Source organism: Vibrio profundi (assembly GCF_043642225.1).
GTDB classification, from domain to species: domain Bacteria; phylum Pseudomonadota; class Gammaproteobacteria; order Enterobacterales; family Vibrionaceae; genus Vibrio; species Vibrio profundi_A.
The window spans coordinates 1-57,377 of sequence record NZ_JBHZSF010000020.1; the positions used below are offsets into that span (position 1 = coordinate 1).

Here is a 57,377-nt window from a genome sequence, read left to right on the forward strand (position 1 = left end):
GTGAGAGGTACTTAAGTTCAATGTCATGATAACGGGTTACAGGTCTAGGTCTATCTGAGACTCGTGAAAGCATTTTCACATGGGTCACCTTAGAATAATTAAGTCCTAAAGCTACATCATAAGCAGTAAGCCGACTCCCTAAGATTCCTACTCTTCCTGTCAATGAACCCAAGCGATTAATTGGGTAAGGATTAGAGAGGTATCTTAGAGTTCCTTTAAGTCGGTAAGGGTCAGCCTCCACACTAGTTCCTGTACAGAGAAAGACCGCATCATAAACTGATCTGCTCCAGTCAGACTGGACACCGCATTAAGCGACATATTGCTTTTCAAAGTTAACTGGGCTTACATACCCAAGAGCACTGTGCCTTCTTGTTCGATTGTAATCAACTTCAATGTACTCAAAAAGCGCTTGGCGCATCTCTTCTCGGGTCATTATCGGCTCGTATTGGACGGCTTCTACTTTCATTGAGTGGAAAAAGCTTTCAACACAGGCGTTATCCCAACAATTCCCCTTCCTACTCATGCTTTGTTTTAGATTATGAGCTGCGATTAAATCTCGGTAGTCTTTTGAGCAATATTGGCTACCTCTATCACTATGGATAACCACGTCTTCTGGCATGCCTCTGCGGAACAATGCCATTGATAGTGCATCACAGACTAGAGTTGCGGTCATTCTGGTGCTCATTGACCAACCAACGACTTGCCGTGAATACAGGTCGATAATAACGGCTAAATACATCCAGCCTTCGCTTGTCGCTAGATAGGTGATATCTCCAGCCCATTTTTGGTTTGGTGCTGTCGCATTAAAGTCTTGCTCAAGCAAGTTCGGGGCAATAGGAAGCCTATGCTTACTGTCTGTCGTACATTTGAACTTACGGGCGGCCTTCGCGACTAAGCTCTGGCGTTTCATGCTCGCGGCAATCGTTTTTACATCGTGCTTATTACCATTCGCCTCAAGTTCTTTTTGAATACGCCTTGCACCGTCGCGTTCCTTTTTATCATCAAAGACTTCTCGAACTTTGCTATCAAGCTGGTTGCGGTGCTCGTTGCGTTGAGTGACTTTATGGCGGTTATCAATCCAATAATAAAACCCACTTCGAGAAACCCCAAAACCTTAGCCATACGGACAATCCTATATTGCATAAGGTGTTCGAGCATAAACTCATAGCAATCTAATTTAGATTTTTCGCGAAGTAGGTGGCGGCCTTTTTTACGATATCTAGCTCTTCAGCTTGCTCTGCCAAAAATCGCTTGAGCTTGGCATTTTCAGTGGCGAGTTCTCTTTCTCTATCGCTGATTTTCGCGTCTTTTTTGACGGCTTTACGCCATCCATAGATTTGAGATTCATATAACGATAGCTTTCGTGCAGCAGCAGCGACACCGACTTTGTCTGCTAACTTAAGCGCTTCGGCTTTGAATTCAGGAGTATGTTTGATTCGTGTTTTCTTAATTGTCATTGTCCACCTCGTTAGTGATTGTACTCACTTAACTCAGTGTCCAAAACTTCTGGTGCGGATCAGTTGGTCAATTTTATAGCGTAGCGCTAACAAACATAAGAAGGCGAAATTAGTCAATAAGGACCAATATCGCTATTTTTAAGACTTATTGCGTTAGTCGAGAAAGGAAAACTGGCTGAAAATACTCTCCATTTGTCGGGAGTATGTATGTTACTGTCAAAGGAGATGAATCGTGGCACGGCATTTAAGGCCATGCTACAGAGTGAGCAGCGTCAAGTCGCCTTTTCTTTGGCGAGTGCGGTTGCCGCTAGTCTTGTTGAAGTCGTACCTTGGTTTTGCCTTTTTCTCTCTCTTGATGCTATTGCTTCTGGAGAGTCCCCAGCCTCTTATTTGATTGTTTTTGTTGTTGCGCTGTTAGTTCGTTATGGCTTGTACGTTTTTGCTGTTTGGCAAGCTCATCTAGCCGCGTACCACATTATTCAAAAGACGCGTCAACATATTGTTCGTGCTCTAGCCGAAATGAACATCGAACAGCTTAGAAGCCAAAAACGCGGTGATATTGAAAAGCGCCTGTCCGATGACTGTCAAAGTATAGAGCCGCTGATTGCTCATCATGGTACGGACGTGATCAACGGTCTGTTAATGCCCGTGCTACTGACAATATTAATGGCTTACATAGATTGGCGTTTAGCTCTTATCGCACTGTTGCCACTCCCAGTAGCTCTCGCTGTCCAAATCACCTTGATGAGTGGCTTTCAGCATCGCCAAGAAAAGTACATGCAGATCGTCGCGAACATGCATCAAGCTCAGATGGAGTTCTTGCGCAGTATTGGCGTGATGAAGTTGTTCTCAGTCGATGCCGACTCTTACCGCGCCCTCAGTCGTACCATCCGTTCACACAATAAGATTGTTACTGGATACACGCGAATCATGGTAGGGGCTTGGGTCACGTTCGTTACCTTGGCTCAAGCATCCTTGATGCTCGTGGTTCCCGCAGCGATCGCCCTGGTGGAAATGGGGCAATTGTCGCTTGTGGAGCTGGTGATGGTAGTATGTATCAGTGCAGGCATTTTAAAACCTTGGCTGGACTTAACTCAGGTGTTTTCACAAATCCAACAATCTTTTGTTGCCATTGATCGTTTGTTACCTTTCTTCTCGACTCATCAGTCAGTCGCGCTAATTTATGATAAGCCGTTAACAAGTTTGTCTTGTTATCGACTGGCGCTTTCTCGTGCGGACAAGCCGCTGTTGGCAGACGTCAGCGTTGAATTTCTTCCCGGCGAACGAGTCACAATCGAAGGGGAATCTGGCGCTGGTAAAAGTTCATGGTTAGCGACCTTGAATGGTGCGCTGCTGCCTGACAATGGAGAGTGGCAGATCAATGGTGTATCGATGAGCGATTGGGGTGATGAAGCTCGTTGTCGCTATGTTGCAACAGTCGATCAGCACATGGTGTTCTTCTCTGGCACATTACGCGATAACCTTTCGCTGGTTAAGCGTGCATTAAAAGATGATGAGATCTGGTTGTTGCTATCGCTCGTTGGACTTAAACAATTGGTCAAAGATTTGCCTTGCGGCTTAGAATCGCCAATTGGAGAAGCTCAGCGTTTGTTCAGTGGTGGTGAGATGCAGCGACTCGCGATCGTCAGAGCTGTGTTAGCTAAGACTCCAGTTTTGATATTAGATGAAGCAACCGCACATCTTGACCAAATCTGTGAGCAAACTGTTCTGGAAGGTTTACGCCATTATCATCCTAAGCAGATTCAATTAATCATTAGTCACCGAGCTACGCGCGTTCAGCATGTTGATCGCCGCTTGCGAGTGGAATCTGGAGAAGTAAGGGAGAATCACCATGACTAGTATTCAGCTCTTGATCCGCCATAGTGGTATCAGCGCACGAAAATTCTGGCTTGGACTTGGCGGCAAGCTAGTGGTTGAAGCCTTGCCATTATTAGTATTTGGCCTGCTATTTTCTTGGTTACTGGCGCCAGAAGCATTGTCGTGGTTGGTCGTTGGCGCGATCGCCGTTGGAGTGGTGGTTATTCAGTGGTGGGTTGGTCAAAGTGCCCAACAAACTTTTCTCGGTGCATATGACATCACTCATGGTCTTCGCAGTCAGCTACTGAACGATATTCGCAAGCAGCCGCTCTCTGCGTTGAGAGGGAAGCGCTTAGGCGATAAGATGAAAATTTTGACTGCAGATCTTAAGCAGTTTGAAGATATATTCAGCCACTTGTTAGCCGATTTTATCTCAGCATGGGTGGTTCCGTTAGCCATGTTGGTTGTGATTAGCGTTATACATCCTTTACTAGGCTTGGTTACCTTGGGGATACTCGTTGTCGCCGTCGTGGTCTTAATTCTCGCTGAGAAAACGTTCAGCAAGCGGGCAAGAGACCATCATCGCATGAATAGTGAAGTCTCAAGTCGGTTGCTTGAATATGTTGATTGCTTACCTATGTTGCGTGGTTTTGGTCAAAGTGAGCGTCTCGCCGAACCTTTGTGTCAAAAGATCGAGGCGCAACGAGCAGCCGGTCTTGGGTTAGAGTGGGCTGGTGGAACGGGGGTCTTGGGGGCCACATTTATTACCGAACTTGCGCTAGTAGCAAACCTAGGGTTGGCGAGTGTGTATTTGCACTCCAATCAGCTGACTTGGCCTGAGTGTATAGTGGTGATTGTAGCCAGTGTCATTTGTATCCGCCCTTTAACGCGGATGACGGTCTATGCTGCTTTACTTCGCTATATGCTTAACGCGGCTGATCGCCTATTAGCGCTCGCTCAGATGCCCCAACAGACCGTTAAAGGTAGTGCCCCTGTTGGTCATGATATCGTGATTGATAACATGCACCTTGCCATAGATGGACAGAAAATACTCAATGGCGTCATTGTTTCAATAGCGCAAGGAGATCGCGTCGCTTTTGTTGGTCAAAGTGGAGCCGGTAAGTCGAGTCTGCTGGATGTGATTGCTGCTTTTCATATTCCGACTCTAGGAACAGTGAAAATTGGTGGGCTTAGCCTTGACGAAGTGGGAACGCATCACTGGTATAAATTGATCTCCTATGTGACGCAAGACGTTCAGTTGTTAGGCGGCAGTTTGCGCGATAACTTATTGCTCGCTAAACCCAAAGCAAGCAGTGAAGAGTTACAACGAGCGATTGATGCGAGTGGGCTAACGTCATTGGTTGCGGGTCTACCACAAGGCTTAGACAGTCCGATTGGCGAGAACGGCAATCAGTTGTCAGGAGGCGAGCGGCAGAGAGTATCCATAGCTCGAGCTTTGCTGCATGATGCGCCAATTCTGCTTTTAGATGAAATAACCTCAGCGTTAGATGAAACCACTCAAAATGAGGTGTTAGGGGCGATAACCCAGTTATCTAAAGGTAAGACAGTGATTATGGTTGCTCACCGCTTAGAAACAGTCCAAGACGTTGATACGATATACTATTTAGAGCAAGGTAAAATTACCGATCATGGTGCCCATAGTACGTTACTCGCCAAAAAAGGGCGCTACCAAGAGTTGTGGCAAGCGGGTCGAACGGGCTAAAGACAATTCGTCCTCAATGTGTAAACACATTTCAGGACAACACAACCAAGTAATAAAAGCCTTGCTAATAAGTAGCAAGGCTTTTATCTGTGGGTTTACCCTTTATGCCATGGGGTACTTGAAGGGCCCAGTATGGCTTTTTTATCTATTTTTCCTACCGCGGTTTTCGGTAATCTTGAGACCAGAATCAACTCATCAGGTAGTTTAAATGTGGCTAGGTTCTGTCCAATGAGAAATTGACGCAGATCTTGAAGAGTTATGGCAGCGCCGCGTCCCACCACGGCAACGCCGATACGTTCACCAACATGGGGATCCGGAACGGCAACCACAGCCACTTGAGTTATATAGGGATGGGCCAATAATTGCTCTTCAATTTCGTCGGCGGCAATGCATTCACCAGCTCGATTTATTATATCTTTAATGCGGCCGGTGACAGTAAGGTATCCCTCGGCATTTATACGAACTTTGTCGCCACTACAATAAAAACCCTCTTCAGTAAACGAACGAGCATTGTGTTCTGAGGCACGATAGTAACCGCTTAGAGTGTAAGGGCCTCGAGTTAACAACTCGCCTTCTTCTCCTGGCGCGACATCATTGCCGTCGTTATCGACAATGCGTATTTCATCCCACGAGCTAACCGGCTTACCTTGCATAGAGGCGATAACCTCTGGTGGATCGGTTAAGCGGGTGCACGCGATCAAACCTTCAGCCATACCAAAGACCTGCTGTAATGCACCAGAAAAGGCAGTTTGCATTTCAATTGCGTTATTGTAAGCAAGTTTAGAACCGCCGACTTGGATGCGTTTAAGACTGGTTAAATTAGCCTCTTCCCACTGGGTGGCCTCTGTCCACAGTTGCGCGAGTGCGGGTACCAGAGCGGTGGCGGTTACGCCATACTGCTCGATTAGTTCAAAGCAGTGATCAGGGCTCGCCAACTGGGTAAAGATGACTTCTCCCCCTAACGACAGAGTCCCCAAGAAACCCGGGCAGCCGAGGGGGAAGTTATGTGCGGCTGGCAACACCACAAGGTAGATCTCTTTCTCTGTCACTTCGCTAGCATCGCAGCAGCAACGAATATTGTAGAGATAATCGTTGTGTGTTCTGGGAATCAGTTTAGGCAGCCCGGTTGTTCCTCCTGACACTAAAAACAGTGCAGGTGTTTCTGGGTTGACGATGGCAGGGTTAAAAGTCTGTATAGCCACACAAGGCAAGGTGTAAGGCTGAGTGATTTGATCAACCAAGTAGAGTTTGAGAGCGGGTTGTTTTTGCAGAGCATCTATCATCTGCTGGCCACTTAGGCCCTCGCCAATATAACCTTTCGCGCTTGATATATGCATAAAGTGCTCTATCTCAACTAAGCCATGTGCCGGTAGCGCCATGACCGGAATGATGCCCACGCGCAATAAGCCAAACAGGGTAACGGCAAACTGGCAAGAGTTAGATAGTTGCATCACGATGTGATCCCCAGATGTCCAGCCTTGTGATAGCAGCCCAGCCGCCACTTGATCGGCTTGAGTCACTAACGCGCTATAAGTTAGTGTCTCTTTGTCATCCCTAACTGCAAGACGATTATCGAACTCAGGGAGTTGGCGCCACAATAAGTGCCACAAGGGCAAGTTCTCCCAAATTCCTGCTTGTGCGTACTGCTGTTTTAGATCAGGGCTACCCTGCGCTGTTTCACCGAAAGATGTCATACTTCCACCTCTAGGTTGTCTTGAGTATTGGTCGACTGTTTGTCTTCTAGTGAGGTTTCAAAAATCAGATGGTCAAGGACGCAAGCCATCTTTTCACAGGTTTCTTGCCACTCTCTATCTGGTGTCGATAGACTGATGATGCCAGCGCCCGCTTGCAGCATTGATATTGAATGACGGTTATAGGCTGCGCGTAACACCAACGCAGCATCAAAAAAACCATCCTGATCTGCAATTAAGACACTGCCGCTGTAGAGTCCACGACTTGTTGGTTCATAGCGAGTAATCGCCTCAATGGCTTCACGCTTTGGTATTCCTGAGGCAGTGATGGCTGGAAATAGAACCTTAAAGGCACTCCAAGCCGATTTATCTTGCGCGAGTTGCCCTGTTACTCGTGAAGCCAAGTGTTGTACGCTACCGCGCTCGGAGACTTCCATAAACTGTGCAACATTGACGGTTTTTTGATCACACACTTGTTCAAGTTCCTCAATCGCCAATTTGACCGATGTTGCGTGTTCGGCAATTTCTTTCGGATCTGTAGTTAGTTCCTTTTTTAAACGCTCGGCTTCTATGGGGTCGGCGGGTAAGAACCGAGTCCCCGCCAAAGGTTGAGTACTTAAGTGACCGAGTTTATCGACTTCAAGGACGGTTTCAGGTGAAAAGCCAAATGCTTCAAGCTCTCCCAACTTAAGTAAGAAAGAGCGGGCTGGTGTATTTTGGCGGCGCCCAGAGATGAAGCTGAGACGAATATCGATAGCTGCGGGAAGGGCAGCACAGCGTGACAAGATAACCTTTTTGTAGTCGTCGGCGACGATTTCTTTTACTGCCGCGGCAACTATGGCTTGGTAGTCGTGTTGAATTTGCTCATGGTTGATGATGTCAGCTTGCGTCAATGGCGCTATCGGTTGCGAGAGAGATAAAGGTGTAGCGACTTCTGTTATTACTCGCTCTATTTGAGGCAAGAATGATGGGTCGACTGTGCGTATTACGGTTTGATCATTTGTCACACGAATGTCGTGCTGAGCGATGAACAACTCGAGTAGGTTGCGATGTGCCATTTTATGTGAAAGCTGGTGAGCAAAATGACTGAATTCAAAATCAACACGGCCAAATACGCGCCAGCCATCCCATGGCAGTGCTTGGGTAGCTTGATGAATAGCATCACAGAGACCCTTGGGGTTAGGTTGGTCAACCTTGCCAGCAAAGTTTGTGATCCTACCTTGCGTATCGACTGTCAGCTGTTGCAATTTGTTGATGCCGATAGCCCACTCCCCGTTATGCTCATACACCACATAGTCATGGCAAAACTCAGCTCCGCTTAGCGTAGTAGCTAAGATTTGAGGGTCACACTGATGGGTAATGGTGTGAGTGTGGTATTGAGTGAAGGCAGGCTTAGCCATAATGATGTTCTCCAAATGGGTTACGAGATGCGCGAGAGGCATCAAGAGTGTGGTTTATCACGCTCTGAATAAATAGCGATGGTTGATCTGTAATGTAAAAATGATCGCCGGGAAGGCTTGAAATTGATGTCATTTCTGGGCGTGTATGCCACTCTTGCCACGCTACTACTTCGCTAGACCACGCCTCGGGGTCTTGCTCTCCAAATAGCAGTGTGCAGGGAATATGGGATAATTTTGCCCCACTTCCTTGAAGCGTCAGATAGGCTTCTGTCGCGGCGAAATCTGCTCTGAGCATAGGTAAAAAGAGCTCGAGTAACTCAGGGTGCTCTTTAAGCACAGGACTACCGCTACCAATTTCAACTAACTGTTCGACAAAATCGTCGTCGTTAAGGTGACTCAGTGTCCGTCTGCTTTTTAGGTGAGGGGCATGACAGCCAGACAAAACCAGTTGCGACACTGGCGTCGATTTTCCGTAGTGTTCTTCAAAATGATTACACACTTCAAAGGCGACTTGCGCTCCCATGCTATGTCCGCAAATTCGTAGGCGTAGAGAGCGGTTTTGTGGCGTGGAAGCGATCCACTTCATCAGAGTGTCAAATAGATCGCAAGCGATCTCCGAGATGCTTGCTAAGGCGTGCTCTTTCATACGTTGGTCACGCCCTGGATAGGTTGCCAGAAGGATGAGGCTGTTCATCGGTAACTCCTGCTGTGGTAAAGAGTTCCAACTGCTGAAAGCGCTGTGACTTCCGCCTGCGAAGGGGCAGAGAACCCACAGTTCATCAACGCGGTTTCCCCGCTGGCATAAGGGTTTGAATGAGATGGGTGCTTTTGGCTCAAGAGCGTTGTTCGTTGTGGAATATGAACCGAGCAGAGCTCGCATATCACCCAGAGTGGTTTGCTGGTAAAGCTGTTTGAGGCTGACCTTGCATCCTAATCGTCTAAACTGACTCACCATACGCATTAGAAACATGGAATCTACACCCAGAGCGAACATGTTGTCTTCGTCATTGAGTGTGGAGTGGGAGAGGGCGTAAGTGTCGCAGAGCGCCTGTTCAAACTGGGCAATTAAATCAGTGTTTTTGGACATAATGGCAATCATTACTTTAATGAATTTTGGGTAAAGCCTCCCTATGCCACACCGATAGATGTGACCGACTTGAGAGGGTAAATGTGCCCACCTGAAACGATGGGCGATACAGAGTTAAATGGTGTCGGGTTGGGGTGATGACCTTGGTATTGAAATGCGAAGTAGGCCTAGCCCGAAAGCCGTTACCGAAGCAATAATCGCAATGGCGTAGTGAACGGAATAACCCAATGTGGCAATGACACTGCCGCTGATAAGAGCCATAACGATGGCAACGGCCATATCTGTTGACTGGAATAGGGTAAAATCGACGCCTGCTTGTTTGCCATAGGCCCAGCCCATCATCAATGTATAGAGGGCGACAAACTTTGCGGCGGCGACAGCGGAGCTCAGTACAAATAGGATTTGCAACCCTATTGTTCCGCTGAAGAGAGCTAAAGTATCAAGGTAGAAACCAGAAAAAATCACCGCCTCTAGACCTAAGCAAGCGAGTAACATAGTGCGTGGAGATAAGCGCTTCATCAACACTGCGCTAACAAGTACACCGAACAGCCCAGTGAGCGCACCACCTCCAGCCGCGAGCAAACCAAGGTCTGTCAATTGTAGCCCCTGATCAATAAGGTAAGGCATTAACATTGACTGAACGCCTCGCGTTCCTATTTGGCATAGCACTACCATCAGTAATCCAAAACGCACGCTGGGGCTATTCCACGCTCGACGCAAAGAAGGGCGCTGCTCAGAAGGGATTTCGGCTGAAGATAGGTTTCTCTTCAACAATATACCAGTTGGCAATGACATTAAAACAATCAGTGCCATCAAGACAAACAGTGCGGTTTGCCACTGATATGCCCCCATCAAATAGATGAAAAGACCGCCGCCAAATAGAGCGCCAATATAGGCACCGCCGACTTGCATGGTATTGCCTAAGTGACGGTTGCGTTTGGGTAATTGATCGACCGCTAAGCCATCGGTACTGATATCGGCAACTGTCGAAAGCAAAGCCAATGAAAATACACCAGCGAATAAAAGAGTAGGTTGTGTTATTGCTGAACTAAGAGCCAACCCCGCGAGGATCAACAAGATTGCCAATTGAGCAAGCCCAATGAGTCGACCATGGCTGATAAACCCGTTGCGTTTTCGTCTCGCTTCAATGTATGGCGCCCAAAGGAACTTGAACGCCCATGGCAGCATTGCTAAATAGAACAAGCCGATTTGGGAAGTCGAAATACCTTCAGAGCGCAACACTGCAGGTAAACCCTGCAGTGTAAACATCCCAACAAGGCTTTGTATCGTGTAAACGCCAGCAAGAATGGCGAGTAGAGGCTTAACACCTAGCGTTAATTGAGAAGTGTTCATGAGATTACCACTCTAGCTTCATATTTACACCCACCTCGCGTTCTGAACCGTAGTTGTTGAAACGCGTGTTGCTAAAGCTGTAGGCATAAGTGGTGTACTCTTTGTCGGTTAAGTTGTTACTAAACACTCGAAAAGAGATGTTGTCATTCATCGCATATTGAACTGCTAAGTCGATAAGTGTGTAACCGTCTTGCGCTAGAGTATTGCTTTCGTCAAAGAATATTTTAGATGTGTAGCGTGCATTGGTGGCGATAGACAATTCTCCATCTAGCCATGATTGTGGTAGGTAGTATTCGATACCTGCCACTGCCGTTGTATTAGGTGCATAGGGTAGTGTTTTACCTTCAATACCATCATTGCCCGATTCGAACTTAGACTGGCCAAATGTTGCGCCCAGTGTCAGAGTCAAATCATCGGTAGGGTAGTAAGCGAGATCAAGCTCAACGCCTTGGCTTTGGGCATCGCCCATGTTTCTAAGAACTTGACTACCTGGATTTCCAGTGTAGAGCTGAATATCTTTAGTGTCGATCCAGTACAGAGCCCCACTGAACCGAACAGTGTTTTCGGCTAAGTTAGTTCGCCATCCCAATTCACCATTGAGGGACTTTTCTGCTGAATAGCCATCTTTATCGCCAGAACTTCGTGGTACAGGGCTAAAACCGCCAGGTCGGTAGCCACTGGCTAATGAGGCAAATACTCTTGAGTCTTGGTTAATTTGCCAACCTATTGCCGCTTTTGGAGAGATAACGTTTTCGGACTTATCTGATTGATAGCTGTCAATCATCCATGCTGAGTTTCCACCAAAATCTGATTCAGAGGAAAAACGTGATGCGCGCACCCCACCTGTTAAATCGATAGTATCTGTCATGGCATAAGTCATTTGACCAAACAAGGCATAAGTTTGGGTCTTAATATCGTTTTGTGCTCCCGCACTGACATCAAAATTTCGATGCTCATAGTACCCGCCAACCAAAGCGGAAAGATCATCACTGAACTGGGTGTTAGCGCGCACTTCCTGACTGAAGGTGTTCTGATCTTCAACCCATTTACCGCCGATATATTCACGATCCACATTACGGTTTTGGTAAGCGGTAATACTGGTTAATTGGGTTGCGCCTAGGTCGTAGTCTATATGCAGCGCATAGCTATTGACGACTCGCTTAAGCTTAGGAATGTTTTGGCTGGTGGCTCGCTTGTCATATTCTTGTTGGGTCAAATACCACTCTTCATGGCTATCTAGATGCGCAGAAGAGACAGAAAATGTCACAGCGAGAGGGGACTGCTGAGGTAGATAGTGGAATCGAGCTGTACCGCTAAAGTCTTTGCTGTCGTTAGCGTCATCGGTGTTGCTAGGAATATGGCGAATATTACCTTCGTCTTTTAATGATCGAATTGCTATATCGGCATAAGTTGAATCGCTTATCGCGACTGCCGCTGAAGCATCAAGTTGTTTGCTTCGATTGCTGTAAGTGACACCACCAGACGCGAGGTTTTGATCGGTTGCCTTCTTGGTGATGATATTAATGATGCCGCCCTGAGCATTGCCACCATATAGCGTGCCTTGCGGCCCTCTAAGCAGCTCTACCTGTTCTACGTTGAGTAACTGCTGGGTTAGAAATGCACTATCTTGCAATACGCCATCGACATAGATGCTAATGGTAGGAGAATAGTAATCAGGTGAACTCACGCCCCGTATGGTGGTGTTGGCATAAGTACGGTTACCTCGGGTTTGAATCATTAGGCCAGGGAAGGCTTTTTCTAAGTCCTTAACTTCATGGATTCCTGCTTTCTCAAGCTCTTCTCCTGTTTTGATGAGCACTGAGCTATCAACCCGTTGTAACGAAATGTTCTGCTTGGTTGCTTCGATAATCATAACTTCTGGATTATGTTCATCTGCATTGACAGCAGGGCTCAAGGCTGCAGTTAAGATAGCGAGTGAAAGTGGACAGAGCGAGAAACTGTTCCTGTACATCTTACGGGATCCTTCTATTGTCGATTCTAGAGTCTATGGTGCAAATCTCCGCGCTATAGTGCTAACTCAATCAGGGGAAAAAAATGCGCGAATGGACGTTTTCTTTGTTAAGTAGGGGACTTGCTACAACGTATTTATCCGTGGAGTTGTCACTTGCCAGAGGAGGTAATGCGGTAAAGAGAGGACTCCGGTGATGAGAGATATGCGGAGGGCGCGCAACCAAATTCTTTTTTAAATGCAGCGGCAAAATGGCCGTGATTGGCATAACCCACTTCTTGCGCTATATGCGAGATGGACAAAGTACTACCACTGAGCAGTTCTGCCGCTCTAGCCATACGTTGCTGAACAATGTATTGATGAACGGTAGTGTTAAGCTGTTTGCGAAACCACTGCTTGAGCGAAGTTTCATTGATACCAATTCGGTGAGCTAACTGTGTAATAGTCGGCGGCAGGATGTATTCTTTGTCTAAGATTTCGATTGCCTTTTCGAGATTATTGCAACTGCTGAACCGCGTACGTGGTGTTCCTTGATCCGCAATTAAGTAGCGAGTGGCATCCGTTATAAAGGCATACGATAAATGGTGATGTAAGGGGCCATGTGATACGGAGGGTGAAGATAGGCGAGTAGCAAAGCGGGTAAATACCTCTGTCGCTGGCTTCATGATCAACAGCGGCTCTCTACGCTGAAGCTTAGCTTGAACATCAGAGCCAATTTGCATCACATCAAGATATTCCATCAAGACGGCTCTCGGCATTTGAAGTGCAAACAGTCGGGTCTCTTGTGGCTGATAGCGACACATTCCCGTTCGTGCATCTGAATAGCATAAGGCTAATGTGTGACTAGGAAGTATGCGAGATGTCGCTAAGCTATCGATGTGATAGTAAACCGCATTGTCCATATTGAGCATAATGGTGACCGAATCATATTCCGTTTTATCTGGCGTATCTAACTGAGTTGGAGAGCAGAAATTGCCATGAAATTCACTCAATATGATGTGATCATTGAGTTGGTTGCATCTGAGAGAAAATTCACATCTCGGGTGCTTAAACTCAATGTTGCCATTAGTCTGGAGGGACTCCTCTATGAGATCTAAATGGAATGGAAGACGATAGTAAGCCATAAATCATATAATAAAACATATCAATAATGAGAAGTATTATCATTCATGGCTTGCTATGTCCATTTTTGCGTTAATGCAATTACATCAAACCGCCCACAGCGCGTTGGGCGCGTTGATTTAGTTACTCAGCTCGCTGACGGAACTTACGGTATTGCAGAGGGTTTTGACCAAAGTGTTGTTTAAACAGTTTGGTAAAGTGCGATGGGCTGGAGTAACCGACTTGGTAAACGATATCTATAATGGGTTGATCGGTGAACTCTAACTCTTTTGCCGCTTTATCCATTCGAGTCTGCTGTAGACGTTTGGAGAATGTGGTGTCGAATAGTAGCTTGAAACCGCGTTTAAAGCTGGTTTCATTGGTACCCACTTCTCTACATAGCTCAGCAATACTCCAGTTTTTTTCTGGCTTAGCCTCTATTAGAGTATGCGCTTTACGGATTTTGTTCAGGGTGCGACTAGATAAACATGCGCATTCATCTGCCTTTCCATTGGGCTGAACCATTTCTAACTGGTTGAGCAATTTTGACAAACATTGGTAAGCTTGAGACACGGTATACAAGTGAGTTGTCGCATCAGTTGAGTGAGAGCTATCACTGACATCTAGTTGGCTAAGAAAGCGCTGAATGTCAAAGCTGGTGTCAAATACCCACGGACGATTTTCAGCTAAAAGCTCAAGAGTGTGATGTTTGAGCCCCTGTTGGATCTGCTGATAAATTTTACCTAAATAATGGCATTCAAATCGAATGTCAGCGATCTCAACATAGCTATCTTCGCTGCTTGTAAAGACGTCATTAAATTTATTGGTAGATAATATTAACACGCTTTTGTCCCGCTCAAGCTCTAGCGGTTGATCTTGGCCATTGTGCCAAAGCAAGCGTTCGCCATGCACAACGGTTAATATACGCAGGCAGCAAGTGGGTTTCTCTGGTTGCGCGTCATAGGCGGTGCAGCCTCCATATCCAGACAGTGTATGAATTTGGCACCCCAAGCATCCGCCGTAAGAGTGACAGGTTGGTTTTATTGGTGAACGTAAAGCTTTGTGGGGTGTGCACGGCGTTGTCGCACCAGAGCAAATAGATTGAAACTTTAAATCAACGCAGTTCATAGTTGTTACCTTTCAATACGGCTTAGTTGGCGAATGCACACATGTTTCGTTGAAGTATTGAGAAGAAGGCCACACGTTAAAATGTTCATTTCCATGCGTCGTCTCGTATTATTATTTTCTTTTTCTTTTTCTTTTTCTTTTTCTTTTTCTTTTTCTTTTTCTTTTTCTTTTTCTTTTTCTTCTTCTTCTTCTTGGGCTCGTATTATCAGTGCTCTAAATGAGAGTCTCATTCTGTTGAGACGCTCGGTTTTTGTCTACTCGGATCGGAAGTCATTTACCCTTTGTTTACACCCAATTTGAGTAGTCTTTTCCCATTAATCGTTATTTTTTAAGTCGCTTTAAGCTAAATAGCATTAGGCAATTGTGGGTTGGTGACGCTTGTTTTTCTCTAGACATGCACGGTGTAAAATACGCAGTAAATCAACACTGTCTTGCCAGCCTAAACACTCATCGGTGATCGATTGACCGTAGTTAAGTGGTTTTTGATCGCTAGATTGCTGCCCGCCTTGAAGAAAGCTCACACACATGATCCCTACGATCTTGTCATCACCGGCTTGAATGTGTGGTTTCGTGTAGTTGGGCGAGTCTCCTCCACGTAGTATCAAATGACCGTATTGGTTCCCTGGAGAATGGATGACAACGTGACAACCCTCGCAATTGCATTGAATTAGTGATTGCGGCCTACGCGAGGCATGAATAGCGTCAATGGCATGATCAATATTGCCATTGGTACTGTTTTTAAAGCTCACCGCGGTAGCGCCCCGACACCAATTGGCGATGTGGTTGGGACTCTGTTGTTCTGGCACCAATTGCGCCCCAACAGATCATATCAGCAAGGTAAGGTGTAAAGTTGGGATCTAAAAATTCAGTTGCGGTAGGCACATGGAGATCGAGAATCGAATTGAGCAGTTGACGACTGAGTGTAATTCCTTTGGCGATATTGTGTTGTCCATCGAGATCAGGGTCGATGCCAAAACCTTTCCAACCAAAACGCGTGCGAGCAATGCGAGGTTTTTCAAAATAGGTCCGCATGACAATTTTGAGTGTATCGGCAAACTCATGTTGGATTGTGGCGAGCTTTCCAGCGTAGTCTGCAATAGGGTCATGAATAGAACAAAGTCGTTGCGCGCCTTCAAGTACATCGTGTTCCTGCTGGATCTTGTATCGAGAGAGACCACCTTTTCTAGTACGATCTTGCTGGTCATGGGAATCACTACTGTTATTTGATATGAACAATAACATACATAAAGTTATTGTTTTTTATGAATAAATTATAATAATTGATTTTATGTATGCTGTTTTTTAGTCGATATAAGTTGGCAGGGACTCGGTAAGCCGAAAGGTCGATCCGAAACATAAAAGTCATAGGAAGCACTGCAAAAATCAATATCTCTACTCTTTTTTACCTGCGTATCTTTATGCTTTTTCTTTTAATCTAACGACTACGGTACGGGCGCGATCCGATCACAGTAGCTTGATATGAAGACAATGGACTGATGAGAGCGTTGAAATGAGTCATGGTTGTAGGGGCTTACAGCAGCGCCCGAACGTTTCATTGGCGATTGGAACCTATCTCATACCATGCTTTAGAGCTTGGATCTCTGTGAGCAAGTGCATGGGTAAGCAACGGATCGTGAGTACCTTTTTAAGCACATATCCACTAATTAGACTCGCGTCTTCAGGGAACAATACCTCAATTTCTTATTAACGCTTTTATCTAAACCTACCCCTAATTATAAATTAAGAATTAATAATTTTAAGTTGCTCGAAAAAGACTCTAGCTTATGCCTTTTAATATCTCGAAACAGGCTGATATCAATGGACAAAGACAACAATAAAGGGTTGACGAGAGATCAACTTAAGCGTTTTCACCAAGATGGGTATTTGGGACCCTTACCGAGGTTCGCAGATGTTGAATTAATTCAAGATGTTTTGACTCAAGTGAGGGGGATAATTCAAAGCCCAAAGCCTCACCCTTTGTATGGTCGTTATTCCGTTAGAGATTGGCATTTAGTGTCGGAGGACATTAAAGAGTTGAGTACGAATTCAGCTTTGATCGCATCGCTAGAGTCTTTAATTGGAGTCGATTTAGCGCTTTGGCGGTCAAAAATTTTTCACAAGAAACCTGGAGAGAACGGAACTGGGTGGCATCAAGAGTGGGGAGATTTCGATGGTGAAGAAATTGGTAACAACAAGCCTAGTTTAAGACCAGCACAAGAAAGACGAGATTGTTGGTGGAATTTAACGGTGTGGGTCGCTCTTACTGACGTTGAACTAGATTGCGCGCCGTTGCGCTTCATTCGTGGTTCACATAAAAAACAATACCCTAAAACGATGGTTCCGATGACTGAATCTGAGTTTTGGCATGATCCATTTATTGACTGTAAAACAATCGAAGATCTTGTCGAACGGGCGAATAACGACACACTAGTATTGGACGTTGATACCAGTGGGCTTTTTGAAAGTTATCAAATTAGTGGTAAGTCATTCGATGATGTTAAAGCCTATGTTCGTTCTGAATTCGAAAAACTACCTGCAAAAAAAACATTGGGTGTAGACGAGAGCCAAGAAGACATAGTGACGCTCCCTATGAAAAAGGGAGAATATGTTATTTTCACAGAAAGAACGATGCATGGATCCCTTCCCAATACATCCACTAATGACCGGTTTGCTATTAATTTTAGAGTGACGACCACGGATACGGAAATTTATCCTTTTCGACATCTGGGTGATTTTATTGATGGTTCAAATATCGATATCGCAGAACATTCGAGTTTACTGATCTCAGGTAGAGATCTGTCTAAAGCACGCAACAATTACACGTGAGAGGGGAGGCTAGAAATTGATTATTAATAAACAAATGCATGATTTGAATATTCTGAATGATGCTTCTGCCTTACTTGGATGTTCGACTTCTAAAGAACTCTATCAAAAATTACACGCTCTAATAGAACGACATGACACTGTGAGAGTGAAGACAGGGATAAATCTTGTAGCAGCAGAAGCTCCTATGAGTTTACAAGCTCGGCGGCTACTAAGTTGCGACTTGGGATCTAGAGCCTCAGGCGGCTCTATTGGACGAAACAACCGTTTTTTTACAGGGCTTGATCAAGCCGATGAAATAGAGGCGCTTTGCATTGTATTACTTAAAGATTTATTTGAATGTCATCATGCAGACCCTAGGCTTCTAGGAGGACTTCATGCTAATACGGTTGTCTACGCAGCTCTCAAAAACTATTTCAAAGTATCAGACATGTTTACCCTCAATACATTTTATGGTGGTAACTCTAGCAACCATAGCTTAGGTCCCCCTGGGATCTTGAACTACTCTATTTCCGACCTACCCGTTGCGCCGAGTACTCTCGAAATTGATTTGAATGCGTTTGAGTATATGGCGAAGCTGAGACAACCGAAATTAGTTAGTTTAGGCGCCGGTCTTAACCTTTTTCCTTTTCCCGTAAAAGAGATAAAAGACATTATTTCTCGTTGGGGAGGGATGTTACTTTTTGATGGTTCGCATCAAGCCGGGCTGATTGCAGGTGGAGTTTATCCAAATCCCTTATCTTTTGGAGCTGATATTTATACAGCATCGACAGGAAAAACATTCAGTGGTCCGCAGGGAGGGGTAATTTGCTGGAACTCGGAAAAATTCTCCTCTCCGATTAGTACCACTATATTCCCAGTACTCACTGGTTCACATCAGCTTAATCGAATTGCGGCCCTGACTGTCTCATGCTTAGAATTAAAAGAGTATGGTCCAGAATACATGGCGCAGGGGATCCTTAATGCTAAGTTACTTGCTCATCACTTACAGGCGCAGGGAATAGATTTGCTCTGTTCTGATGAGGGCTTTACTCAAACTCATCAAATTATTGTCAAGTGGAGTCAAGTAGAAGGCGCGCGCTTAGCTTGTTATCGTTTAGCTGAGGTAGGGATTTTTGCTAATGCAGTTGCACTCCCTAAAGATAAAGAACTGCTATCGGGGATACGCTTTGGTGCAACAGAGATTACTCGATTAGGGATAACAAAAAGTCAAATTGTCGTTTTAGCTGAGGTGATAGCAGGTGTTCTACAAGGTCATTACAATTTAAAGGAAGCGAGCAATGTAGTGAGTCAGCTAGCTTCAACATTTTCTGACTTTAAGTATAGCTTGGAGGATGAATAATGACTTCTAATACTGAATTGTTTACCTACTTCATTGTTACCTTGTTATATGCGTTCATGCCAGGACCAGCGATGCTTTATAGTATTGCTCAAGCTGTGTCGGGCGGGAAGAAAGTAGGGATCATGGCCGTTTTCGGTCTTCATATAGGTGGGTATTTTCATGTGCTTTTAGCTGTAGTAGGTTTGTCCTCGGTGCTTTTAGCTAATCCTACTCTCTATTCCGTCATTCAAAAGTTGGGCGCTTTTTACCTCGTTTGGTTGGGTTTTCAACGTATCTATCTAACTAAAACGTTCCGGGTGACTTCTTGTGAAACTAATATATCTCCTAAAAGAACTTTCATTGAAAGTGTCATTGTCGACGTTCTGAATCCGAAAGCTGCAATTTTTTATCTCGCTTTTCTTCCACAATTTGTAAACGAAGTAGCAAGTATTGCTATTTGGTTGCAATTGCTCATTTTGGGCGTTCTAACTAATTTAATGTTTAGTAGCGCGGATCTTTTAAGTGTTTTGATGGCGAGCCACCTACAAAATAGGTTGAAAGAAAGAAGTAACTGGGTCGATTTTTTCTCAAGGTGGTCTGGAAGTATTTTTATACTGTTGGGTGTTATGGCCTTGATAAACTCTTCGTAAAGATGAGAGGGTATGTTGAGTCACTGCTCGGTCTAAGTTGAAATTTTTTGGAACTGAATACGCAATTGAATCTTTCACCATTGTCATACCATTAATCTAAACAGATTCACCGCGCTTGCTATTTAGGTTACTTGACTCGTCTTTTTAATACCTATAGACGATAATCATACACACTCCTTGAGTTGGGCATTGGTCTACGCCTATCTAACTGGCGCCTGAATTTGGTTAGGTTGTTTAAGCTGTCCTGCGCCCATCGGTGGCGTTTTCAGTAGTAAGAGCAGCCGACTTTCACAATGTTACGATGCGCGTCTCTTTAAAGTATGGGGGACTGATCTTTGAAACATTGCAATCTCAACGCAATCAGCATCCCTGGAATGGGTTCATATAACAATGTGCGAATACACCGTAAACGCACACTAGTACATACCTGATTTGGTGAATTTATAGACACAACATAGGTAGAATTCAGTGAAGCGGGCCTATTTTTGAATGGAGGAGTGCTTTAAAACAGGCATATACTTTCTGCAAGAATCATAACCTTTCAAAACTTTTTAACTCAATAAGATTTTCTAGTAGCGAGAAATAATTAGCTTGATTGTTTCTTTTTAAGTTCAATTACTACTTTGAATTACAGAGACACGATTATTGGTGCGAGCAGTTTTTTAAATCGTCACAATATTAGGGACCTTATTCGATTTTTGATGGGTAAAGTATGCCAACGCTCGCGTGATATACGGGGGTGAAGGCAAAAACTAGTAATACTGGTTATTAGTGTCAATACTGTAGTAATAGAATTGATGGCAGTCAGTGCAATGAAAATTTTGAAAGCTCCATTGAATGTCCATATGGCACTCTGGTTCAGTATACTCACAGTATTTGTAGGTGGTGTCCTCATTGGAGTCAGTGAGTATCATGCTCAACGTATACTGAAAAACACGGCTGTTGAGCTGAGTAATGAAAGCCGACAAAAGCTTGAAATGATGTTTAAGCTAGGGATCGCGCCAGTGCTCAACACCCTTAACATGGTGGCATCAAGTACACTTATTGAACATGAAGCTCTACCCGAGCAAGAAGCACAATGGCTCAAAGCTCTGTACTATGTCTTTAAAAGAAACCCTTCTATTACTTCAATTTATTATACGTCAGATAGTGGTTCGTTTACTCTTATACGTCCTATCGTAACCAAAGAAGAGCGAGAACGGTTGCTTGCCCCCTCTGGCGCCTCTTTAATGCTCAGTCAGACTAGTAAAACTGGAGAACGAGAGCGTCTCTTTTTTGATGATGAGTTCAATCATGTTTATCGAGAAATTAGTCAAAAAGGTGCTTTTGTCCCTCGGAGTCGACCTTGGTTCATTCCTAAGGGGGAAGGGGGCTCCGGAAATATTCAATTGACAGAGCCGTATCTGTTTTTCAGTTTGAAAGCGTATGGTGTAACTTTGTCACGCCGCAGTGACCAAGGGAATCATGTGGTGGCGGCTGATTTTACGCTTGCCACTTTATCTAAACAAATCCGTAGAATTGCCCACACACCAGATACCCAGTTAATGCTACTTGATAAAAATCTTAACGTATTGGCTTATAGTGGTGATGAACAGTTAATAGGGAGTGAAGCCGTTAACGCCAGTGATGATCACATTTCAATTTTCAGTGGGTTTATTGAACATGTCGATTCTGCTCAGGTAGAGCATATCACTTGGAAAGGAGAAAGTTGGGTCAGAACCCTGACCCCGGTCATACTAACGGATACTTTGACCCTATTTTTGGCAGAAGCTACTCCTCAGCAAGCACTATTAAGCGAAGTTTTAGCAATACGTGATCAGCAAGTTATTACCTCACTTTTCTTACTTATTGCATGTTTTTTATTGGTTTGGCATATTTCGAAATATCTAGCTCGCCCACTCGTCAACTTATCCTTTCTTACTCAAGATATAAGCCAATTCAACTTTAAAAAAACAAATTATCCGACGAGCTCAGTTAATGAATTAGACGAATTATCTCAGTCTATTCAAATCATGGAACATACCATTTATGACTTATTATTATTGTTGAACGAAACTGCGGAACATACTGAACTCTCTCAACTAGCTAAAAGTTTGATCGCACAGACTTTCAAAATCACTAATAGTCCACATATTGCATTATTCACATTTCAAGACAAAAAAGACGACCATGACATTCAACTCTCCCTTGAGCAAAAATATGAAGGCTCTGAAATTGATTTTGATATCAAAGAAAAATTAGAAGCTGATAGGACACTTGTAGAACAATTGGGACAAAATGAAATTGTGGTGCTGACTTCAGCTAATGCCCCCAACTATTGGTATGTCTTTCCGAGTTTAAACAGAGATAAGCAGCTTACAGCGTTATTGATCGTTGGGTACTCAGAGCAAGCTCACTCGCAGCAGCGTCACCGTCATGCATTTATATTACAGTTACTGAAATTTGCTTCTATCGCCAAAGATAATTTAGCTCAGATAGCTCAGCAAAAAGCTCTCATGGACGCGTTTATTAAACTGCTTGCATCTGCGATTGATACTAAATCTCCTTATACCGGAGGGCATTGTCAAAGAGTGCCGATGCTGGCTAAGTTGATCACCGATGCCGCCGAAAAAGACAATGGACATTTTAATGATTTTGAAATGACAGATAACGACTGGGAAGCGTTAATGTTAGCGGCCTGGTTACATGATTGCGGGAAAGTCACCACTCCAGAATATGTGGTCGATAAAGCAACAAAATTGGAAACTATTTATGATCGAATACATGAAATTCGTATGCGATTTGAATTGTTGAAAAGTGAAGCCGAAACCGAATTTTGGCGAAAAGTTGCAAGTGGTGGCGATCAACCTCAGTTACAACGCCAGCTAGAGAAAAGTCATGCTCAATTAGATGAAGAGTTTGCATTTATCGCCCAGTGCAATGTTGGACAAGAATGGATGAATGAAAGCAACATTGAAAAAATTGAACGTATCGCACAGCGACGTTGGAAGCGAACCTTAAGTAATCGTATAGGAATATCTTGGCTTGAATCTGCACGATATCAAGATGAAGAACCCTCTTTACCCACCATGGAAGCACTATTGAGTGATAGACCTGAGCACTTAATTCCTTGGGTGAATAACCATTACCCACCTTTAAGTTGGCAAGAAAATTACAATTTAAAGCCGGGTGACTATCAATATAATCGGGGCGAACTATATAATTTAATGATACGGGCTGGAACATTAAATACCGAAGAGCGGTTCATTATCAACGACCATATTATTCAGACCATTCAAATGCTGAGTACTTTACCGTTCCCTTCATACTTAAAACAAGTGCCTGAAATCGCAGGAGGACATCATGAACGATTAGATGGTAAAGGTTATCCTAGAGGGTTGACCGGCGAACAAATGTCATTACCAGCAAAAATCATGGCATTAGCGGATGTATTCGAAGCTTTAACCTCTTCAGACCGCCCCTATAAGACAGCAAAAACATTAGAGCAATCCCACCAAATTTTGCTCAAAATGGCTACCTCTGGTCATCTAGACCCGCATTTGTATTTACTTTTCTTAGAGAAAAAAATCGACCTTTACTACGCTGAGCAATTTTTGTTACCTAAGCAAATAACGGATTTTGAACGAAACACTTATGTTCAAATACTGCGCGATTATATTAAAAAAAACTAGCTGGTCGTTTGAGGTTCTAACGCTTTTTAATATTAACAGGTGTAAAACCTCAGCCTTGAATTGAAAGTGTTAGAGGGGAAGCACTCTAAAATTCTGATCATCCATCTAAGTATTTAGGGCGGATCTACAGAGTATGGCGGTTTAGACCCATTCCGGTTTAAGTGGTTATCTTACAATTGCTTAGGTTGGGAGGTAGACCTTGCTCACCCCCTAATGCGGCTATAACACAGAATCAACTTCTTGCTCAAAATAGTCAGTTCAACTGTTATTTTTTACAATATTTTGTACCAATTGGGGTTAAATATGAGTCGTATTCATTTCGATCAAGATATTCAGCCGTTCTGGGTTAGTAAGGTTTTTTCACAAGTTCTTTGGCGCTGCTTCTTTGATGTTTGATAAGTCCATGAATTTTCAGGTTCGGTGCTTTTAGTCGTAAATATCAGCGAAAGTCTTCTTAGCCAGCTCGTTTTGTCGCTTAGGTTTCAATTCTGAACGATTCATTTTACTTATGAGTTTGAAGCCAGTAGTTTCATAACTAATTCAAGCCTTTGGTACTAAATCTTGGGCTTCACCGCGGTGGCAAACTAACAAATTGCTTAAGACGGACTGTGCTAACGTTTGGCATTTTTAGTTCCAAAGAGGTTAGTGATTAAGGTGTGTTGTTTTAAGTAGAGTGTGCGTTATCAGCCACTTTAAGGCGTTAGGATATTAAGGATGAAAATGGAAACTAAGGATGAAATTATCTTTCCAAACATTCAGTTAAGTCATATTGAATTATACGTTCAAGACCTAGCTAAGATGGAATACTTTTATAAGAGTAAATTAGGCTTTGTTGTCACCGATAGAGGTAAAGGGCAAAATGGTATGGTTTTTTTAAGCCGGAACCCAGAGGAGCACCATCAAATTGTTTTAAGTCCAGTGCAATCGCACAAGACTCTTGAAAGTCCAGTTGATCATATCTCTTTTAGAGTGAAAAATATTGATGAATTGAAAGCCTTCAATTCATCATTAAAGTCAGTTTCTGAAATAAGTTTGCAAACAGTTTCTCATGGCACGACTTGGTCTATATATTTTCGTGATCCTGAAAACAATAGATATGAAATTTTCACAGATACACCATGGCATGTTAATCAACCTTGTAAGTTTGCGGTAAATTTAGAGTTATCCGATGAAGAGTTAATTAAATTTACAGAGAATGAGATTAGAGATATGCCTGGATTTTCTCCAACTAGTGATTGGAAAATAGTTCATAACAATAGTTTAGGTGTGCTTGATTAGCCAGATTCATGTAAACAATTTAAGAGTGATTTAGCACGCTTGGCATTTTAGTTTGAGTTGAGTTCAGTGTTTACTGTGCTCAATAAGCAATGGGGCGCTCGCCTGATGGACGCAGCTCAATATTCTACTTTTCCCTACCGCCAAGAGCAGATGAGGCAGCAATGATTAACAAAGCGAAGCCAAGATATTTTACCCGTGGCCTATCATCATATGGTTTTTACCTTACCTCACGAGTTCACTGCTCTGGTCAAAGCGCATCCTAAGGTGGTTTATCAATGCTTGTTTCATTCTTAAAGCTAGAGGAGATAAACGTGGCACTTATTCAGCATCGCTAAGGGTTGAGGGTAACACTCGTGCTCCGATTGATATTCGTGTCGATTGGTCTGACGATAACCTAATTGAAGATTTAAGAAAGGTATTGGCAAAGGTGAGAGAAGCGAGCTTCCAAGCGTTTTTGGATAATCTACCAAACTGCTAAACACCTCCCTCTATAGCAAACGGACTGGCAATAACCAGTCCGCTTTCCACCTAGTTAGAGGTACAGCTTCGCAAGCTCCTCCCACTTTTTCTTTCCGATAACCTTGGTCAGTTCCGTAATTGAAACTTCAGAAAGGTTGCCATCTTCGTTGTATGTGAGAGTCGGTAATCGCGAATCTAAGCTTTCCCCTTTATCCATTAAGCTCTGGTCGATAGCTTGCCAAAATGCTGGTCCTTTGACGTAAAACAGTGGGTAATATTGATACTGTTGTTCCTTCGAAACTAGGTTATCGGCTTCAAGCAGTCCTGTACTCGCAAATGGAAACTTTTGCTTAAAGTCGTGCCACTGAGCCTGAGGACTAGCAAAGTCATATGGGGTCTTGTCTAGAGACTTGTTCGCATAGTACTCCGCAATACTTTCCGACGCCCATAGTGGCGAGGTGGTGTCGAGTAAATGCATGGATTCATGAGCTGCAATCTTAAGCAGCATTGGCATCTCCTCATCTTCTAATTGACCATTGTTTAAGATGGCATTAATAAGAATCTTATCGCTACCAGCTGCGCCACTGACGCTGCCCGCTTGCTTATCTCGGCTAAAGAAAGCGATATCCCACTGATTTACCGTACTGTCTGGAAACAGGCTGATGAGGTAATTTAACTGGGACTCAAGCGCAGGCTTCCAGTCGTGCATGGTTTGCAAAATCTGCTCGGTATCTGTGGTGACCTCAATCGTTTTACCATTGATATTGAGCTCGACTGGCGTAAGACCCCAAACGACGAACAGTGGTGGTTGGTCGGCATCAGGGAGCCATCCGCATTGATTGTCCGGAGAGCAGACTTGAGCGGGAATTGTCTCACCATTGTGCGTAGAAAACCTTGGAAGAGAATTAAATTCACTGACAAAACGCCAGCCCTTTGTTGGCTCATAGCTATCAATTTGTTTAGCGATATCGAAGCCATCTTGGTCTATCTCAGCAAGCGGTAATTGCCAAATGACATGGTCACATTGAATAGGCCCTTGGTACTCAATGGCTGACAGGCTTCCGTTCGTACTGACGCAGAGTAAAGCGGGCTGTGTGTCGTTGGCGAGTGTTCTTGCTGGCAGAGCGTTAAACGAGCCAAGGTCTTTTGTCTCAACGCTGACGGTTATGGTGTCAGGGCCAGAAGAAGTAGGTTCGATTTGGTACTTGAGCGTTGGTTCAGCAGAAGCAACAAGCGCAGTAGAGAGCAATAATACAGACATAGTAGGTATGAGTAATTTGTAATAGTGGTTGGAGTGGGGATGCTGAAATTAGTTCAATAGAGAGTGGCCCTGACGTTGACTATTGAACCAATGCGAGAGATGTAGCCTAAATTGCCACATTGCTTGTCTAGGGACTCTAGGGTGAAGCCAACCATTGTGTGCACTAGTGGCTGAATGAGCTTGTCTACTTCACTAAAGGTTTGCTGCACTTCCGATAATCAACTCAAAGCAAACTCAGCAAAATTACCGACAAGCTTTTGTCCCTTTCAGCATTTGTAACTAACCTTATCCCATTAAGATTATAATTAAGTAAGCTCAAGTTGGAAAAGAGGCTGGTCTTATAGTGAATATGATAAAAAGAAACAATAAGCACGCTCCTGAGATAAAGTGGGTTGTTGTGTTACTTTTTTTATCTCTATTTGCCAGTAATGTGCACGCTGACGAATGTAAGATACTTAACGTTTCTGGGTCTGTTGGCTGGACTCCATTGCTGATGAAAAATGATGAAAATAATGCCATACACGGCTTATCCTATGATCTTATGAAAGAGATTAGTAACAAGCTTTCGATACCATTTCAGTTTGAAGAATTACCTTGGAAGCGAGCGTTGCTTTATTTGGAAAAAGGCCGAATAGACATGGTTCTTGGTATTTATTGGACGAAAGAGCGAGCCCAGAAATATTATTATACGTCTCCCATCCTAGAAAATGAGGCTAGAGTATTTGTTCTTAAAGAAAATGCTTTCAAATTTGAACAATTATCAGATCTTATTGGGAAACAGGGCGATATTCCTCTCGGAGGAAGCTTTGGAGAAGAGTTTGATCAGTATGCGAAAGCGAACTTGACACTTCATGGTGTGTGGAAAAAAAAGGAGCACATTGGCAGGCTTCAAAAAAGTCGCAGTGTTTTTTTTATTTCAGATTACTTTGATGCGTTAACTGAAATTAAAAAGTTTGGGCTAGAAGAAAAAATTATCGCTTTGCCTAAAGCAGTATCAGTCACACAAGTCTATTTTGTTTTATCTAAAAATTCGCTTTGCTCATACCTCGCTCCAGAAATTAATAATATTATAGAGTGGATGAAAAATGATGGTTCGTTAAAAGCTATCACCGATAAATATCTGGATCCTTCTTAATATTGTGATTGCTGGTTAGCTATGGGGCTTATAATATTATTACTAATTTTAATATTATCGAAATAAGTTAAAGTTCTTATGTGTTTTTGTTCAATGCAGTTACAGATAAGAGAAAGAAAACTCTCTCCAAGAAAGTTGTTTCGACTGATAGGGCAGAGAGGAAGGTCGCATGCTGCGATGTAACTTGTCACATGAACCTAACTCCTCCCCATAAGATAATGTGTCTTTATGCACAAGAGTCGGACTGGCCGATCTCTAACAATGAATGTCACTTAACTACCAAAAACTTAGAAAAATTGAAGGGAATACTTTCGTATTGACCGGCTAATGCACTTCAAAACCTCTTCGAGCTAATAGAAGTACAAGTCAATTTATACGTATATTCGCATCCGGTTAATTAAGACTTTCTTATATACATATGAACTTTGGTTGGTTTTTTAATGTATTAATTTTTATAAGGATTGTTGTTATTTTTTACGGATTGTAATCAGACGGTTTCGAGATGTATCGAAAATGTCGACTGGTTACTGTGTGATTTTTATTCCACTTACAATGCAGCGCTTTGCTCTCAAATTATGTGTGTGTTTACATATTACTCAAATGATATTGAGAATCGTTAACATGTTTATTGCTAATATTACTCCTTCGACTATATCTGTAATTACTACCTATAGATGCACGGCAGCTTGCGAAGACTGCTGTTTCGAATGCAGCCCTAGTATTGATAAAACTCTAACCTATGAAGAAATTCGTGAATTCATTATTAGCGCCAGCCAATGTTACCCTTCAATAAGGCTGATTGTTTTCACTGGAGGCGAGTGCTTTATTCTAAAAGAGAAGCTCTTTTCTTTGATAGCTATGTGTACTGAGATGGGCTTTATTACTCGATGCGTAACCAATGCATACTGGGCCAAAAATTTATTTAGAGCTCGCGACTATTGTAAAAAGCTTATTGATGCAGGTATAGGTGAGATAAATATATCTACAGGTATGTCACATCAGAAATATGTCGCTCATCAAACTATTGTTAATGCAGCGAAAGCATTAACTGAGTTTCGTATAGCAACTCTTATTACTGTGGAAACTGATTCCGAATCATCGTCCTGTTTTGAAAAGCTTAGATCTGAAAGTGTTATTCAAGAAGAGCTTGATAAAGAGTCACCAGGGATCAGAATTCAGGTTAACTCATGGGTTCGCTTTGATAAAAATAATGAAATCAGACAAGAAGAGCAGACAGTTTCAAGCTTGAGTTATGGCTGCGATAACCTGTTTGATACTGTTGTTGTTACACCTGACAAAGAGATAGCCGCGTGTTGTGGTATCACAATGTCCCATATTGATGAAATGAACCTTGGCCATATGAGTCAAGTGGAAAATTACGGAAAGCAAATAGATGATTTTCTAAAAATATGGATCAAGACAGAGGGTGCATTTCAAATACTTAAGCACATTGGCGCTTCTAAAGATAAGTTGAAAAATATAAATCATCCATGTCAAGCATGTGCAATCCTTCATAAGGATAAAGAGATTAAAAAGTTGTTGGTCAATAATTATCCTTCACATGTTGTTAGGGTGATTAATAAAGCTAAACTCCAAGAAATAACAGGGTAGTAAGATGGATATTAATAAACTAACGCGATATGGGGTCATTGGGACAACACTAGTGACGTCTTCATCTCAAGCATTTGATGGGGTAGATAACGAAATCAGTCCAGAACGAGAGTTCGGAAAACCGCGAAGTATTCAAGATAGCCCCGGAAAAAATATAAACTCTACATTAAGGCTAAAACTAAGCCAAACCAATTTACCCCAAGATATATGGGAGGATTTGGGGAAGTTAGAAAACATGTGGAAAGAAGTAAATGATGCGTCTTCTTACATGAGAAAGTTTAATAACTCTGAGATTAATAATGACATAAAAAAACAAATTGGTACCACTTATGAGCATCAACTGATGGCGGCACTTAGTGACCCTACACTAAAGGATATGGCTGCAGATGGCGATTACTATGCTCTTTTATCTGAACTCACAAACCGGGGGATTACCAATGGAAATGCCAGTAGCCTTATGTCAGAAAAAATGCGGGACATATTAATAAAAAATAACAATGTCAGAGAACGAGCAGCGAGTATGTTTGCGAAAGTGTCTACTCCAAGTGACTATGAGTTCTTATCTAAAGCTGTACAGAATGAGACGAAAGTTGTGGCGGGTGTCGCGGTTGTTATTGCAGGGGTTGCATTAGTCGCCGGTGCAGTATACGTGGTTGCCGCTACAGGAGTTTATGTGGCTACCAGTGCCGCCTTTACCGTTGGAGGAGGAGGTGGCGGGGGCTGTATGAATGGTTGTCATATGCCAGCGGATAATTACTCTGCTATAAAGTCATTCGCAGATGAGGTTGGTAACTCTACTTTAGCCTCCAAAGCCTTTATTGAAATGAAGAAACAAGAAGCAAAGGCCGCTGTAGATGCTTCGTTGGCTCTTGGTCTTATTAGTATTCAAGAGAATGATTATGACAATGTTATTAATGCGATGAACCGTATAATCGAAGAGAATGCAGGAGTTGGACAATGACACAAAATATATCCGCCGGAATTTTAAGTAATGTTATTATTAGCGTAATCTTTATCTCAGCTCTTTTTTTGACAATATCTAAAGCCGAGTTTTTTAGCTTAAACGGATTGATCTTCGTGTTGGTGGCATTTATATATCTCGGTATTTTATACCAGATTAATACAAGTAAAGTGACTATATCAAAAGGGGGGGTGTCAATTAACGGCCTAATATGGTCTTACACTGAAAGTAAAGATAACATTTTAGATGTTCTAGTTGTAGATGAGCTTAGTCACGATGATCAAGTAAAATATAGGAACAATGGAATCAGTTTATTCAGCTATAAAGCTGGTAAGTTTACGCTGAAGTCCAATTCATCAGCCTTTCTTCTATCTAATGGTGTTGGGAAATATGCTGTTATTACTACGAAAAATTCAAAGTTTGACAAAATAATATTTAGTTTTGATGAAGATAATATAGACGATACAGCAGATTGGTTTCATGGATAGATTGGCTTTTTTATTTAATGCTTGCGCTATGCATATTGGCGCGAGCATAGAATATAAATTGATAAGACCCCATATGGGTGAGGTAGGCTTAAGAGTCGCGGGTAAGCCCATAGCCAATCCCCGCTACAACGTATATAAAATACTCCACTTTAGGAGAAGCTCAGACATATAGAGGTGTGTTAGCGGTATAAGGAATATGAATTACAGTCGTTACATCACCCGATAAATACTGGTTGGCTCGTTGAAACCTTTAAATGTTTTCTCACCACATTCGAGAAACTGATGCTGTTGGTTTGAACAACTTTGTTTGACTAGATCAACGACAGATATTTGATCTGATTCAGTCGCATCGCATACTCGTGACGCCATTTGTACGGCACTACCAAATAAATCGTTGTTTTCCTCTACGGGCTCGCCAGCACTTAAACCGATACGCACGTGCAGGTTTTGATCGGGTTTATTTGCATTATGCTCTTTGAATGCCAATTGAATATTCTTCGCACATTCAACTGCTTGATCAGCACAAGTAAAAGAAACCATAAAGCCGTCACCAGTATGTTTTATTTCTCGGCCATCATGTTCTTTGATTGCATTGCGCGTAATAGCGTTGTGAATGCGCAATAAGTGCATCGATTTTTGATCACCCAATTTAGTTGTCATTGCAGTCGAGCCTGCAAGATCGGTAAACATGATGATGCGAAACGCGTTATCAATTTCCACTTTTTGATGCTTTTCTGAGGGAACTGGATCTTCTATGCGACCTAAGAATAATTTAACGATATCTGCGTCGACAGGAATGATCTCACCGGGGATGTCGCCATGAGCTTCTTTATGGACTTTTTTGATGACAGCTTCACTCTCGGCCTCTACTAAGCAAAAAGTCGTGCCACGTACTTCGTCAAACCAGTAGGTGACAAATTTCACACCATACTTATCTTGAAGATCCAGATCCTTTTTATGTGCTAATTCAATTGCTTCACGCGTCGGATTTTCTGAAAAATGACGATCCATGTATAAAGGCATAATGGGAATCTCTCGAGTCAAACTGTTCAATTAAACATAGCACAAGCAATAGAGTTGATTATTCAAACCAAGAGTAGTAGCCTTTTCATCAAGGCAGGTTGGATGCCCTACTCGCAAAAACGATAGTACCAACGCATAAACAATTTAAAGCAAGCATTTCACTTGTATATCATCCCGTGACCGGTAGCGAGCAGGTTAATTAAAAGGAGGACGATATGCGTCATCAAAATAATCCAGATCTTCAACTATGGCTTCGAGAAGCTAAAGTTTTACAAAAACTCGCTAAGTCAGCCTCATTGGCTTGTTCTTTACCTGTGCTTAGGCGGCTACTTAATTCTGAAGTGTTAACTAATATTTCGTTAGTTGAACTCAAGAGCAACACCGCGATTATTCAACGTAAACACCTATTGCATCTGCTGGCGATTGAAAATGGCGCGAGCTGTTGGGCTGAGTTTAAACAGCAAGTTATTAACGCTCCTGAAGGCTCAATGCTTCCTAATAGTATTGAATTACGAAACGCCGGTTATCCCGTTCTTTGGTTCGCTAATGTTGATGAGGCGACTGTCTATGCTGAGCAACATGGTGGAAACATCGTTAAGGTCGGTAAACAAGCAGCGGTGACTCCAACCCGTTGGGAAAGTTAACGGCAGTCTTCTTGTCGTAACTAAGGAATAACTTAGGGTTTTTAAAATGACGAGATTAATTCTAGTTTGTGGACCTACAGGGGCGGGGAAGACCACATACTCAATGGCGGTATGCAAGGAAATTGATGCTGTTAAGTTTTCAATAGATCCTTGGATGCAGACGTTATTTGCTAAAGATATGGCTTCACTCGATTTTTCTTGGATGATGGAACGCGTGAATCGTTGTTACGATCAAATCTGGGAAGTGAGTGAGCAAATTCTATCGTTAGGTGGCAATGTCGTGCTTGATTTGGGTTTTACAACCAAGGCGCAGCGCGACATCTTTGTTGAGAAAGCAAGTGCCTTAAATATTAAAGCAGAAATTCACTATCTCGATGCTGCGACGGAAACTCGAAGACGGAGAGTCGCAAAACGAAATGGAGAAAAAGATCCGAACGTATACTCGTTTGAAGTCACGGATATGATGTTTGACTTTATGGAACCTAAGTTTGAAGTGCCGGGTGATTATGAGTTAGAGAACGGGTTAAAAGTGATTGAATAATTAATATCAAGATCACTTTAGTGCCGTGAGACTACACGTGACACTGCGCGAATATAAAAAGCCCACGATAGCTATCGTGGGCTTTTTATTTCCAAAATTTAGCGTGTGAAATGCATTTTACAGGTCAATGTTGCATTGTTTGATATCACATATATTAATAAAAGTGGTGATCCTTACATTTATAAATGAGACATGTATCTCTCTTAATATTTTGATTACTTTCTAAGCTTAGTTGATTTTTATCCAATTAAACAGAAGGTTATATGATAAATAGAATAATAACACTAAGTGGAGTTGCATTACTTTGTTCAGCGGGCGCACATGCGCAAATGCAAAATGGCAATTTTGAAAACTGGGAAGGAAACGTACCATCAGGATGGAGCGTTATTGATTCTGGCATTGCACTTTCTCCCTCTACCGATCCTGTAAACAACGGTAATTATGCTGCCAAAGTCACAGTGAACACCGGCACTCAGAGCAATACTGATTTCTTGCAAACGATAAGTGTCGAGCAGGGAAAAACCTATGATTTCTCCGTCGATGTGTATCACACGGAGGGGAATGTGAAAGCTCGCTTGTTTATTGATGGCTATTTAGGATATTCGAATAATAGCCTGACCAATCAATGGCAGGCAGTAACGCATTCGTACAGCGCAACCAGCACTAAAGATATCGTTGTCGGAGTGAGGTTTTATGATGACGCAGGTTTTGATGGTTCGGAAGTCGTGTATTTAGATAACTTTCAGCCTACCGCAGCCCTTCCAACAGAAAGTTGTAACGATACCCGTGCCACACTCACGCTCGTGACAGACAACTATGGCTCTGAAACCAGTTGGTCCCTGAAAAACTCTGCTTCACAAACTCTTTATTCAGGCTCTGATTATCAAAGTAATACCACTACTGAAGTGGAAATGTGCCTCACGGATGGTGACTACACGTTAGAAGTCGTCGATTCTTACGGCGATGGTATGTGCTGTAATGTAGGAAACGGTTCATATAGCTTGTCTGTTAACGGCACCGTAGTGGCATCTGGCGGTGATTTCCAATCGAGTCAAAGTACTGAATTTACAATTGGCGGATCCACCACTCCGCCAACTGAGCCACCTGTTTTAGGTGAATATTACCAAGACGCAGAGGGTAAGACGGGCTTCGCACTAAAAACGGCCTTGTATCAAATCATTGATAATCACACTAGCCAAGGTTACACCGCTATTTGGACATTGGTTTCTGAGGCTGACCTCGATGTGTACTTTGAGACTGATGGTTCAATTTTAGATATGTACTCAGAGAAGCCTACTGGCTCAGATTCCATTCAATTTACTAAAGTGACTGACCAATGCGGTCAATACAGCAAAGAAGGGGATTGTTACAACCGTGAGCACTCATTCCCGAAAAGCTGGTTTGGTGGGAAAGTAGAACCGATGAATTCTGATGGTCACCATTTGTTTGCCACTGACGGCTACGTAAACTCGAAACGAAGCAACTGGCCATTTGGTGAGGTAAGCAGTGCGACATACACATCGAGCAATGGATCAAAGCTGGGTAGTGCAGCAGCTTCACTTGGCTATGCGGGCACGGTATTTGAGCCGATTGACGAATTCAAAGGCGATTTTGCAAGAGCGTATTTTTACATGGCAACACGCTATGAAAATGAAATTGCGATCTGGGAAGGGAATTCAACAAGTTCAGACGCCGTCCTAGATGGGACAAATACCACCGTGTTTGAACCTTGGCTGCTTGCAATGCTTAAGCGTTGGCATACACAAGATCCAGTGAGCCAAAAAGAAATCGATCGAAACCAAGCGGTACATGATTTCCAAGGAAACCGTAACCCGTTTATTGATCACCCGGAATTTGTTGGTCAAATTTGGGGAAACTAATCGAAAGATAAGTGTCATGAACATGGATTCTTGATTACAGGAAAAGCCCAAGCATTAGCTCGGGCTTTTTTTGTCGAGAAGCGTCAGAGATCATGCTTTTAGAGATTTCAAAAAGAGAATAGTGAAAAGGGCACGTATACTCGTCAGGCGATGGATAGGCCAACTCGTACCGGTGAGATACCACGGAAAATAACGTCATGTTGTTATGCCAAAAACGTACGTGAACATGGAAGGGAGCTCAGTGTACCAACTTTATTATTACCCAAATAACGCCAGCTTGGCTCCGCATTTTCTGCTTCACCACATGAAGTTAGACTATGAACTGCTGCTGGTGGATAAAAAGTCCAACTCTCAAAAATCGGCGGATTACCTGAAGGTAAACCCGGCAGGGCGAATTCCAACACTGATTGTGGATGACATGCCTATTTTTGAAAGCCCTGCGATTTGTATTCATTTATGTGAAAGTCACCCTGAATATCAATTAATTCCCAATATTGGTTCACCAGAGCGGCCGATGTTTTATCAGTGGTTGACCTATTTGAATAATACCTTGCAAGCTGAATTGATGGTCCGCTATTACCCACATCGCCATACTGTTGATGAGAGTGCCATCCCAAGCATTATCGAGGCCCAAGATGAGAGGATCGCGGATGCGCTGTCAGTGATCAATAATCAACTAGCGGATAAGCCCTACTTGTTAGGCGATACGATTTCGGCCTGCGACTATTTCTTATTTATGTTGGCCGAGTGGTCGCTGCCGGTGAAGAAATCTCCGATGTGTTTTGAACATCTGGCGAAGTATTTGCAGCGGCTAACGACCAACGAGACGATCAAACATGTATGTGAATTGGAAGGGATTGACTTAGATCCTTTTCAATCTTTCCTTTGATAAGTCAGACCCAATAGGTAACCGTTATCAGTTTACTTTCAGTGTTATGGATGATGGGAACATTAGCCTCATTTTGCTTGATGGCAATTGGGGCGCGAGAGCTAAATGGGCAATTGGATACTTTCCAAGTACTGTTCTTTCGCAGTGCGATTGGGCTATTGATTATCTCTATGGTCATTATTCCCCTTCGTAGACCAACGCTCTTTTCTACCAACAGAATAAAACTTCACACCTTTCGTAATGTGTTCCATTTTGCCGGTCAGTACGGTTGGTTTGTGGGAATAGGGCTATTACCACTTGCTGAAGTCTTTGCGATTGAATTTACGGTGCCGGTTTGGACGGCATTGATAGCCTGTACCTTCTTAGGTGAGCGTTTGACTGCAAGAAAAGTCCTTTCTATTTTGCTTGGGCTGACTGGTGTCATGGTCATCGTGAAGCCTGGAATTGAGATTGTGAGCATCGCTTCGATAACCGTGCTTATTGCTGCGATATGTTATGCCGTGTCTCATGTCTCTACCAAGGGGTTATCTTCGACTGAGCACCCACTGACGATTCTTTTTTATATGTGCTTAATTCAACTGCCGATAGGTTTGGTGCTTTCACTTGGGAATTGGCAGCTTCCAATCGGTATTGAATGGTGGTGGGTAGCGGTTTTGGGCGTCACTGCGCTGTCTGCTCATTATTGTATGACAAAAGCGATGCAGTCAGCAGAAGTGACAATGGTGGTCACCATGGATTTCTTGCGGTTGCCTATCATTGCACTGGTGGGGGTGTTGGTGTATTCAGAAAGTCTCGAGCTTTCTTTATTCATTGGTGCGGCGTTAATGCTATTGGGGAATTTGGTGAATATGTACCAACCAAATAGAAAGGCAGGCAAAATGGCTTCAAGATAAAAAAAACCGCTTGATGGTTGGCATCAAACGGGTTTAGTTTTACATGTTTGGGACTAGTGACGCTTAGGACCGTTGCGCACTAGGTCTTTGCCCGTTTGGAAAACTTCTTCTGTTACCCAGCGAGCCAATAGCAGCTTGTTACTACCATCAAACACAGCAACGAAATGACGGCCATCTGCGTTGTTCGTTGCCATTCCAATTCCTTCCACACCTTTTAGGCCGAACCCACCATTTTCCACAGCAATAAGAAACTGTTCTAAGTCTTCTAAATTATCAATTACATCAAGTTCGTTGTTCATGGCTTTACTCTTACTTTTACTATTTAGTTTAGCAGCAACCTACCTACTGAAGAGCGATCGTTGCCGATTGCCATAGAGTAGAAGCGTTGGTTGCAACTAGTCTGATGCTGCGTACTTTACCGTGGTAAGAAATAGATTGGAACCTTCAAAGTTAAACCTGCCAAAGTAGTGTCTATGAAGTAATCATATTCACTAGAAAAATAGTAACGAATGCAAGTGCAAACACGGCTCCGACACGTTTAAGGTCACGGTAATAGATGTCTTTTTCTTTTTGACTCATAGTGTTATTCATAAGGAATCCTTAACAGCAAGTTAGGTGAAACAAGGTCCGCATTGAACTAAAGCCTATTAGGTTTTACCCATTCAGTGAGCTTCGGTTTTGGCTGCGTTAAGGGAAAGATAAATGAGGCCACGGGCTTCGAATGACACCATTTTGCCAAAGAGTAGTACTATTGTGTCATTAAGTTGTATGGCTAGACCTAATTGATACTATATTGTCATGATGTCCGCATTTATTATCAGGCGGTATGAAATGATCAAAGTCGAAAAAGTTCCCATTCGCCCCGGAATGTCGTGGCGCCATGTTTATTACGCTTCAACGCTTAAACCTGAGTTGTTACATCAGCACGAAGAGTTTGAAATTAGCGTGTTTGTTGGTTGTAAAGGGGTGCTAGAAGTGTCCCATTCTCAGCTTCCGTTTGATGATATCCAGCTCGTTATGATCCCACCGAATAAGCCTCATTCTAGTTATAAGTTGGAACCTGTGGCGGAGGTGGCCGAGCAGCACAGAGTTTGGATTAATGCTGAATGGGTGAGAAATATGATCTATTTTTGCCCAGAAATGCGTAAGTTGGAGAAGCTACTGCACAGGGTGAAAAATGGAGTGAAGTTCTCACGCGAGACCGCAATCGCCGTTTTTAAAGAGCTCCGAGAGTTGGATTGCAACGTGCCTAAGATGGAGCAACTGACAGTATGCATTCGGATATTGTCTTTATTGAGCCAAGAGGCCAAACCGATCATGTTAGACGTCTCTGATAAAACATCGTTTAAAGAAGAGTCTGGCCAGCAAGATAAAGTAGACGCAATCTCGCAATATATTGCGGAACATTACTGCCAAAGAATTACCTTAGATGAATTGGCCGAAAAGTTTTTTATCAGTCGAAGTTCTTTGCATCGACTATTTCTTTCCCATTTTGGCGAAACCTTTGTCCAAAGGCTTAAAAAAACGCGTTTAGGTCATGCGGAAAGATTGTTGGAAAGCAGTTCGTACAGTATTAGTTTGATTGCTGAGAAAGTCGGGTATGACAGCCAGTCGAATTTTAATCGTCAGTTTAAAGAATATCGTGGAGTCTGCCCGAGAGAATATCGCTTAAAGCATACAGGCACGAAATCGAGAGGGCAGGGAAAGGTATGATGGTTTGTTTGCCAACGAATAACGACAGGGCGTTATTCGTTGGTTGATAGGCTCATGGTTCGCTAGTTCTTGGCGATGTTAGCGATACCTTCAAGTTGGAGCACAGGCGCTGCATCAATGTCTTCAGCGTTCATCATCGAAGAAACGCGCTGCATTGAAGAAAGCAGTAAGCTTTGTTCCCATGCTTCTAAATTCTGGAATTTATTAACAAAGTTATCTTGCAGTGGCAGAGGCGCATTGCTTAATAGCTCTTGACCTTTCTCCGTTAAGTTCGCGTGAACTTTACGGCGGTCCGATTCACTTCTTACGCGTTTTACATAACCATTTTGCTCTAGGCGGTCGATAATGGTTGTGGTGGTCGCTTGGCTTACATTGGTGTGGTTCGACAATTCTTTGATTGTGACGTTATGCATCTCTTGGATAGCGCGCATTAGTATTAATTGCGGCCCCGTCAAACCATATTCTTTACTCAGCTTTTTCGAGTGTAGATCGATAGCTCGAATGATCTGGCGAATTGCGACGAGAACTTCTTCATGTTTTTCCAAGATGCAGACCTTTGTATAAATGCACGATTGAGTGATTGCAACGGGATTGCTTAATGCATAGTTGCAAATTTATAGATAAGCGTATTAATTTTCCGCATTGTACTCATGTTCATACTATTCTCAATCTTTCTATAATGCCACGCAGACATTTTGCTTGGAATTTGAACATTAAGACGGGTAACGACTCATAGGCGCGGAAAGATTTCTGCGCCTATGAGTATTAAAGCCCTTACACGGAGCCTTAATCGCTTTCAAAGGTTTCCGGAATTATTGAGTGCTCACTATGCGGCGCTATTCAGTTGGAAATTACCCACCAACGCATTGTAGAACTCACTATTATCAAGAATACCTACTAACTTATTATCTTCGACTAACAAAATTGGATGATCGCTGATTTGTTTAAGCTTTATCGCGTCACGCATACCAATTTCTGGGCTTGCGATAACCAGTGAGGAAGCGGTAATATCATTGAGATCATCTTCGGATTCTTGCCATTCAATGAGGTTAACGCTTTTTTCACCTTGAACAGTGAGGGCTTCACCCACTTGTTTAACCCAAAGGTCTTTGGCATCGCATATCTTCCAGCTTTCGTTCTCTTTCTTCAATGAATCCAATGGCTGCATTAGCGAGCGGCCTTTCAATACATTGAGTGGATTAGTATGCGCGACGAAGTCTTTTACGTATTCGGTTTTCGGTGTTAATACGATTTCTTCTGGTTTGCCGTGCTGAATGAGCTTTCCCGATTCCATAATCGCGATGTTGTTACCAATTTTTAGCGCTTCATCTAAGTCATGGCTGACAAACAAAATCGTCTTATTCAGCTTACTTTGCAGAGTCAGCAGCTCGTCTTGTAGTTGGGCGCGGATCAAAGGATCTAGTGCTGAAAACGGTTCGTCCATAAGCAAAATGTCGGTGTCCATAGCAAATGCGCGTGCAAGCCCAACACGTTGCTGCATACCACCAGAAAGCTCATGTGGAAATTTAGATTCCCATTCCGAAAGGCCGACCATTTCGAGTTGTTCACGCGCTTTTGCACGGCGAACGCTTTTGGCGACCCCTTGCATTTCTAGACCGAATGCGACGTTATCGAGGACAGAGAGCCACGGCATCAGTGCGAACTTTTGGAAAACCATTGAAACACGGTGCGTTCGCAAGTGGCGTAAAGTGGCTTCATCACATTGCTCACCTAAGTCGACAAGCTTGTCGCCATCTTTGATTGCTAACGTACCTCGGCTGATTTCGTTCAACCCGTTAACGGCACGCAGCAAGCTCGATTTACCAGAGCCAGATAGCCCCATAAGTACGCATATTTCACCTTCTTGAACGGTGAGCGAAACATTATCGACACCAACCACTTGACCAGTTTCGTCAATGATTTCTTGGCGCGTTTTTCCTTGATCAAGAAGCTGAAGTGCTTGCTCGGGTTTATCACCAAATACCACGTCGAGATCTTTAATGGTAATCGCGTCCATGACTATATTTTGTTGTGACATAGTTAGACTTCCTTTTGATTTGGTGTTTTGCATAAGCGATCAAGAATAATTGCGACAAGAACGATAGCTAAACCTGCCTCAAATCCTTGAGAGATGTTTACTGTGTTCAGTGCTCGTACAACTGGTTTTCCTAGCCCATCTGCACCTACCAGCGCAGCGATCACGACCATAGACAGCGATAGCATGATGCACTGAGTCACCCCTGCCATGATGCTTGGTAAAGCGGCAGGTAACTCGACTTTGACCAGCAGTTTCATGCGGCTTGCACCAAACGCTTTACCGGCTTCGATTAACTCTTCAGGTACTTTGGTCACACCTAAGTAGGTTAAGCGAATTGGCGCAGCAATCGCGAAAATGATGGTTGAGATTAGGCCCGGAACAATGCCTAAACCGAACAGTACCAGTGTTGGGATCAGGTAAACGAATGTTGGGACGGTTTGCATTAAATCGAGGATCGGCCTTAATAGGGTGTACAACCAAGGGCGGTGAGCCGCCATGATCCCTACTGGAACGCCAATTAATACGGAAATCGTTGTCGCAGCAAATACGAGGACAAAGGTTTCCAGCATTTCTTGCCAGTAGCCAAGGTTCAAAATCATTAGCAATGCAGCGACGACAAATACGACGAGTGACACCTTACGATGTAAGTACCACGCAAGAGCAGCGGTAATGATGATCGGTAACGCTGGTGGCATCCATTTGAATACATCGACTAAAAAGAGAATTACAGTTTCTAAAAAGATTGAAATGGCATCGAAAAAGCCTGCTGCATTGATCGTTAGCCAATCAACGCCAGCTTCCATCCATTGACCTACAGGGATTTTGTTATCCGTAATAAAATTCACAATTTTGCCTTTTATTAGTAGTGGGCCAAATTCGGCCCACCTTTATATTTTGATTAAGCTTTTACTTGTTTTAGGTATTCAGTGATGGCTTGAGTTGCTGAATCACCTTGCAGAGTTTTCACATTGTTTAACCAAGCTTCAACCTGTTGAGGGTTGTTGTTTAGCCACTGTTGAGCGGCTTTTTCTGGTTTAACATTTTGGTTTAGGATCGCTTCCATTAGTTCATTTTCCATTTCTAGGCCGAACTCAAGGTTTTGAAGCAGCTGGCCAACGTTTTGGCACTCAGAAAGGTAGTTTGAACGTACGTTCGTGTAGACATTCGCGCCGCCGTAGTTAGGGCCAAAGAAGTCATCACCGCCAGAAAGGTATTCCATCTCAACGTTGCTGTTCATTGGGTGCGGAGCCCAGCCTAGGTAAACAATCCATTGATTACGGCGTACCGCACGTGACACTTGAGACACCATGCCCGCTTCACTTGATTCAACAAGGCTAAAGTCTTTAAGGTCAAACGCATCTGAATCAATCATTGATTGGATTAGGCGGTTACCATCGTTACCTGGTTCGATACCGTAGATACGGTCCTTAAATTTGTCGGCATGTTTTGCAAGGTCAGCGAAGCTTTTCACACCAGCGTCGTAAACGTATTTTGGTACCGCTAGCGTGTATTTCGCGCCTTCAAGGTTCGCACGTACCGTTTCAACGGTGCCGGCTTCACGGTACTTGGCGATATCGCCTTCCATGGTTGGCATCCAGTTGCCAAGGAATATATCAATGTCGCCATTCGCCATTGAAGAGTAGGTCACTGGTACCGAAAGTAGGTCTGTTTTAGTTTGGTACCCTAAGCCTTTTAGAAGCTCGGTGGTGACGGCTGTAGTAGCGGTAATGTCGGTCCAACCTACATCTGCGAAGCGTACGTTTTCACACTGGTTTGCATAGGCGTTAAATGCTAATGAGCTAACGGCTAAGGTTGCGAGCGTCTTTTTAGTGATAGTCATAATGGTTCCTTTTAATCTTTCCTTTAGCTGTTCGTAACAGCGCTGCTGACTTTAATTGTGCTGCTTCAATCTTTGCTTAGTTATCGTTCTAATACTGATGACAGTGAGTAAGCAGACTCACTGCCACATTGTGATTTCAATTTATGAGTGGCTAAGCGCTCTAACGGGCTTGTTTGTTCGTTGTTTCTCTTCCCATTCCGGCGCTATCCAAACTGGCACGTCTTGTTCTTGCAGTAATGGTTTACCTAAGATCAAATCGGAAGCACGCTCCGCTACCATAATGGTTGGGGCGTTGAGGTTGCCGTTTGGAATTGTCGGGAATACGGACGAGTCGACGACACGTAATCCGCTGATGCCTCGAACGCGACATTGCTCATCAAGCACTGCGAGTGGGTCGTCGTCTGAGCCCATTTTGCAGCCACAAGATGGGTGATAAGCACTTTCTACATTTTGTTTGACCCACTGATCAATCGCTTCATCTGAAGTGACATCCGCTCCGGGTTGAATCTCTTCACCGCGATAACTATCCATTGCTGGCTGAGAGAGGATTTCACGAGTTAAGCGAATGCAATCACGCCAGTCCTGTTTATCTTGCTCAGTCGAGATGTAGTTAAACTGAATGTGTGGTTTGACATGCGGGTCGTGAGAAGTGATCGCGACTGTGCCGCGGCTTTCGGGTTTATTCGGGCCGACATGAACTTGGAATCCATGACCATCAAAAGCCGCTTGACCATCGTATCGCATCGCTGCAGGTAGGAAGTGATATTGAATGTTTGGCCACTTGAGACCTTTGCGCGAACGAATGAATGCACATGATTCGAAATGGTTTGTGGCGCCAAGGCCCTTACGAGTCAAAATCCATTCAGCGCCGATCATCCCTTTGCTGATTAAACCTAATTTGCTGTTAAGAGTGATAGGCTCTTTACAGTGATACTGGAAGTACACTTCAAGGTGGTCTTGTAGGTTTTTGCCGACGCCTGGTAGGTCATGGTTGACTTCCACACCCGCGTTATCAAGAACCGAGCGAGGGCCAATCCCCGACAATTGCAGTAATTGCACAGAGCCAATTGAACCAGCTGAAGAGATCACTTCTTTATTTGCTAAAGCGTTTTGAATTTTGCCTGACTTTTCGAATTCGACGCCGATGGCTTTTTTGCCTTCTAGGAGCACTTTACGTGCAACGATGCCCTTCATTAACGTAAGGTTGCTACGTTTTAGAGCGCGGCGAAGATAGGCATTTGAAGTAGAAGCGCGAACGCCTTTCTCTACTGTCATGTGCATCGAGCCGAAGCCTTCTTGCTGATAGCCGTTGTAGTCTTCAGTTTCTGGATAACCCGCATCTTTACCTGCATCAATAAAGGCTTGGTAAAGCGGGTTCAATTCCATATCGTTGCCGGCACACGTTCCAAGTGGTCCTTCGCTTCCGCGATAGTCGTTTCCACCTTTTATCCAGTGCTCTGCACGTTTGAAATAAGGCAAACATGCTTGGTAATTCCAACCAGCCGCGCCGTTCTCTTCCCATTCATCAAAGTCGCAAGCATGGCCGCGTACGTAGACCATGCCATTAATGGATGAACTACCGCCTAAGACTTTGCCGCGAGGGCAGTGTAGCTGACGTCCATCAAGGCCATCTTCTTGTTGAGTTTCAAATTGCCAGGCGTACTTTTCAGTATTCATAGGGTAAGAAAGCGCGGTAGGCATTTGGATGAAAATACTTTTATCTGTACCGCCAGCTTCTAATAGTAATACGCTGTTTTCGCCACTTTCGGTTAGCCGATCCGCTAACACGCAGCCGGCCGAACCCGCGCCGACGATAATATAATCGTAGCGTTGCTCCATGTTTGTTATCTCCGTTGGGTTTAGGCGTATGGGCTGGCGTAGTCGCCTAGCTCAATCAAAATACTCTTGGTTTGCGTGTAATGCAGAAGGGTCTCTGGGCCATTTTCTCGGCCAATACCAGAAAGCTTATACCCGCCTACCGGCATTTCAGCAGGGGAATCTCCCCAAGTGTTTACCCAGCAGATACCTGCCTGCATTTGGTGAATCACTCGGTGAGCGCGTGACAAGTTTTGAGTGAAGACGCCAGCGGCAAGGCCGTATTTAGTATCGTTAGCACGGCGAATGACGTCATCTTCATCGGTGAATTTCATTACCGACATGACTGGACCAAAGATCTCTTGCTGAACGTGTGGCATTTCATCGTTGCAATCAACGAATACGGTTGGAACGACAAAGTTACCGTTAGCCAAACCTTTATCTGTGACTTGGTAGCCGCCCGTAAGCAGGGTTGCGCCCGATTGTTTAGCTTGTTCAATGGCATCTAACACTTTAGATAGGTGTTCTTTAGAAATCAGAGCGCCAATTTGTGTGTCCATATCCATTGGGTTACCAATCACAAGCTTTTCGGTACGTGTTTTAAGTTGCTCAATGAAATCGTCATAAATGTTTTCATGAACGTAGACACGTGTGCCATTGGTGCAAACTTCGCCTTGAGTGTAGAAGTTCGCCACCATCGAAGCAGAAACGGCGTCATCTAGCTTAGCGTCATCAAAAATGATCATTGGCGATTTACCACCCAGCTCCATAGTGACCGACTTGAGTGTTTTCGCACTATTAGCCATGACGGCTTTACCTGTACCGGTTTCGCCCGTAAATGACACTTTAGCGATATCTGGGTGGGCCGTAAGCATTTGACCAACGCGGTAGTCACCTTGGACTACGTTAAATACGCCGTCAGGTAGGCCAGCTTCGGTGAAGATCTCAGCAAGCTTTAGTGCGGTTAATGGTGTTTCTTCTGAAGGTTTGAACACCATAACATTCCCGGCTGCTAAAGCAGGGGCAGACTTCCACATTGCGATTTGAATTGGATAGTTCCAAGCGCCAATCCCCGCACAAATTCCTAGCGGCTCACGGCGAGTATAGAAAAATTGCGATTCACTGAGCGGTTGCTGCTCACCTTGAAGTGTTGGCGCTAGGCCAGCGAAGTATTCAATTACGTCTGCGCCTGATGCGACATCGACTTCAATCGCTTCCTGAAGTGGCTTACCAGTATCAACAACCTCAAGAGTTGCAAGGTCATTGTTTCGTGCTCTAAGTATTTCCACTGCTTTGAGCAGAATACGGCTGCGTTCAACCGCAGACATTGCAGACCAAACCACGAATCCACGCTTAGCCGATTCTATAGCTTTTTCAACGTCGGCAGCAGAAGCTTGGCCGAGAACCGCGATTGGTTCGCCGTTGGCCGGGTTAAAACTAGTAAAGGTTTCTCCAGAGCTAGCTGGAAGGCTGTTTCCGTCGATGTATAGCGAGTTCATTTCCATTTGATGTTCTGACTTATTTCTTGTTATGGCGGTCAAAAGACCTAAGTGAATGACGAATTTCAGCCTTGCTTGGCAAGGCATGAATAAAATGTAAGTTGTTTTTCTAGGTAATCATTAATGATGGCGCGGGCTTTGCTCGCATCGATGCCTTCTGGGTTGAGTGTCCCTCGCAGCCAGATCCCATCGATCAAAGAGGCGATGCCGTGTGCCACGAGTTCAGCTTGTTCCGCGTCCAGCAGTGCTTTTAATTCAATGCGGAGGTGGGAAAGTAGTCGTTTTTCATTGACACGTTGTAGGCGTTTTAGCTGCGCGTCGTGCATTGAATATGACCAAAATGCTAACCAAGTCTTTGCCACCTTATTTTCAGCTTGGTAGCCCTCAAAGTTACCGTTGATGATCGCGTTGATCCTTTGCTGGTGAGCGTCAGCAGGAAGCGATTTAAGTTGAGTGGTAATCGTTGATGAAAGCTGTCGAAGGATTTCACGCATGGTCTCTTCTAAAAGACCGTGCTTTCCTCCGAAGTAGTGATTAATGATACCTGTTGATACCCCTGCTTCTTTGCTGATCAACGCAATACTTGCAGCATGTAACCCCACACGATCAATCACGGACATGGTGGCTTGAACTAGCTGTGGTTTTCGTATGTCAGGCATCCCAACCTTGGGCATTTCTTGTTCCTTTTATTTTTTATTGAACGTTCAATTAATTATAAAATGACAGATAATTGATTAGAGTTCAAATTAATATTCTGGTGTTGTGGGGTTTTAGTTGGTGATTGTGTTGTTTTAATCTGTTCTAAAACAATGGTTTAACTATTGTTTAGGGAGCTAATGATTAATTTGAAAGATTTGAGGTGTGAAGTTTATGGGTCGAATGTTTTTGGGCTGTGACCTCAGATGGCTAGGGCAAGTTATCAATCAACCTGCCTAGACGATCGTGTGCTTGGTTAGACAGGTTGTGGGGTTACTGAATACTGTTGTAAACGACCGGAGTTTGGCCTTGCCACTTGTTCCAAGCGCTCGGCGTAGTGATAAGTTCAGACATGAATACTGCGACGTTGATTCGACTTGTCTTTTTTGCGGAGAAAATTGGATCGCTAATTGGTGAAGGGTGGATGTCATATTGGGTTGGAAAGGGCTCGTTGGTTAAACTATCGGGCCTGACCGCCGTCCATTGCACAAAATTTTGGTCCTTATCGAGTTTTGTTTGCAGAAATTGCACCGCCATCTCGTTGTCGATATGTGGTGGAAACAATGCTCTAATCAAACTGATGACAGCTTTGTGACTCAAGGAGACTCGTTCTCCTAGCTCTTTGTTTTGAAAGCCTGAGGTATTCATTAATATGAATTTGATAGGGTCTAACGGACGAGACTTAATGATCGCTCGGCACACTCTAATGGTGGCTTCAGTCACTAAGTGCTTAGGCTGCCCAAAGATCCCTTTCCAAGTCAGATTATGCCCCAAGCACGACACGACAGACTCACAACCTTCAATGCAATCAAGTAGCTGTTTTTCCGTCATTTCCAATACACTCGCGCACACTATAGCAACCTTGCTGTTGGTCACTATTTCGTGAGGAAGTGCGTCTAACGAGCGCACAATAATTCTCACCGATTGCCCTTTTTTCAATAGTTGCTGAACAACTAATTGACCTGTCGCGCCTGAAGCGCCTAACACAAGTGAAGTCATAATCTTTTCCTTTAGAGACTGTTCACTCACGACTATATCTATGTATATTTGTTAAGGTAATTGGATAAAACTGTATAAGGGTATACAAATTCGTATGGAATGGACTTCACTATGTTTCGATTGGAATCGCACGCGCGCCTTTTTGGTGACAGCAGAAGAGGGCTCATTATCTGCAGCTGCGAAAGCGCTGAATATGAGTCAACCGACGCTGAGCCGGCAAGTGTCAGCATTAGAGCAAGAGATTGGCGTAGTGCTTTTTGACCGTATTGGACATAAATTGGAGCTGACTCAAAGTGGTATCGAACTGCTCGACATCGCTCGACGATTAGGGGAAGCCGCTCAAGACTTTTCGCTGGCCGCCAGTGGTCAGTGCCAACGGCTAGAAGGCAACGTCGTGATTTCGGTATGTGAACTCGACGCTGTCTATCGATTACCGCCTATTCTGGCCAAATTGAGAGCGCAAGAGCCCGGCATTTCAATCGAAGTCGTTGTGACCAATAAAGTGAGTGATTTGAAACGACGCGAAGCGGATATCGCCATTCGGAATTTTTACCCAAGCCAACCAAATGTTATTGCACGAAAAGTAGGAGAAGAGTCGGTTTGGTTATACGGCAGCGCTGATTACCTTAAACAGTATTCTCAGGTGACATCACTTCAGGATATGACCGACATTCAGATCATCGGGTTTGGTTCTAACGCTCAAGTGATTGAACAGCTCAACCAGCAAGGTTGGACGCTGACCAATGATAACTTTAAGCTCAATACTGAGTTTCAAATGATGCAACTTAGCTTATGCAAACAACACCTTGGTTTGATCTATTTAATTGAAGAGGCAGGGCAAGCAGAACAGCTGTCTAAAGCGTTTGCTTCTATGATGGAGCCGATTCGCTTTCCTGTATGGATGGTATGTCATGAGGAACTCAGGACGAATCGTCGTATTAAAAGGGTGTTTGACTTTATAGCGAATGAACTTCAAACGTCATTAAGTTAGCGGGCGCAGTTTGGCGGTCAATTACAGCATTTCCCTTGTTGTTGAATCGGTGGGCATGGAACGCTCCCGTAAGAACAGAACACACAGCAATCGCCTTGCAGTGGTTTCAACAATTGGCCACATCCTTTGCATTCGTAAAAGTATAAGCATGAGTTTGTTGGCATGATTTCTATACTTTTATGGTGACACTTAGGGCAGTCTAGTTCGGATTTCAGTTCAATGTTCACGTCAACACCTCGCTTCAATGTATTCTTAGATCTTAGTCTATTCTCAGTTGTGACCCTAGATTTTACCGCCGATATAGATTTCGCTAGCGCTCAAATTTACCGTGTTCCAGAAAGTGTTTGGTTTGCTTTATGACCCGCGGGTTATTCATCATCAGAGGGTGAGTGACGGGCAGCGTGATGTGATCTTTCATGCCTTCCAATTTGGTGTTGGTGACGGTGACTTTTCCATCATTGTCCCCCGGTAACATGGTGGACAAAATGAAGTTAATGCTCCGATTACCCGCTATCACACCTACGTCAAACTTAGCGCTACCCAGTTTGTTTGGAGTGCTTGTAGCCTCGGTTCCTAATTGCATTCCTGCCGGGCCATTAATGAGCTTGAACCCTGGCATGTTTTTCAGGTTATCGACGACTTGGCTCCCCTGATTCGGAGGCCCTAGCATTACCACTCGCCCTAAGTTAGTGATGGAGTGAGTGTGGAGGTATTGCCTGACCAAGATGCCACCCATGGAATGAGTGACAAAGTGTATCTTGGTTGAACCTGAGCTCATCGCAAGCGCTTCATTGATGGCATTTTCCGCTAGTGTCTCAATCTTAAACTTAGTGGACGGGTACGAATAATTTATCGTTTGGTAACCGCTCTGTTTGAGTGAAGCCTCCATTGAAACAAACGATTTAGACGTTCTCGCCAAGCCATGGAGGAGTATCACGCACTCACTGGTTCTTGTTTCATCAGGTAATGACTTACTCACCATTTGCCTCCATTGAGGTAGCGGATTGTTTTTCTCGTTGCTGTTTTTCAGCTTGGATTCGGGCTTGGTTCGGTGAGTATTTTTGTGTGACTTTCTGGCGACACGATTGATAGTGAGTTTGAGATTTCTTCCAGCACTGGTTGTCAGAAACTTGTAAGCAACTTTCTAGTGTTGCGACCGCTATTTTATCGCAAGCAGCGAATTCATTAAAAGTGGGGGAAGCATTGGCTGAGGTCGCCCAAAGGGTTGCCATGCTAATAGAAAGGAGTCGCTTCATGGTTCAGCACATACTCGAATGATGGAGGTTAATTCATTTTGCCTTAACGATGCCAGCAAGTTCAAATGGCGTTGCCTGTTATTGGGAGTGTTTCATGAGTTACCGTGGCTAAATCAGCCAGAGTAAAGTTTAGCTTGCAGTTTGAATTGTCGTGTCGGAAACGGAACTAATTTCGCTTATCGGCGCTGAACTTGCTAAGATGCCGCTTTTTTCAAGTCTAAGAAAATTATGTCTAAGTTTTTCTATCGCGGAACCCCCGATATTATGGGGAATTACGGTAAAAGTGGTTACAACCCTAAGCCGACTGTAAAATTGGGAACGGAAAGTGCACCGCTTACGTTAATCGTTGCCAATGAAGAGAGAAAAAGTGAAGTTCAAGCGCTTGTTGAACAACACAACTATTTCGCGAATATCGAAGTGAATGCGGATGTTGAAGAAAATATTTCTGAGCTGGAAGTATTACTCAACAAACCTAAAACGCAACGCTTTGAAAAAACGCCTGAGCGCAATGAACCTTGCTCATGCGGAAGTGAAAAGAAATACAAAAAATGCTGTGGCAAGAACTAACGACAAGCATCGAAAACCGATGAGCTTGTTTAGAAAAACTTTCTACGCAATTAAAGCTAGCGCTAATAACGCTAGCTTTTTTATTTCCCCGTGATTTATTTTTACAAAGTCGCTAGGCGCGTTATTCATCAAGTTTTCAATACGTAAATCTAGACTTATAGAGTGAATACTGGTCAACTCATTCACGAATTCAATGTAGGGAAGAAAGTATGTATTTTTGGAAGATTGAAAAACTTAAACAAGACCTGAGAAACGATGTGGTCTCCGAACAATCGCTCCTCCAATACCTTATTGCCCACACGATAATTATCGGCTTGGCGATGCTCCCTTATTATGACGTGTATGAACTAGATATGCTTTCAGCAGGGATTAGCATACCGATTTCTGTCTTTGGTATTCTGGCTGCCTATCACATGAGTGATAAGCACAACTTCCTGGCTAAATTCATTTCAATCTCATGGGTCGTCGGCATTCGATTATTGCCACTTACCTTCCTGCTTATCTTTCTCTCAATTAATCCTGATTCTCTAGAAACGACGGAATTGGAAGTGGCTGTCATGGCGATTGTCGAAATGATTATTTACTGGCGAATTGCGCATCATATAAAGGATACCGCTAGCGCGAATCTGTCTGCATGATTTATAAAAAAATCACAGCGCTTTTCTAGTCTGTTGTTGAATAAAGAACTTGTTTTGATGTCTTACTAAAAAATCTTTATATTCAATTAATTAGTTAATGGGATGAAGGAAATTATGGATATCAACATTCGCAAGTTAGAACAAACCGATATGGTAGCGGTCAGCGCAATCTATCAGTGTCGCAAAGTAGCAGAAAACACCTCGCAACTACCTTATTTAAGTTCGTCCGATATTAACCAAATTTTCTCCCAGCCGGATTTCTACAACTTGGTTGCTGAGCTTGATGGCCAAGTTGTCGGCCAGGTAACTGTATTTTTGACCAATAAGCCGAGAGCAAAGCACTCAGCAGGGTTTGGGATCGCGGTCCATCCTGATTTCCATGGTCAAGGTGTCGGCAAGGCACTTATTCAAGCAACCATCGAACAGTGTGACAATTGGCTGAATATTGTCAGATTGGAGCTAGAAGTGCATGCGGACAATCATGCCGCTATTTCTGCCTACCAGAAAGCAGGGTTCGAGCTTGAAGGTGAAAAGCGGATGGCTGTTTTTAAAAATGGTCGATATGAAAGTTTATTAGTGATGGCTCGCATTAATCCTAACCATTAGTAGTCAATCTACACTTAACACGTTGTTATTTAATAAATTTAACAGCTTGAGGGGTGAAGATGGGTCAATCAATTTCAGATTTTTCAGTACGTATTCCAATTAACCGAGATTTCATCGAATTGCAGATTCAGGTGAAGGAAAAACTTTACGACTTTAATCATTCCCGACCGTCTGATCATGATACGAGACAAGCTATTTTGTCAGAGTTATTAGGGCACCACGGTGGCGTAAACATATTGCCGCCTTTTGATTGTGATTTAGGAAGTAATATCTATTTCAAGGAAGGTGGCTTCGTAAACACAGGGGTAAAGATTTTGGATCTCGCTCCCGTCCATATTGGGGAATACGTTCAGTTTGGGCCGAACGTTGTGATTAGTACTGCTGGTCATCCATTAGATTTGGCACAGCGAGTTCGTCCAGTCGCAACGGGAAATCCGATACATATAGGCGATAGTGTGTGGATAGGTGCGGGGGCGATCGTTATGGGAGGTGTGACCATTGGCGATCGAAGTGTCATTGGTGCGGGCAGTATCGTGACCAAAGATATTCCGCCAGACAGCGTTGCAGTAGGAAACCCATGTAGGGTGATCAAATCCATTGAGCAGAGCTCAATGCCGTCAAATGAAGAACTTGCGGAGATGTGGGATCTCTCATGATTTTTTCGACCACCGACTAATTGGTTGATATCGATACATTTGAATAGCAACAATTTAAGCGCGAGCCTGAGGTTCGCGCTTTTTGGTTTAAAAATGGCAACTCTTTCGATCTTCGACAAGACTTATATCCAGAGCAATGTCTATCCAACATAAAAACAAGAACGAAATTATTGATATACAACTAAACGTGAACCATTGCGTAGCCATAGCATATTGAGTTTCGTTCGACTGACACTGGAATCAAAAGGACGATCACATGAGCAACCCCATTATTGCCAGCAACAAACCGATCAAAGTTGAATTGAAGAAAGGAGAGGAGTACTACTTTTGCGCGTGCGGAAAATCCCAACGGCAACCCTTTTGTGACGGTTCTCATGCAGGAACGACATTCAAACCGAAGAGTTTCGTCGCGGAAGAAAGTGGTGACGCTTACTTATGCCAATGTAAACATACAGCGAATGTACCTTTCTGCGATGGTTCCCATAAACAGTTCTCTGGTGAGCAAGTCGGGAAAGAGGGGCCTGGTGTCCAAATTCAAGCAACCAATATTCCGGTGGCAGCTCCCACGAAAGAAGAACCCACGGTAGCGTTTATCCATCAGCTCGCAAAAGAAGGGTTGTCTAAACTTGGCCATCACGGGCCGATGACCTCTATGGGTGTTCCTCGGCACTTACTGCCACACTGGGATGATTTACAAGTAATGGTCGCTCAAATGGCGACCAAGCCTTTGCTAGAGGACGTTAAGGTTGCTACCGAGTTAATTATTGGCCCTCAAGCTCGCAAGCCACTGAAGCTTGATATTCCACTATTTGTGTCTGACATGAGCTTTGGCGCTTTGTCTGAAGAGGCGAAAGTGGCTCTGGCTACTGGCGCGGAACTGGCGGGAACGGGGATCTGTTCCGGAGAAGGCGGAATGTTACCTGAAGAGCAAGAAGCCAATTCACATTATTTTTATGAATTGGCGAGTGCAGAATTTGGTTACGATGAGTCGTTGCTAAAAAAAGTACAAGCTTTCCACTTTAAAGGCGGACAAGGCGCAAAAACGGGAACTGGCGGGCATCTACCAGGCAGCAAGAACATTGGAAAAATCTCTCAGGTGCGCGGAATCGCGGAAGGGGAGCCAGCAATCTCGCCTCCTACTTTTAAACACCTAGTGACCGCTGAAGATTTCAAAAAGTTTGCAGATCGGGTGAGAGATGTCACAGGTGGTATCCCGATTGGGTTCAAACTCAGCGCGAATCACATTGAAGAAGATATTCAATTTGCGCTAGATGCGAGTGCGGATTACATCATTTTAGATGGACGTGGAGGCGGAACAGGCGCTGCCCCTGAAATGTTTAGAGATCATATTAGTGTCCCGACCATTCCAGCGTTAGCGCGCGCGAGACGATACTTAGACGAACAAGGCGCGAGCGGGCGAGTGACCTTGATCATTACCGGAGGCCTAAGAGTGCCAATGGATTTTGTTAAGGCAATGGCGCTGGGAGCCGATGGCGTGGCTATTTCAAACAGTGCGATGCAGTCGATTGGTTGCGTTGCAGCGAGAATGTGCAACACCAATAACTGCCCAGCGGGGATAGCCACTCAAAAAGCGGATTTGAGGCAGAGACTCAATGTTGAAAAGTCGTCGCAGCAGCTAAAGAACTTTTTCGAAGCATCAACCGAACTGATGCAAGTGATGGCAAGAGCGTGTGGACACCATAGTCTGGATGAGTTTAACCGAAATGATTTAGCGACCTGGCATCGTGACATGGCGTTACTTTCTGGGGTGAAATATTCTGGCTACGAAGAGCCAAGTTAATTAAGTTAACTTGATGGCGTGGCTTTTACTTGTCTTTCGATAGCGGATGTCGAAAGACAAGGGCGACGAACCTTGGCGCTAGCAATCCAATAAAAGTAATGACTGGTATTACGTAACACAGTCGTTGGCGGTCGCATTCTCGGTGTTGTTACATGCCATTTTTTTATTCCAACATCTTTAGACGTAGGTGCTTTATCCTCGTTATTGACACTTCATACCCTCTTAACCGCATTTCGTCGCACAGAAACCTCAAGCTCATCAACGACAGTTATTATTCTCCGTGTTAGGTACTTTCGTTAAAAGAAGAGGGCAGCAAAATGGATCACACAGTGCACACAACTAATCAGCAAGAACAAGTCATAGCTCAAGTTAAAAAGATAAAAGAATTTTACGCTCACTTAGCCAAATACTTATCGGTTATATGCCTATTGTTTGTCATTAACTTTGTAACGGGCACAGAGGAACTATGGGCAATTTATCCGGCGTTAGGGTGGGGGATATTTCTGGTTTCACACGCGCTCAAGGCATTTGAAGTATTTAACTTTTTAGGGGATGACTGGGAGAAAAAAGAAGTGGAAAAGCGTTTAACTAAGCTAAACAAATGAACCGTCATCAACTACCACATATATAAAATGGTGGCATCATCATTGATTCCACCAATTTTCAGAATGAGTGGCGAGTGTTCCGCCTTCAAAGCTTGTCACAGTCCTTTTTATCTTTGAACAAGTTTGTAAATGCTGTGGCTTCTGTGCGCTCCAAGTCCTGATAAGCTTCAAACATGTCTCCATTTTTATACCCAAGGAAACAAAGAGTTCCTTGAATAACGGCGGTGAAAAAGGCAATGACTAAAACCATAAACGGAATCACACCAAATAAGTCTAGAGCCAAAAAAATCGAAGATATCGCCATAGCGGCGACGGAAACAACCACTTTGAATTTGCTTTTAAGAGCCATAACCACTCCTAATGAATGACTATCGCACATAATATAGACACTTAGTTGCACATGATGTTGGGAAGATCACACTAGGCACACAACGCAAAATTAAATAGTGAGCAACGCCACCACCTGATCTAACCTTCCCACCGACACTCTAAGTCTGGAAGCCCCTCTTCATTTTCACTGTTTCCAGGCAGAACAACAAAACCATGTGCTCGATAGAACCTTTGAGCTTTTTCATTTACTTCAAACGTCCGTAAAGTAAGTGAACCATTAGATTGTGCTTTAGCTTGGCTCAGTAAGTACGAGCCGATACCTTTACCTTGGAATTCAGGTGAAACGTAGAGTTGGTTTATTTCTGTTTCTGAGTAGGCCATAAAGGCGACCGGGAGAGAGCTATCGATACGGACAATAACTGACACTTGATAACGACTCGGTAGGATATGTTCGAGAAAGTAAGCCTGTGACTCAAAGGGATGAACTGGCTGTATGCCTAAAGCGTCCATCATTGATTCACGCCAAAGTGATGTGACTTCGTTGATATGCTCTGAAGCTAATAGCTCCATTTTGTAGATGCTTAAGTCCATTTTTTCCCCTACAACGCGAGTTTAAACCCTTCGTGTGTTGCTTTGAATCCAAGTTTTTCATAGAACCTGATTGCATCAGGGCGCTGCTTGTCACTGGTTAACTGAACGATTGTACAGCCTTTGCATTTTGCCAGTTCGATAGCATGTGTGAACATTTGCTCACCGAAGCCTTGTCCTCGATAGTCACTATGGATTCGAACACCTTCGATAAGACAACGCCAACTACCAATATGTGTCAGGTAAGGAATAAAGGTAATTTGAAGCATCCCGACTAGAGAGCTTTCCTGCTCAATAACCAGTAATTTGTTGTTTGGGTCTCGTGCAATCGCTTCGAACGCTTCAAGATACGCACTATTCAACGGAACAGATGCATCTTCTCTTTTACTACCAAGTGGGTCATTTGAAAGCAAAGCAACAAGGCTTTCCAAATCTTCAAATTCCGCGGAACGATACTTTAATTCCATTTATAGGTCCTTATTCTTTATGACCGTTAACGCCCAATAAAGGGACGACAACGCTACAACACCCAATCAACCCATTTGACTACTGGGGACAAATCGCCACTCACATTTTCGATCTTGTCAATTTCTACGCTAAACCGCCGTGATATGTAGCGGTAAAAAAATCTCACGTTAAGTTAAGTTGCCGGTCAAATTAAACGCTTTGTTATAACTTTAAATACGTGTAAATTGTTGTATTAAAGTTTTTAAACCCTGTTAACTTAAATTCCAGTACCCATGATGATTCAAGAGTCATGGGTAACTTCCCATTTATTGATTGACCAAACTTAATTTCAATTATATCAACAGGGGTATGGGCACCAAAGAAGTAAACTGAACCATCAATATACCCGTCATCTGGGTTTATAGGGAACGTGAATGTTCTACCTGTAAGTTCATTAAACTCTTTAGGTAAATGAATACCGCCTAGGCAAATTACAGTTTCTATTTTCTCAGAATAGCCGTCTAAACTGAGCTCAAATGGCTCTATTCCAATCTCAATTGAAACGTCGCCATCGACACCAGAAATCGTTGCACATGAAAATTTTAGCTTTTCTATCGGGAAAGTTTGCACTCTTCCACCTGAGTTATAACGCTCTATTAGCAATTTAACTGAACGAAGCCCCAAAACCATCAAAGGTACATTGAAACTCCCAACCTTTTGTAACCATAAAGTCTAACCATTGAGCAAGCATGTCTTTGGTTACCATTGTCGGGTGAGAATATCCTTCAACAAACCATGAGCGGTTAATAATTCCCTCACTTCTGATCAGTGATTCATAGTTTCCAAGAGCATCGTTTAGTTGAATTGCTGATGCTTTATTTGGACATAAGTAGCTAAATTCTAGAACTAACTCTGTTTCTTTGGTGACTCCATTACTTATTAATGAAGCCCAAGTCTCATTAAGCATCTTCAGCTGACTTTCTAAATTCAATTGATAACCACTCAACTCCAATTCCTCCCTGATTGCTAACGCCTCGTTAAGCTGCGAAACAATAGTTGGCTACAATTCGTGAGGTACGAACAAAAGCCAACTGTTTTTTGTCCGTTTAAAAGACTTGTTATACGTTTCTACGGTGTACTATTTTATTACATGCACTTACGACTTCCGTTCTGTAATGTTCAATGATTTCAGCTAACTCTTTATCTGATTTGGCAAGAAACTCAGAAGAGCAGTTTGCTCTTACGCATTTCAATGGCAAATGATCCGTATCGGATTCAATGACTCCAAATACATGAAACTCGGTGTTCCAGCATTGCTCATATTTGTCATTGCCGATACGCCAAAGTCCGATAATGTTATCTAGATAATCTTCGTCGCTCTCAAGTAGCTTGATCGCAAGTTGTATTGCATCATTCCCCATTGTAACTAGCACACCCCCTGTGTAAATAACGCCACATTAAGTAGTGAGCAACGCAACCAACTACCTAAAGCGTTGTGCCGTAGACACTAAAGCCGATTCAAACCAAAAGTGCCAAGCATTGTGAATCTGATTAAATTTGTTGTTATAGCTCAAGCGTAAACGTATTGCTCGACTCTCTTACCGCGGTCATCGACTGTAATAGCTTTAACATATATCTGGTGATTTTTAGCCATGTAGACTTGAAGATAAAACTCTTTAAGGCGATCTACAGAAACATTGTGACTGGCTGCATGTTTTGGAAGCCATTTTCGGTAGTAATCTATTGATTTTCTAATTCTCGGAGTAAGTCTAAACAACTCCTCAGTACGAGTTGGAACCCAAGAAATCTGAACTGGCTTACCTTTGTTCAGGCGAGCTAAAGTATATAAATCTTCAAATATAAATGCGTCATCAACATAGTTGCACCCACCAACAAATGAGTGTGTGAAGTTGTGAGCCATTGATTTAATTAACTTATACTTCATGTTGCCCCTGAGCTATAACGCTTAAGTATTTATCCGTTGTCGTAGCACAATGGATAAATACCTGTTGGACTTGGCCGCTTCTATCTATGGAA

The 57,377-nt window shown here is 43.5% G+C and carries 55 protein-coding genes and 3 pseudogenes; 26 read left to right on the top strand and 32 right to left on the bottom strand.

Features of this window, described 5'->3' with window-relative positions; all coding sequences use genetic code 11:
- Nucleotides 1-307: 307 nt before the first annotated feature.
- A pseudogene (locus ACHUFI_RS20655) lies at nt 308-1,457 on the bottom strand (IS3 family transposase).
- A gap of 207 nt (nt 1,458-1,664) precedes the next feature.
- On the opposite strand from ACHUFI_RS20655, the gene ACHUFI_RS20660 reads away from it, so the two are divergent.
- Together ACHUFI_RS20660 and ACHUFI_RS20665 are read left to right on the top strand one after the other, a co-directional pair.
- Nucleotides 1,665-3,317 carry an ATP-binding cassette domain-containing protein gene (locus ACHUFI_RS20660; protein WP_394252608.1) on the top strand — a complete coding sequence of 551 codons (1,653 nt, stop codon included), beginning with the start codon at nt 1,665-1,667 and terminating at the stop codon, nt 3,315-3,317.
- Nucleotides 3,310-4,998 carry an ABC transporter ATP-binding protein gene (locus tag ACHUFI_RS20665; protein WP_394252610.1) on the top strand — a complete coding sequence of 563 codons (1,689 nt, stop codon included), beginning with the start codon at nt 3,310-3,312 and terminating at the stop codon, nt 4,996-4,998. Before ACHUFI_RS20660 ends, ACHUFI_RS20665 begins: the two co-directional genes overlap by 8 nt.
- Nucleotides 4,999-5,093: 95 nt before the next feature.
- On the opposite strand, the gene ACHUFI_RS20670 is transcribed toward ACHUFI_RS20665, so the two are convergent.
- The 10 genes from ACHUFI_RS20670 to ACHUFI_RS20715 all read right to left on the bottom strand — a co-directional run bounded on the left by ACHUFI_RS20670 (nt 5,094) and on the right by ACHUFI_RS20715 (nt 15,969).
- Nucleotides 5,094-6,692, bottom strand: a complete 1,599-nt coding sequence (locus ACHUFI_RS20670; protein ID WP_394252612.1) for a (2,3-dihydroxybenzoyl)adenylate synthase — start codon at nt 6,690-6,692, stop codon at nt 5,094-5,096.
- A complete protein-coding gene (locus ACHUFI_RS20675; protein ID WP_394252614.1) occupies nt 6,689-8,089 on the bottom strand; it encodes a salicylate synthase in 1,401 nt (466 codons plus the stop codon). Before ACHUFI_RS20675 ends, ACHUFI_RS20670 begins: the two co-directional genes overlap by 4 nt.
- Nucleotides 8,082-9,176, bottom strand: coding sequence for a thioesterase domain-containing protein (locus ACHUFI_RS20680; protein WP_394252616.1), 1,095 nt, complete (start codon nt 9,174-9,176; stop codon nt 8,082-8,084). Before ACHUFI_RS20680 ends, ACHUFI_RS20675 begins: the two co-directional genes overlap by 8 nt.
- 114 nt (nt 9,177-9,290) lie before the next feature.
- Nucleotides 9,291-10,529 (bottom strand): MFS transporter, encoded by a 1,239-nt coding sequence (locus tag ACHUFI_RS20685; RefSeq protein WP_394252618.1) that lies wholly within the window; start codon nt 10,527-10,529, stop codon nt 9,291-9,293.
- Nucleotides 10,530-10,533: 4 nt separating this feature from the next.
- The gene (frpA, locus tag ACHUFI_RS20690) at nt 10,534-12,501 is read right to left on the bottom strand and encodes a TonB-dependent siderophore piscibactin receptor FrpA (protein ID WP_394252619.1); all 1,968 of its coding nucleotides are present in this window, start codon (nt 12,499-12,501) and stop codon (nt 10,534-10,536) included.
- A gap of 149 nt (nt 12,502-12,650) precedes the next feature.
- Nucleotides 12,651-13,622 carry a helix-turn-helix transcriptional regulator gene (locus tag ACHUFI_RS20695; RefSeq protein ID WP_394252621.1) on the bottom strand — a complete coding sequence of 324 codons (972 nt, stop codon included), beginning with the start codon at nt 13,620-13,622 and terminating at the stop codon, nt 12,651-12,653.
- A 121-nt stretch (nt 13,623-13,743) separates the two neighbouring features.
- Nucleotides 13,744-14,727 carry a helix-turn-helix transcriptional regulator gene (locus tag ACHUFI_RS20700; protein WP_394252623.1) on the bottom strand — a complete coding sequence of 328 codons (984 nt, stop codon included), beginning with the start codon at nt 14,725-14,727 and terminating at the stop codon, nt 13,744-13,746.
- A 5-nt stretch (nt 14,728-14,732) separates the two neighbouring features.
- Nucleotides 14,733-14,957, bottom strand: coding sequence for a hypothetical protein (locus ACHUFI_RS20705; protein WP_394252625.1), 225 nt, complete (start codon nt 14,955-14,957; stop codon nt 14,733-14,735).
- A gap of 123 nt (nt 14,958-15,080) precedes the next feature.
- Nucleotides 15,081-15,476, bottom strand: a complete 396-nt coding sequence (locus tag ACHUFI_RS20710) for a hypothetical protein (protein ID WP_394252627.1) — start codon at nt 15,474-15,476, stop codon at nt 15,081-15,083.
- Nucleotides 15,466-15,969 carry a DAHP synthetase I family protein gene (locus tag ACHUFI_RS20715; RefSeq protein WP_394252629.1) on the bottom strand — a complete coding sequence of 168 codons (504 nt, stop codon included), beginning with the start codon at nt 15,967-15,969 and terminating at the stop codon, nt 15,466-15,468. Before ACHUFI_RS20715 ends, ACHUFI_RS20710 begins: the two co-directional genes overlap by 11 nt.
- Before the next feature lie 576 nt (nt 15,970-16,545).
- On the opposite strand from ACHUFI_RS20715, the gene ACHUFI_RS20720 reads away from it, so the two are divergent.
- The 7 genes and pseudogenes from ACHUFI_RS20720 to ACHUFI_RS20745 all read left to right on the top strand — a co-directional run.
- Nucleotides 16,546-17,553, top strand: a complete 1,008-nt coding sequence (locus ACHUFI_RS20720; protein WP_394252631.1) for a phytanoyl-CoA dioxygenase family protein — start codon at nt 16,546-16,548, stop codon at nt 17,551-17,553.
- Between the two features lie 16 nt (nt 17,554-17,569).
- The gene (locus ACHUFI_RS20725) at nt 17,570-18,892 is read left to right on the top strand and encodes a serine hydroxymethyltransferase (RefSeq protein WP_394252632.1); all 1,323 of its coding nucleotides are present in this window, start codon (nt 17,570-17,572) and stop codon (nt 18,890-18,892) included.
- Complete coding sequence (locus ACHUFI_RS20730) at nt 18,892-19,521, top strand: LysE family translocator (RefSeq protein WP_394252634.1); 630 nt, start codon at nt 18,892-18,894, stop codon at nt 19,519-19,521. Before ACHUFI_RS20725 ends, ACHUFI_RS20730 begins: the two co-directional genes overlap by 1 nt.
- Before the next feature lie 797 nt (nt 19,522-20,318).
- A complete protein-coding gene (locus tag ACHUFI_RS20735; protein WP_394252636.1) occupies nt 20,319-23,192 on the top strand; it encodes an HD domain-containing phosphohydrolase in 2,874 nt (957 codons plus the stop codon).
- Between the two features lie 714 nt (nt 23,193-23,906).
- Nucleotides 23,907-24,470 (top strand): VOC family protein, encoded by a 564-nt coding sequence (locus ACHUFI_RS20740; RefSeq protein WP_394252638.1) that lies wholly within the window; start codon nt 23,907-23,909, stop codon nt 24,468-24,470.
- A 132-nt stretch (nt 24,471-24,602) separates the two neighbouring features.
- Nucleotides 24,603-24,761 (top strand): annotated as a pseudogene (locus ACHUFI_RS22485) (IS91 family transposase); the annotation flags it as partial.
- Nucleotides 24,760-24,948: pseudogene (locus ACHUFI_RS20745) on the top strand (DUF1028 domain-containing protein); the annotation flags it as partial. The pseudogenes ACHUFI_RS22485 and ACHUFI_RS20745, both read left to right, overlap by 2 nt.
- A gap of 54 nt (nt 24,949-25,002) precedes the next feature.
- Here the strand turns inward: ACHUFI_RS20745 and ACHUFI_RS20750 are convergent.
- On the bottom strand, nt 25,003-26,190 hold the full coding sequence (locus tag ACHUFI_RS20750; RefSeq protein WP_394252640.1) for a hypothetical protein: 1,188 nt from the start codon (nt 26,188-26,190) through the stop codon (nt 25,003-25,005).
- Between the two features lie 349 nt (nt 26,191-26,539).
- On the opposite strand from ACHUFI_RS20750, the gene ACHUFI_RS20755 reads away from it, so the two are divergent.
- From ACHUFI_RS20755 to ACHUFI_RS20770, 4 genes are all read left to right on the top strand, one after another.
- On the top strand, nt 26,540-27,325 hold the full coding sequence (locus ACHUFI_RS20755) for a substrate-binding periplasmic protein (protein ID WP_394252711.1): 786 nt from the start codon (nt 26,540-26,542) through the stop codon (nt 27,323-27,325).
- A gap of 621 nt (nt 27,326-27,946) precedes the next feature.
- Nucleotides 27,947-28,936, top strand: coding sequence for a radical SAM protein (locus tag ACHUFI_RS20760; RefSeq protein WP_394252642.1), 990 nt, complete (start codon nt 27,947-27,949; stop codon nt 28,934-28,936).
- Nucleotides 28,937-28,940: 4 nt separating this feature from the next.
- Nucleotides 28,941-29,897: a hypothetical protein gene (locus tag ACHUFI_RS20765; RefSeq protein WP_394252644.1), complete on the top strand. Its 957-nt coding sequence runs from the start codon at nt 28,941-28,943 to the stop codon at nt 29,895-29,897.
- Nucleotides 29,894-30,385, top strand: a complete 492-nt coding sequence (locus tag ACHUFI_RS20770) for a hypothetical protein (RefSeq protein ID WP_394252646.1) — start codon at nt 29,894-29,896, stop codon at nt 30,383-30,385. Before ACHUFI_RS20765 ends, ACHUFI_RS20770 begins: the two co-directional genes overlap by 4 nt.
- A gap of 210 nt (nt 30,386-30,595) precedes the next feature.
- Here ACHUFI_RS20770 and ACHUFI_RS20775 read toward each other — a convergent pair whose 3' ends face one another.
- Nucleotides 30,596-31,408, bottom strand: a complete 813-nt coding sequence (locus ACHUFI_RS20775) for a nickel-binding protein (RefSeq protein ID WP_394252648.1) — start codon at nt 31,406-31,408, stop codon at nt 30,596-30,598.
- Nucleotides 31,409-31,623: 215 nt separating this feature from the next.
- Between ACHUFI_RS20775 and ACHUFI_RS20780 the strand changes: the two genes are divergently transcribed.
- The 5 genes from ACHUFI_RS20780 (at nt 31,624) to ACHUFI_RS20800 (ending at nt 36,255) form a co-directional block, all read left to right on the top strand.
- Nucleotides 31,624-32,052 (top strand): hypothetical protein, encoded by a 429-nt coding sequence (locus tag ACHUFI_RS20780; RefSeq protein ID WP_394252650.1) that lies wholly within the window; start codon nt 31,624-31,626, stop codon nt 32,050-32,052.
- A 46-nt stretch (nt 32,053-32,098) separates the two neighbouring features.
- A complete protein-coding gene (locus ACHUFI_RS20785) occupies nt 32,099-32,593 on the top strand; it encodes a P-loop nucleotide/nucleoside kinase family protein (RefSeq protein ID WP_394252652.1) in 495 nt (164 codons plus the stop codon).
- Between the two features lie 263 nt (nt 32,594-32,856).
- Nucleotides 32,857-34,473 (top strand): endonuclease, encoded by a 1,617-nt coding sequence (locus tag ACHUFI_RS20790; protein ID WP_394252654.1) that lies wholly within the window; start codon nt 32,857-32,859, stop codon nt 34,471-34,473.
- A gap of 241 nt (nt 34,474-34,714) precedes the next feature.
- The gene (locus tag ACHUFI_RS20795; RefSeq protein ID WP_394252713.1) at nt 34,715-35,362 is read left to right on the top strand and encodes a glutathione S-transferase family protein; all 648 of its coding nucleotides are present in this window, start codon (nt 34,715-34,717) and stop codon (nt 35,360-35,362) included.
- Between the two features lie 50 nt (nt 35,363-35,412).
- Complete coding sequence (locus ACHUFI_RS20800) at nt 35,413-36,255, top strand: DMT family transporter (RefSeq protein WP_394252656.1); 843 nt, start codon at nt 35,413-35,415, stop codon at nt 36,253-36,255.
- Nucleotides 36,256-36,308: 53 nt separating this feature from the next.
- Here the strand turns inward: ACHUFI_RS20800 and ACHUFI_RS20805 are convergent, their stop codons facing one another.
- Nucleotides 36,309-36,554 (bottom strand): hypothetical protein, encoded by a 246-nt coding sequence (locus ACHUFI_RS20805; protein WP_394252658.1) that lies wholly within the window; start codon nt 36,552-36,554, stop codon nt 36,309-36,311.
- 532 nt (nt 36,555-37,086) lie between these two features.
- On the opposite strand from ACHUFI_RS20805, the gene ACHUFI_RS20810 reads away from it, so the two are divergent.
- The gene (locus ACHUFI_RS20810) at nt 37,087-37,968 is read left to right on the top strand and encodes an AraC family transcriptional regulator (RefSeq protein ID WP_394252660.1); all 882 of its coding nucleotides are present in this window, start codon (nt 37,087-37,089) and stop codon (nt 37,966-37,968) included.
- Between the two features lie 62 nt (nt 37,969-38,030).
- On the opposite strand, the gene ACHUFI_RS20815 is transcribed toward ACHUFI_RS20810, so the two are convergent.
- From ACHUFI_RS20815 to ACHUFI_RS20850, 8 genes are all read right to left on the bottom strand, one after another.
- Nucleotides 38,031-38,513, bottom strand: coding sequence for a MarR family winged helix-turn-helix transcriptional regulator (locus tag ACHUFI_RS20815; RefSeq protein WP_394252662.1), 483 nt, complete (start codon nt 38,511-38,513; stop codon nt 38,031-38,033).
- A 281-nt stretch (nt 38,514-38,794) separates the two neighbouring features.
- Entirely contained in the window at nt 38,795-40,006 is a 1,212-nt protein-coding gene (gene choV, locus ACHUFI_RS20820; RefSeq protein WP_394252664.1) for a choline ABC transporter ATP-binding protein, read from the bottom strand.
- Between the two features lie 2 nt (nt 40,007-40,008).
- A complete protein-coding gene (gene choW / locus ACHUFI_RS20825) occupies nt 40,009-40,851 on the bottom strand; it encodes a choline ABC transporter permease subunit (RefSeq protein ID WP_394252666.1) in 843 nt (280 codons plus the stop codon).
- Between the two features lie 53 nt (nt 40,852-40,904).
- Entirely contained in the window at nt 40,905-41,846 is a 942-nt protein-coding gene (locus tag ACHUFI_RS20830; RefSeq protein ID WP_394252668.1) for a choline ABC transporter substrate-binding protein, read from the bottom strand.
- A 141-nt stretch (nt 41,847-41,987) separates the two neighbouring features.
- A complete protein-coding gene (gene betA / locus ACHUFI_RS20835) occupies nt 41,988-43,685 on the bottom strand; it encodes a choline dehydrogenase (protein ID WP_394252670.1) in 1,698 nt (565 codons plus the stop codon).
- A 20-nt stretch (nt 43,686-43,705) separates the two neighbouring features.
- On the bottom strand, nt 43,706-45,166 hold the full coding sequence (gene betB / locus ACHUFI_RS20840) for a betaine-aldehyde dehydrogenase (protein WP_394252672.1): 1,461 nt from the start codon (nt 45,164-45,166) through the stop codon (nt 43,706-43,708).
- Nucleotides 45,167-45,225: 59 nt separating this feature from the next.
- Entirely contained in the window at nt 45,226-45,834 is a 609-nt protein-coding gene (gene betI, locus ACHUFI_RS20845) for a transcriptional regulator BetI (RefSeq protein WP_394252674.1), read from the bottom strand.
- Nucleotides 45,835-46,129: 295 nt separating this feature from the next.
- Complete coding sequence (locus ACHUFI_RS20850) at nt 46,130-46,855, bottom strand: NAD(P)H-binding protein (protein WP_394252676.1); 726 nt, start codon at nt 46,853-46,855, stop codon at nt 46,130-46,132.
- A gap of 94 nt (nt 46,856-46,949) precedes the next feature.
- Here ACHUFI_RS20850 and ACHUFI_RS20855 point away from each other — a divergent pair, with 94 nt between their 5' ends.
- The gene (locus tag ACHUFI_RS20855) at nt 46,950-47,846 is read left to right on the top strand and encodes a LysR family transcriptional regulator (RefSeq protein WP_394252678.1); all 897 of its coding nucleotides are present in this window, start codon (nt 46,950-46,952) and stop codon (nt 47,844-47,846) included.
- A 17-nt stretch (nt 47,847-47,863) separates the two neighbouring features.
- Here the strand turns inward: ACHUFI_RS20855 and ACHUFI_RS20860 are convergent, their stop codons facing one another.
- The 3 genes from ACHUFI_RS20860 to ACHUFI_RS20870 all read right to left on the bottom strand — a co-directional run bounded on the left by ACHUFI_RS20860 (nt 47,864) and on the right by ACHUFI_RS20870 (nt 49,102).
- A complete protein-coding gene (locus tag ACHUFI_RS20860; RefSeq protein WP_463596589.1) occupies nt 47,864-48,067 on the bottom strand; it encodes a GDCCVxC domain-containing (seleno)protein in 204 nt (67 codons plus the stop codon).
- A gap of 89 nt (nt 48,068-48,156) precedes the next feature.
- Nucleotides 48,157-48,828, bottom strand: coding sequence for an esterase/lipase family protein (locus ACHUFI_RS20865; protein WP_394252682.1), 672 nt, complete (start codon nt 48,826-48,828; stop codon nt 48,157-48,159).
- Nucleotides 48,818-49,102: a hypothetical protein gene (locus tag ACHUFI_RS20870; RefSeq protein ID WP_394252684.1), complete on the bottom strand. Its 285-nt coding sequence runs from the start codon at nt 49,100-49,102 to the stop codon at nt 48,818-48,820. Before ACHUFI_RS20870 ends, ACHUFI_RS20865 begins: the two co-directional genes overlap by 11 nt.
- A gap of 228 nt (nt 49,103-49,330) precedes the next feature.
- Here ACHUFI_RS20870 and ACHUFI_RS20875 point away from each other — a divergent pair, with 228 nt between their 5' ends.
- The 6 genes from ACHUFI_RS20875 (at nt 49,331) to ACHUFI_RS20900 (ending at nt 53,975) form a co-directional block, all read left to right on the top strand.
- Nucleotides 49,331-49,669, top strand: a complete 339-nt coding sequence (locus ACHUFI_RS20875; protein WP_394252686.1) for a PBPRA1643 family SWIM/SEC-C metal-binding motif protein — start codon at nt 49,331-49,333, stop codon at nt 49,667-49,669.
- Nucleotides 49,670-49,878: 209 nt separating this feature from the next.
- On the top strand, nt 49,879-50,307 hold the full coding sequence (locus ACHUFI_RS20880) for a hypothetical protein (RefSeq protein WP_394252688.1): 429 nt from the start codon (nt 49,879-49,881) through the stop codon (nt 50,305-50,307).
- Nucleotides 50,308-50,421: 114 nt separating this feature from the next.
- A complete protein-coding gene (locus ACHUFI_RS20885; protein ID WP_394252690.1) occupies nt 50,422-50,913 on the top strand; it encodes a GNAT family N-acetyltransferase in 492 nt (163 codons plus the stop codon).
- 59 nt (nt 50,914-50,972) lie between these two features.
- Complete coding sequence (locus tag ACHUFI_RS20890) at nt 50,973-51,569, top strand: sugar O-acetyltransferase (RefSeq protein ID WP_394252692.1); 597 nt, start codon at nt 50,973-50,975, stop codon at nt 51,567-51,569.
- A gap of 256 nt (nt 51,570-51,825) precedes the next feature.
- Nucleotides 51,826-53,370, top strand: a complete 1,545-nt coding sequence (locus ACHUFI_RS20895) for a glutamate synthase-related protein (protein ID WP_394252694.1) — start codon at nt 51,826-51,828, stop codon at nt 53,368-53,370.
- Nucleotides 53,371-53,687: 317 nt separating this feature from the next.
- The gene (locus ACHUFI_RS20900) at nt 53,688-53,975 is read left to right on the top strand and encodes a 2TM domain-containing protein (protein WP_394252696.1); all 288 of its coding nucleotides are present in this window, start codon (nt 53,688-53,690) and stop codon (nt 53,973-53,975) included.
- An 85-nt stretch (nt 53,976-54,060) separates the two neighbouring features.
- Here ACHUFI_RS20900 and ACHUFI_RS20905 read toward each other — a convergent pair whose 3' ends face one another.
- The 7 genes from ACHUFI_RS20905 to ACHUFI_RS20935 form a co-directional block, all read right to left on the bottom strand.
- Nucleotides 54,061-54,324, bottom strand: coding sequence for a hypothetical protein (locus ACHUFI_RS20905; protein ID WP_394252698.1), 264 nt, complete (start codon nt 54,322-54,324; stop codon nt 54,061-54,063).
- Nucleotides 54,325-54,443: 119 nt separating this feature from the next.
- Nucleotides 54,444-54,896: a GNAT family N-acetyltransferase gene (locus ACHUFI_RS20910; protein WP_394252700.1), complete on the bottom strand. Its 453-nt coding sequence runs from the start codon at nt 54,894-54,896 to the stop codon at nt 54,444-54,446.
- Nucleotides 54,897-54,904: 8 nt separating this feature from the next.
- Nucleotides 54,905-55,360, bottom strand: coding sequence for a GNAT family N-acetyltransferase (locus ACHUFI_RS20915; protein ID WP_394252702.1), 456 nt, complete (start codon nt 55,358-55,360; stop codon nt 54,905-54,907).
- 202 nt (nt 55,361-55,562) lie between these two features.
- Nucleotides 55,563-55,970 (bottom strand): hypothetical protein, encoded by a 408-nt coding sequence (locus ACHUFI_RS20920; protein WP_394252704.1) that lies wholly within the window; start codon nt 55,968-55,970, stop codon nt 55,563-55,565.
- Nucleotides 55,971-56,004: 34 nt separating this feature from the next.
- Nucleotides 56,005-56,346 (bottom strand): hypothetical protein, encoded by a 342-nt coding sequence (locus ACHUFI_RS20925; RefSeq protein WP_394252706.1) that lies wholly within the window; start codon nt 56,344-56,346, stop codon nt 56,005-56,007.
- 112 nt (nt 56,347-56,458) lie between these two features.
- Nucleotides 56,459-56,761, bottom strand: coding sequence for a hypothetical protein (locus ACHUFI_RS20930; protein ID WP_394252708.1), 303 nt, complete (start codon nt 56,759-56,761; stop codon nt 56,459-56,461).
- 149 nt (nt 56,762-56,910) lie between these two features.
- Nucleotides 56,911-57,285, bottom strand: a complete 375-nt coding sequence (locus tag ACHUFI_RS20935) for a hypothetical protein (protein WP_394252709.1) — start codon at nt 57,283-57,285, stop codon at nt 56,911-56,913.
- Nucleotides 57,286-57,377 lie beyond the last annotated feature (92 nt).

Coding starts and splice junctions, on each gene's coding strand:
- ACHUFI_RS20660 (WP_394252608.1), top strand. CDS start 1,665: ATGTTACTGTCAAAGGAGATGAATCGTGGCACGGCATTTAAGGCCATG.
- ACHUFI_RS20665 (WP_394252610.1), top strand. CDS start 3,310: ATGACTAGTATTCAGCTCTTGATCCGCCATAGTGGTATCAGCGCACGA.
- ACHUFI_RS20670 (WP_394252612.1), bottom strand. CDS start 6,692: ATGACATCTTTCGGTGAAACAGCGCAGGGTAGCCCTGATCTAAAACAG.
- ACHUFI_RS20675 (WP_394252614.1), bottom strand. CDS start 8,089: ATGGCTAAGCCTGCCTTCACTCAATACCACACTCACACCATTACCCAT.
- ACHUFI_RS20680 (WP_394252616.1), bottom strand. CDS start 9,176: ATGTCCAAAAACACTGATTTAATTGCCCAGTTTGAACAGGCGCTCTGC.
- ACHUFI_RS20685 (WP_394252618.1), bottom strand. CDS start 10,529: ATGAACACTTCTCAATTAACGCTAGGTGTTAAGCCTCTACTCGCCATT.
- frpA (WP_394252619.1), bottom strand. CDS start 12,501: ATGTACAGGAACAGTTTCTCGCTCTGTCCACTTTCACTCGCTATCTTA.
- ACHUFI_RS20695 (WP_394252621.1), bottom strand. CDS start 13,622: ATGGCTTACTATCGTCTTCCATTCCATTTAGATCTCATAGAGGAGTCC.
- ACHUFI_RS20700 (WP_394252623.1), bottom strand. CDS start 14,727: ATGAACTGCGTTGATTTAAAGTTTCAATCTATTTGCTCTGGTGCGACA.
- ACHUFI_RS20705 (WP_394252625.1), bottom strand. CDS start 14,957: ATGAGACTCTCATTTAGAGCACTGATAATACGAGCCCAAGAAGAAGAA.
- ACHUFI_RS20715 (WP_394252629.1), bottom strand. CDS start 15,969: ATGTTATTGTTCATATCAAATAACAGTAGTGATTCCCATGACCAGCAA.
- ACHUFI_RS20720 (WP_394252631.1), top strand. CDS start 16,546: ATGGACAAAGACAACAATAAAGGGTTGACGAGAGATCAACTTAAGCGT.
- ACHUFI_RS20730 (WP_394252634.1), top strand. CDS start 18,892: ATGACTTCTAATACTGAATTGTTTACCTACTTCATTGTTACCTTGTTA.
- ACHUFI_RS20735 (WP_394252636.1), top strand. CDS start 20,319: ATGGCAGTCAGTGCAATGAAAATTTTGAAAGCTCCATTGAATGTCCAT.
- ACHUFI_RS20740 (WP_394252638.1), top strand. CDS start 23,907: ATGAAAATGGAAACTAAGGATGAAATTATCTTTCCAAACATTCAGTTA.
- ACHUFI_RS20750 (WP_394252640.1), bottom strand. CDS start 26,190: ATGTCTGTATTATTGCTCTCTACTGCGCTTGTTGCTTCTGCTGAACCA.
- ACHUFI_RS20755 (WP_394252711.1), top strand. CDS start 26,540: ATGATAAAAAGAAACAATAAGCACGCTCCTGAGATAAAGTGGGTTGTT.
- ACHUFI_RS20760 (WP_394252642.1), top strand. CDS start 27,947: ATGTTTATTGCTAATATTACTCCTTCGACTATATCTGTAATTACTACC.
- ACHUFI_RS20765 (WP_394252644.1), top strand. CDS start 28,941: ATGGATATTAATAAACTAACGCGATATGGGGTCATTGGGACAACACTA.
- ACHUFI_RS20770 (WP_394252646.1), top strand. CDS start 29,894: ATGACACAAAATATATCCGCCGGAATTTTAAGTAATGTTATTATTAGC.
- ACHUFI_RS20775 (WP_394252648.1), bottom strand. CDS start 31,408: ATGCCTTTATACATGGATCGTCATTTTTCAGAAAATCCGACGCGTGAA.
- ACHUFI_RS20780 (WP_394252650.1), top strand. CDS start 31,624: ATGCGTCATCAAAATAATCCAGATCTTCAACTATGGCTTCGAGAAGCT.
- ACHUFI_RS20785 (WP_394252652.1), top strand. CDS start 32,099: ATGACGAGATTAATTCTAGTTTGTGGACCTACAGGGGCGGGGAAGACC.
- ACHUFI_RS20790 (WP_394252654.1), top strand. CDS start 32,857: ATGATAAATAGAATAATAACACTAAGTGGAGTTGCATTACTTTGTTCA.
- ACHUFI_RS20800 (WP_394252656.1), top strand. CDS start 35,413: ATGATGGGAACATTAGCCTCATTTTGCTTGATGGCAATTGGGGCGCGA.
- ACHUFI_RS20805 (WP_394252658.1), bottom strand. CDS start 36,554: ATGAACAACGAACTTGATGTAATTGATAATTTAGAAGACTTAGAACAG.
- ACHUFI_RS20810 (WP_394252660.1), top strand. CDS start 37,087: ATGATCAAAGTCGAAAAAGTTCCCATTCGCCCCGGAATGTCGTGGCGC.
- choV (WP_394252664.1), bottom strand. CDS start 40,006: ATGTCACAACAAAATATAGTCATGGACGCGATTACCATTAAAGATCTC.
- ACHUFI_RS20830 (WP_394252668.1), bottom strand. CDS start 41,846: ATGACTATCACTAAAAAGACGCTCGCAACCTTAGCCGTTAGCTCATTA.
- betA (WP_394252670.1), bottom strand. CDS start 43,685: ATGGAGCAACGCTACGATTATATTATCGTCGGCGCGGGTTCGGCCGGC.
- betB (WP_394252672.1), bottom strand. CDS start 45,166: ATGGAAATGAACTCGCTATACATCGACGGAAACAGCCTTCCAGCTAGC.
- betI (WP_394252674.1), bottom strand. CDS start 45,834: ATGCCCAAGGTTGGGATGCCTGACATACGAAAACCACAGCTAGTTCAA.
- ACHUFI_RS20850 (WP_394252676.1), bottom strand. CDS start 46,855: ATGACTTCACTTGTGTTAGGCGCTTCAGGCGCGACAGGTCAATTAGTT.
- ACHUFI_RS20855 (WP_394252678.1), top strand. CDS start 46,950: ATGGAATGGACTTCACTATGTTTCGATTGGAATCGCACGCGCGCCTTT.
- ACHUFI_RS20865 (WP_394252682.1), bottom strand. CDS start 48,828: ATGGTGAGTAAGTCATTACCTGATGAAACAAGAACCAGTGAGTGCGTG.
- ACHUFI_RS20870 (WP_394252684.1), bottom strand. CDS start 49,102: ATGAAGCGACTCCTTTCTATTAGCATGGCAACCCTTTGGGCGACCTCA.
- ACHUFI_RS20875 (WP_394252686.1), top strand. CDS start 49,331: ATGTCTAAGTTTTTCTATCGCGGAACCCCCGATATTATGGGGAATTAC.
- ACHUFI_RS20880 (WP_394252688.1), top strand. CDS start 49,879: ATGTATTTTTGGAAGATTGAAAAACTTAAACAAGACCTGAGAAACGAT.
- ACHUFI_RS20885 (WP_394252690.1), top strand. CDS start 50,422: ATGGATATCAACATTCGCAAGTTAGAACAAACCGATATGGTAGCGGTC.
- ACHUFI_RS20890 (WP_394252692.1), top strand. CDS start 50,973: ATGGGTCAATCAATTTCAGATTTTTCAGTACGTATTCCAATTAACCGA.
- ACHUFI_RS20895 (WP_394252694.1), top strand. CDS start 51,826: ATGAGCAACCCCATTATTGCCAGCAACAAACCGATCAAAGTTGAATTG.
- ACHUFI_RS20900 (WP_394252696.1), top strand. CDS start 53,688: ATGGATCACACAGTGCACACAACTAATCAGCAAGAACAAGTCATAGCT.
- ACHUFI_RS20905 (WP_394252698.1), bottom strand. CDS start 54,324: ATGGCTCTTAAAAGCAAATTCAAAGTGGTTGTTTCCGTCGCCGCTATG.
- ACHUFI_RS20910 (WP_394252700.1), bottom strand. CDS start 54,896: ATGGACTTAAGCATCTACAAAATGGAGCTATTAGCTTCAGAGCATATC.
- ACHUFI_RS20915 (WP_394252702.1), bottom strand. CDS start 55,360: ATGGAATTAAAGTATCGTTCCGCGGAATTTGAAGATTTGGAAAGCCTT.
- ACHUFI_RS20930 (WP_394252708.1), bottom strand. CDS start 56,761: ATGGGGAATGATGCAATACAACTTGCGATCAAGCTACTTGAGAGCGAC.
- ACHUFI_RS20935 (WP_394252709.1), bottom strand. CDS start 57,285: ATGAAGTATAAGTTAATTAAATCAATGGCTCACAACTTCACACACTCA.